Source organism: Rhodococcus sp. 15-649-2-2 (assembly GCF_002258645.1).
In the GTDB taxonomy this organism is placed as follows: domain Bacteria; phylum Actinomycetota; class Actinomycetes; order Mycobacteriales; family Mycobacteriaceae; genus Rhodococcoides.
The window spans coordinates 1-46161 of record NZ_NPFM01000027.1 but is presented as its reverse complement, the minus strand read 5'-3'; the positions used below and the strand labels follow the sequence as shown (position 1 = coordinate 46161).

Sequence of the window (46161 nt, the reverse complement as noted above, 5' to 3'; positions counted from 1 at the left end):
CCGCTCGTGTACCCCGAAAGGCCTTACCGCTCGACTTGCATGTGTTAAGCACGCCGCCAGCGTTCGTCCTGAGCCAGGATCAAACTCTCCGTAAAAGACCTGCGAAACAACAACCCCCGAAAAGGCTGCGAATCAGTCAAAGACATCAAGTCAAATCACTAGCAAATAAACTCAACTAGCATTTTTTCAACAACACCCGACAACAACCACCACAAGCGGATGGCTGATACATCGAATGCTTTCACCAAACAAAAATTCGGCACTGACATTCATCGACACACTGTTGAGTTCTCAAAGAACACGCACACACCATTGCCACCGTTCACACGGTAACGCCGGGGCTTACACGCTCGAACCCCAGACATGGCTCATTACTTTCGAGCCTTGCCTGGGTTGTTCAGTGCATACTCCGTACAACCTCGTTGTCCCTGTCCGTGAAGACCGGGTCGGTGTCCGTGTCGCTCTGACTCGACAAAAGTTACGCGAAGACCAACACATACGCAAATCGCCTGGTCAGATGTAATTTCTGCGTGAACATCTGACCAGGCGACCCGGTACGAGGTCCGTCAGACGATCGCAACGGCATCGATCTCGACCAACATCTCTTCCCTCGGCAGTCCCGTGAACACCGTGGTGCGGCTCGGCAGTACGTCGCCGGAGGTGTGTGCGGAGACAAAAGCGCCGTATGCGTCGTTCATGATCGAGAAGTCCTCACGCTTGGTCAGGTACACGCGCAGCATCACGACGTCGTCGAACGTCGCACCGCCGGCCTCGACGATGGCTTTGACGTTTTCGAGAGTGCGAGTGGTCTGCGCGGCGACATCGCCTGGGTACAGGTATTCGCTGGTAGCAGGATCCACCGGGCCCTGTCCGGATACCTGCACGAACGGGCCCTTCCGTACTCCCTGGGAGAACGTGTGGGCGGGTGCCGGGGCACCTGTGGTGCGGATTTCGATCTTCTCGCTCATTTTTTTCCTTCCATCGGGCTCTTGTCGGTTGTCATACGGTCCTGGAATTCCTGCGGCCGCCAGCCCAGCCCCTCGGAGATTGCAGCCGCGGTCCGTTGCACCTCGGGCAGCGTCTTCAGCACTTGTTCGTGGTCGAGCAGCATGTCGGGTACCGACATCGAGACTGCGGCCACGACGTCACCGGTTCCGTTGCGCACAGCGGAGCCGACGCAGTTGACGAACGACTCGTGCTCCTCGCGGTCCTCGGCGAATCCTTGCGAGAGGACGAGGTCCAGCTCACGCAGATATTGCTCAGCCGTTGTGATGGTTCGTTCGGTGAACGGCGTGTAGGTGATGCGGTGCGCAATCTGCTCACGCTCTGCCCGTGGGCGCGCAGCGATCAAGATCTTCCCGACGGCTGTGCAGTGCAGCGGCGCAGGCTTGCCGACCCGCGAATACATCCGCACGCTCTGTTTGGCGTCGAATTTGTCGATGTAGATCACCTCACCCGCTTCGTACGTCGCCAAGTGGATGGTCTGACCGGTGATCGTGTTGAGTTCCGCCAGGTGTTGCCGGGCGACGCTCCGTATGTCGCGCTGTTCCAATGCGTGGTTGGCCAACTCGAAGAGTCTCGATCCGAGTTGATACCGGTGATCGGCATCGTGCTGAACGAATCGGTCGCTTTCCATGGTGCGAAGCAGCCGCAGCACGGTGGTCTTGTGCACGTCGAGAACCGTCGCCAGCTCGTCCAGCGATTTCGATCCGTCACCGAGCAAGCCGAGGATCGTCAGCGCCCGCGAGAGGCTTTGACTCACTGCGACACCTCCGAACAACGGGCGGCAGTGGCCGCGTAGTCCAGTGTCGCCCATTCGGAGTCGTCGAGTTCGGCCAGCCGGATCAGCACGTCGAGAGGCAGTACAGACGCGATATCGCCGTGCCCGGTGAGCGCACCCGCCGCACACAGGTGACCGAACCGAACACGCTCGACAGCACTCCTTCCCAGCAGCAATGCCGTCAAGTAGCCACCCGCGAAAGCATCTCCCGCACCGATCTTTTCGACGACATCCAGTTTCAGTGCCGGTACATCGACTCGAGTTGCGCCCTCGAACGCCGTCACTGTGTGCGCGTCGTTCTTGATCACCAAGTGCTGCGGTTGGGGGAACATCCGACGCAACTCGGCCGGATCCGACGTCCCGAACACCAGCGCAGCTTCGTCGGACCCCATCGAGACCACATCGCTTCCGCGGACATGCTCGCCGAGTACGTCCGCGGCTTTGCCCGATCGCGACTTCCACAGCGCCGGCCGATAGTTCAAGTCGAAGCTCACGGTGGTGGATAGGTCCATCAGTGCTCTGGTCAGTTCGGCCGCACTGTCCGAGATGGCCACTGTAATTCCCGTGAAATGAATCAGGTCGGCTCGGGATACCAGTTCAGAAGCCACCTCGGTGATGTCGCTGGGCGACAGTGCGCTCGCGGCCGATCCGGCCCGAAAATAGGTCATCGCGCTGTCTCCGGACGCGAGGTCGTATCGGTCACCGGAACCCGAGCCGCGCTCTTTGATGTACATACCCGTGGGGCGCTCGTCGTCGATCGCCACGCCCGAAGTATCGACGCCTGCGTCCGCCAATTGCCGGACCAGGTACCGGCCGAAGCCGTCGTTACCCACCCGAGAGACCCACGCAGCATCGACACCCAACTGACCGAACACCCTGGCGACGTTCGCTTCGGCGCCGCCGGACGTGCGATGAAACGTTTTCGAGTTCTCCAGCGGACCCGCTTCGGCAACCAGAACGACGAGGCCTTCACCTACACACACCGCTCGGGGTGTTTTCACGTCGATCTCCTCGAAGTCTTGCGGGAACGCTGCATGTCGTTGCAGACTACAAAGCATAAACATATTGCGCAACTATCGTTGCACAATGCGCAACGCACGGAGATCTTTCAATGGAGGAACGAACGTGATCGACACGGATGCCGTCGAAGAACTGAGTCGACGAACCCTCGGGCCCGAGCACAAATCGCTTCCACCACGGTCGTGGGGGCATACCGTCGAGAGCTTTCTCGCCACGTCTCCCCGGCTTTCCGAATTCACGACCCCGGTGCTCACCCTCGATCGTGCGCGTATGGCGTCGAACATCTCGGTCATGGCCGACTGGACGGCACGCGCGGGGGTGCTGCTCGCGCCCCACGGCAAGACGTCGATGGCCCCTCAGCTGTGGAAACAACAGCTCGATGCCGGAAGCTGGGCGATCACCCTCGCAACCGGGTGGCAAGTTCAGGTGGCACGCGCATTCGGGGTCGGACGCATCGTCCTCGCCAACGCCGAGATCGACCCCGTCGCGTTGACGTGGGTTGCAGCCGAACTGGATTCGCATCCCACGTTCGAGTTCTACTGCTGGGCAGACAGTGTCGCGACGGTGCACGAGATGGACCGCATTCTGGCGACACAGGGGCAGCGCCCCATTTCGGTGATCGTCGAACTCGGTGGCCCACACGGCCGTACCGGCGCACGCACGATCGAGGAAGCAGTGTCCGTTGCCCGTGCGATCGCGGCGTCGTCACGCCTGACCTTGGCCGGCGTCGGCGGTTACGAGGGAGCACTGAGCCACGACCGCTCCGAGGACGGCCTCGAGGCAGTCCGAAAGTATCTCGACCAGGTCGCCGATCTCCATCGCGCACTCGACGCCGAGGGGCTGTACGGCGAGCACGCGGTGGTGACCGCGGGCGGCAGCGCCTATCAAGATCTCGTTGTCGAGCGACTGCATTCGCTCACCACGGAAGATGGCGTACGCACCGACGTGGTGCTTCGCTCGGGTGCCTACGTGGTGCACGACGACGGCTTCTACTCACAGATTTCTCCACTCACTCCCGCCCGCACCGACGCGCCACTGACCTCGGCGATGCACGGATGGGCGCGCGCCGTCTCCCGCCCCGAGCCAGGTCTCGCATTGCTCGACGCAGGCAAAAGGGACTTCCCGTTCGACGAGGGAATGCCCGTGCCGCAACACATCAGAGGGAACGAGCTGCTCGACCCAGGAGCCGAGGTGACCGCTCTGAACGACCAACATGCGTTCCTACGACTACCGGCAGAAAGCGCGGCGGCACTGCCGGTGGGGTCGGTGGTTCGACTGGGTCTGTCACATCCCTGCACCGCATTCGACAAATGGCGTCTCGTTCCCGTGATCGACGACGCGGACAGCGACGATCCACGAGTGGTCGATCTCGTTCACACATTCTTCTAGAGAGCCGAAATCCTATGCCCAGTACTCTCTTTCGAGGTGCCGACGTCATCGACGGCACCGGATCGCCACGATTGCGGCGCGACGTCCTCGTGCGCGACGGTGTCATCACGTCGATCGTCGAGCCCGGAGCTGTGCCCGGGGCCGACAGAATCCTCGACGCCTCGCCCGGTCAGGTCCTCTCCCCCGGGTTCATCGATATGCACGCCCATTCCGACCTTCGACTGCTGACCGACCCCGATCATTTCCCGAAGATCAGTCAGGGCGTCACAACCGAGGTCATCGGGCAGGACGGCATCGCCTACGCCCCGATCGACGACGCCACACTCGACGTGGTGCGACGTCAGATCGCCGGATGGAACGGCAATCCCGTCGACCTCGACTTCTCGTGGCGGTCGGTCTCGGAGTACCTCGCGCGACTGGACCAGGGCATCACCCCGAACGCTGCGTATCTCGTCCCTCAAGGCACATTGCGCTACCTCGCGGTGGGTGCGGACCAGCGACCGGCGACGCCGTCCGAGATCGCCCACATGCAGGAATTGTTGGCGCAGGGCCTGCAGGAGGGCGCTGTCGGGATGTCGAGCGGTTTGACCTACACGCCCGGAATGTATGCGGACACAAGCGAATTACGCGCACTGTGCGAGGTCGTCGCCGAGTTCGGTGGGTTCTACGCGCCCCATACCCGATCGTACGGTGCCGGCGCGCTCGACGCTTACCAGGAAATGCTCGATCTCTCCCGGGATACGGGATGCGCGCTGCATCTGACGCACGCCACGATGAACTTCGGAGTCAATCGTGGAAGAGCACGTGAGTTCCTCGACCGCGTCGACTCCGCAATCGCCGACGGGTGCGACGTCACCCTCGACACGTACCCGTATCTGCCTGGAGCCACCACACTGTCTGCGTTACTGCCGAGCTGGGCGATGTCCGGTGGCCCGGACCGAGCCCTGGAACGGCTCGACGACCCGGACATGCGACAGCGCATCGAGCGGGATGTCGACGTGAACGGGTCCGACGGTTGCCATGGAGTCACGGTCGAGTGGGACACCATCCAACTCAGTGGTGTGGCCAATCCCGAACTCGATCGCTACGTCGGCCGCACGATGTCCGACATCGCGTCCGACGAAGGACGCTCACCGGTGAACGTGTTCTTCGACTTCCTTCGCCGCGATGCGCTGGCCACGACGATTCTGCAGCACGTCGGGCACGAGGAGAACGTGCGCGAGATCATGGCGCATCCGCACCACATGGGTGGCAGCGACGCGATTCTGGTGGGCGAGAAACCGCACCCTCGGGCCTGGGGCACTTTCCCTCGCTACCTCGGGCACTACGTGCGCGACGAGCAGCTTCTTTCATTGGAGGATTGCATCAATCACTTGACCGGACGCCCGGCTGCTCGGCTACGGCTGCACGGACGCGGCACGATTGCCGAAGGCCATGCAGCCGATCTCGTCCTGTTCGACCCGGCGACCGTGCGCGATACAGCCACCTTCGAGAACCCGAAACAACAAGCCGAGGGAATCAGCCACGTCATGGTGAACGGCGCATTCGCCGTCGACGATCGCCGCTCCACCCACGCACTGGCGGGCCACGCCCTGCGCATGGATCCCACCCGAAAGCAGACGTCATGAACGCACTGTCGGCAATTCTCGAGGACCGCGCACTGTCGGTGGTCCGTGCCCCGCACATCTCCGATCCCGCGGCGTTGGCAGATGCGCTCGCGCGCGGGGGAATTCGCGCACTCGAGCTGACCTTCACCACTCCCGGAGTTCTCGAACTGATCCGAGGTGCGTCCGATGCTGGTGCCGTCGTGGGGGCCGGTACCGTACTGACCGCCGATCAGGCGCGGTCCGCGGTCGACGCCGGCGCACGGTTCGTCGTCACGCCAGGCCTGCGACCCGAGGTCGCCGCAGTGGTCACCGATGCCGGAATCCCGCTGATGATGGGCGCACTCACCCCGTCCGAGGTGATGACCGCACTCGATCTCGGGGCGAACGTGGTCAAAGTCTTTCCAGCACGGACTGTCGGGCCGGCGTATTTCAAGGATCTGCTCGGTCCATTTCCGGACGCCAAACTCGTTCCGTCCGGCGGCGTGAACACAGGCAATGCCGCCCAGTTCCTCGCGGCCGGTGCCGTGGCCGTGACCGCAGGCACCGATGTGGTTCCACCGGCATCGGTCGCCAACGCCCAGTGGGGCGACATCACTGCACGAGCCCAAGCGTTCGTGGCAGCTATCAGCGCAGACATCAAGGAAGGCTCGTCATGAATTCTGTGGTCGACTGGCTCAGAACCTCCACACCAGGTCTACTCGTACTGTGCGGCATCGCAATTGCCGTGCTACTGGTAGTCATCATCAAGGTCAAGCTCGAACCGTTCATCGCGCTCCTCATCGTCGGTCTCGGGCTGGCCCTCGCCGCTGGTCTGCCCGTCAACGAGATAGTCGGCACCGCGATCAAGAGCAACGAGTCCTTGCTCGAAACCGGCTTCGGTGGAATCCTCGGACACATTGCAGTCATCATCGGATTGGGTACCGTGCTCGGCGCGATCCTCGAAAAGTCCGGTGGCGCACAGGCATTGACCGCAAAGCTCCTGGGGGTGTTCGGAGAACGCGGTGCACCCATAGCAATGGGCCTGCTGGGCTTGATCTTCGGCATTCCGGTCTTCTTCGACATCGGCATCTTCGTGCTGGCTCCGCTGGTCTACGTGGCGGCACGCCAGGGCGGAAAGTCGCTGGTCCTCTACGCGCTGCCGATGCTGGCAGGTCTGTCCATGACGCACGCATTCCTACCGCCGCATCCCGGGCCGGTTGCCCTCGGTGGCTTGCTCGAAGTCAACTTGGGATGGCTCATCCTGTTCGGGTTCATCTGCGGCATTCCCGGTTTCATCGCTGCGGGCCTGGTGTGGGGTAATTGGATCGGCAAGCGAATCATCGTCGACGTTCCCGAGGACTTCATCAACGACGGAGACGACACGACCGCAGATGGTGGTGGCACCGGCACGGTAGCAACGAAGCGTCCGGTGATCACGACGCCGCCGTCGGTGGGAACCATCGGTGCAATTATCGCCGTTCCTCTGGTCTTGATCCTCGGTGCCACATTCGGCAGCATCCTGCTCGATCCCGGCAACCTACTCGAAGTACTGACGTTCTTCGGCACCCCGGCCGTCGCGCTTCTCATCGCAGTCCTGATCGCGTTCTACGTGCTGGGCATTCGACGCGGGTCCACGGTCCAGGAACTCAGCAAGCTGACCGGAGAGTCCCTTCGTCCGGTGGGCATGCTGCTCCTGGTGGTCGGCGCAGGCGCGTTCTTCGGAAAGGTCATCTCCGCCACGGGTATCGGCACGGCCCTGGCCGACACCATGGCGGCCGCAGGTCTTCCCATCATCGTGTTGGCGTACATCATCAGCTGTGCGCTCAGGGTCGCGCAAGGGTCGGCAACCGTGGCCATCGTGACTACCGGCGGCATCGTCGGACCACTGGTGGCAGCCCAGGATTACTCCGCTCCGGCCGTTGCGCTGATCGCCATGTCCATCGCGGCGGGCTCGATCATCGCCAGCCACGTCAACGACGGCGGTTTCTGGATCATCTCGAAATTCTTCAATCTCACCGTCAAGCAGACACTGCAGACGTGGACGGTCCTCGAGACGATCCTGTCCGTGGTCAGCTTCGCCGTCGCGGGAATCCTCTTCGCGATCATCGCCTAGAGCCAGTGGCGCGGTTACGTGCCTCGGGCGGCACCTAATCGCGCCACTGCGTCCGCACCTGATCACCGACGAAATGTGTGTTCTCGGCAGACATTTCCCGGCTACCCGATCGGCCCACCAGATCGTCGATCCGATCGTCCAGACTGTGGGCACGGGTCATCGCGTCGGAAGTTCGAGCCTCGCTTTCGGACGACTCGACCAGATTTGCCAGGCGGACCAACGCGGCTACCCGACCGGTCAGCTGCGTCCACACCACTTCCAATGCGCCACGCCGTGATTCGACCTGAGCGGCGGTCTCCTCGTCGACCATCGTCTCACCGATCCGGTTCAACTCGGTCGCTACCGTGCGCAGGGAGGTGGCGTCGACCGAGATCTCGGTGAGCTCGACGAACAGGTCGAGTTGATTGCGCTGAATCTCGAAGTACGTGGACTGCCATGCCGGCGATCGGCGCACTCGGTCGAACGATGTTCCCGCCAGAAAGAGCAGAGTGTCGTATCGATCGACGAACCGATCGTCCTTGCGATCGACGAACTGATCGACCACGCCGGTTGCCCATTCGACCCGGTCACCCACAGGAGTTCGGCGCGCAAGCATGCTCACCCGATCCGTGGCCGCGTCCACCAACGACAGGCCGCGCTCCGCAACCGGACCGAACCGGCGTGGTGCAGGCGTCCTCATCAGTGCGTCGAAGACCGAATCCCGTTGATCGAGATCGAGATGCAGACCTTCCCGACGCTCCTTCCGTGCCGCACGCACCCCGGTGGCGTAGTGCCGATTCGACATCACCACCGTGGTGCGCTGATGGTTGATGCGCTTGGTCAACTCGGCAACCCGCACTCGGTACACCAGCGCCGACCCTGGCTTACTCGTCGTGTCCTTCGCGAGCCACCGATCGCGCTCGTCCACCAGGTTTCGCAGCGTGCCGAATCCCCCGATCGACGGCAGCGAGCGTCCCGCGTGCCATCGGTTGATCAGTACTACACGTGTAGGCTCGTCCACCCGCCCGGCCGCGACAGCGATGGCGGCCGCGTCGGACAGCGGCTCGGAATGTCCGGGCAACCGGCAGTCGGCACAGCGGCTGTGAACTTCGTCGTCGAATCGGGCGCGCTGCTCGGCCGACCCACTGCCATCGAACTCGGACATCGTCTCTCCTAGGTCACGCCCAACCGTCGCTGGTCCGCTCGCTTTCGAGTGTTCCAGAAATTCAAATCAGCCCGCGGAGCGATTGCTCTGTCTGCGGCTTCTTGTCCGCGAGAAGCGTGCGCGCCACATCGAGACCTTCCCAGACGTTCCACATCAGCACACCGCGAACGACGGCCTCGTCGTCGACGTAGTACACAACGCCCTCCTTGCCGACCGACTTCCAATCCTCGACGGTGCTCAACGACGTGGACAGCGTTCCGATGGCCTGGTAGCCGTCGTCGTAGATATCGGAGTAGAAGTACGGGGTGTAGGAGTACGGCTCGGCCGCCCCGGCCATGTTGCGTCCGGCGGCCTTGCCCATCTCCGTAGCGTTGTCCACGTGCTCGACGCGTCGACGGCCGAGAATGGCGTCGGGATAATTCGCCACATCACCGGCCGCGTAGACGTGGTCGTCCTCGGTCCTCAAGAATTCGTCGACCACGATGCCGTCGTCCACCGACAGTCCGGCAGCGTCGGCCAGTTCGGTGCTGGGCCGCACACCGAGACCGAACACGACCCCGTCCGCCTCGAGTGTGGAACCGTCGTCGAGTTGCAGTTGGACGCGGGCCGACGCCTCGGCACCGGAGGTCACTTTCGTTCCTCGGCGCACGGTGACTCCGTGATCGGCGAATCCCTTGTCGAAAAAGGCAGCCAGGCTCGGCGGGAACATGTGCGCGCCGACTACGGCGTCGGATGTCACGAGAGTGACCTTCACGCCCTGGAGAGAAAGGGCAGAAGCGATCTCGGTGCCGATGTATCCGCCACCGACCACGGCGATGTGATCGGCGGTCTTCGTCAATTCACGCAGCGCCCGGTAGTCGGCGAAGGTGCGGAAGTACACCACCCGCGGACTGGGCGCGAGCTCGATTCGCGTCGGTTCGGCTCCCGTTGCCACGAGCAGAGTCCCGTACTCGTAACGTTCTCCCTGGTCCGTCGTCACCGAGGAATTGGACCGGTCGATCGACGCCACCCGCGTTCCGGTGTGCACCTGTGCGTCGGTGTCGGAAGCAGTGTCGAGCGGAACCTGATCGCGACCGAAGTCCGAGTCGGTCCACAGCTTCTTCGAAAGCGCGGGCCGGGTGTACGGCTCGTCGGAATCGGCCCCGAGAATGCCGATGGAGCCGGTGGTGTCGCGCTCGCGGATCCCGCGAGCTGCACTGTCGGCAACCATTCCCCCGCCGATGATCAGGTAGTCGTACTGCATCGTTCACTCCTCGATGTCGACGTGATTCGTCAATGGGGCTACCCGGAACGGCGTCGTCACAATCCCGCTGACGGACCCGCAGGAATACCTGCAGGTCGGGGGAACCGACCGGACTGTATCGAGCATCACACCCTCGAGAGGTTGGCCCAGGCCGGTCGAGTGGGCATCTTGGACTGGGCGACGAAACATCGTTTTAACTCGAGTCGGGCTGTAACGGTTCCGTTCGGCAGAACGACTCACACCTCAGGACGCGAACAAAAGGAGACGATGTGACTGTTCAGATCGATTCGCTGGCAATTGGCACCGACACCGCCGACATTGCGACAACCGACGTCGACCAGCTCTTCGACGAAGTGTCAACGCTCGACGCCACCATCCTCGACGCCATCGAGCGTCGCACGCGCATGGCGCGCACCCTCGCTGCGGCGACTTCCGACACCACCACGTCTGATTCCGTTGCCGATGCTTACCTCGATCTCGGCAACGACGGCCACGTGTTCTCACGGATGCTGTCCCGTCTTGCACAGATGACGCGGTAGTTCTTCACACTCCCCCTTTCAGCTTCGCAGTCCGCGACCCCGTCGAGCATCGCTCGGCGGGGTCGCGTCGTGTCTGCAGGTGTGTGCCGGTGACTTTCGACACCGACTGCTGTCAGTAGAAGCAAGACCGTTGTTCGACGGTCGCACGCAGCTGTTCTCACAGAGAAGGTGTACCCATGTCCCGTATGCTGTTCGCCAACATGCCCGTTCGCGACGTCGTCGCCACCCGTTCGTTCTTCGAGGGACTCGGGTTCGCTTTCAACGACGTCTTCAGCGACGAGAACACCGCCTCCATGATCGTCAGCGACCAAGCGACGGTGATGTTTCTGGCCACATCTCGTTTCGAGGACTTCATCTCCGATTCGATCTGCGACACGAGCTCGGCTCGTGAGGTCCTGATGTGCATCTCCGCCGACAGCCGCGACGAAGTGGATTCGCTCACCGACTCAGCGATCGCTGCGGGCGGGTCCAAGTGGATGGAGCCCCAGGATCACGGATTCATGTACGGCCGAGCGTTTCGGGATCTCGACAACCACGTCTGGGAAGTGATGTGGATGGATCCTTCGGCGGTTCCCCAGAGCTGAGCGGCAGGCGTTCAGAGGCGGTCGGGCAGGCCGAATCGATCGAACAGAGTCAGATCGAAGAAACAGGCCACGTGCCCGACCCCTCTGGCGTCGACGTCGAGAACGTGCAGCTGGAACGGCCGATGGACACCGTCCTCACCCAGCATGTACAGCCCGTACGCGGGTTGGCCGTTGGCACGGGTAGGCCTCATCCGCATGTCGCCCGCGCCGTTGGCCGGGCAGTTGTTTCGGATGAGCGATCCGATCGTCTCGGCACCCTGGTACCACCCGACGAACGGCGGCATCTCCCACACCGCGTCCGAGGTGAACAGCGTGACCAAGCGGTCGATGTCGTAGTTCTCGAAACACTCCACATACTGCGTCAGCAGTTCCTGCAGCTCGTCGGATCCGATGGGCTCGACATCGTCGAGTTCGGGCGCAATCTCGTCGAGTCGCTCCCTGGCTCGCTGCAGCAAGCTGTTGACCGCGGTCGTCGTCGTGGCGAGAACCTCGGCGACTTCCGACGCCTTCCACTGCAACACTTCGCGCATCAACAAGACCGCTCGCTGCCGGGGAGACAGGTGTTGCAGGGACGCCACCAAGGCGAGGCGCACCGATTCACGCGCCACCACGATGGAGGCGGGATCACTCGAGTCGGCCAGATCCGAATCGGCGATCGGTTCGAGCCATGGAACCTCGTTGTTCTGTACGAGTTCGTCGGTAGGGCCGGAACTCGGTGCCCCCAAGCCGGTGGGGAGCGGACGCTTCGACCGACCGTCGAGAGCAGTGAGACAGGTATTGGTGGCGATTCGATACAGCCAGGTGCGCAGCGACGAGCGCCCTTCGTATTTCTCGTAGCCACGCCACGCGCGAATGTACGTTTCCTGCAACAGATCCTCGGCGTCGTGAATCGATCCGGTCATGCGGTAGCAGTGCGCGAGCAGCTCTCGACGGAACGGATCGAACTGCGCGAGGAAGTCGTCCTGCTGCACGGAGGCCACGGTCATGCGGCACAGCCTAGACCGGAGGCAGACGCCTCACAGCTCGAATGCGCGCCACGTAGAGGTTTGCCCACATATCTGGGTTAACCTCGGCATCGTGACATCGGCAACGAGCATCGACGACTTGGTCGAGGAGCTGTACCTGCAGCGCCGCCGGGCGTGGGAAGCCGCTCTCGTCACCGCGCAGAATTTCCTCGAGACCATCGCCGACGAGATACTCGAAGACGTCGATCGAGATCGACTGAACGCACAGACGGCGCGCATCAAGGACCCGGGACGATCCGCAGACAAATTGCGCCGTTACGTCTCCGAGGGCCGGATCACCGAACCGACCGACGCGGACGCCGTTGCCGAAGCCCTACCCGATCTGGTCGGCGTCAAGGTGTTGTGCAAGACCCCGCGCGATCAGCTCACGTTCGTCGCAGCGCTCGAGCGTGCATGCAACGACCCGGAATGCTCGGTGCGGTTTGCGCAACCACCCACCGATTACGTTGCCTTTCCCAAGCCCAGTGGCTACCGCGCCTACCACGCAGTGCTGGTCGTTCGAGTTGCCACGCATCAGGGCGACCTCGATGTGAAAGTAGAAGTACAGGTCAAGACACGCCTGCAGGACGCGTGGGGCGAGCTGACTCACGAAGACATGTACAAGCCGGGCGAGGCTCTCAAGCCCACCAAGAAGCACACCGACTACGCCGCGCACATGGCCCACCTGCTCGACCAGGTGGATGCAATGGCCGACGATCTCGCGGCACAGCTCGATTCACTGACCGCCGCATCGAAGGACGGCAACGTCCTCGCGGCCGACCCCATCCCGAAGGATCCGGACTTCATTCGTGCCCGGGTCACCCGCACCGGTCCCCGGTACGCCCTCGCAGTCGGTCCGGACGGACGCCGAGGGCTGGTACCCGCTCGTTCGGTGAAAGCCGTCATCGGCTCGACCGACAGAATTGCCGTCGACGATTATCTGGAGGTGGGCGACTACATCGATGTGGTCGTCGAGGATTCCGAGGACGCTCTCTACTACCACCTCACCTCACAGCCGCCGCGTCGCAAACCCGCGAAGAAGCGTAAGCGCTGACCTGCGGTTCTCAGGAACATCTCACGTCCGTGCTGTAGACATCGGTCCTCGTGACCACTATCGAGAAGTCCACGGTTGTCACCGACATCGACACCGCACCCCTGGACTGGCGTACGAGGATCCGTACTGCAGAGACGATCGTGCCGGCTCTCGCGTTCGTCGTCCTGGCACCGCTGTACGCGACGATGTCCGTGCTCGGCCATCGGCAACTCCGTACGTCCGGATTCGACCTGGGGATATTCGTCCAACAGGTCGCCTCGTACTCGCAGTTTCGTGCACCGACCTCCGATCTTCTGGGTACCGGCTACAACACGCTCGGTGATCACTTCTCGCCCATCACCGCGCTGCTGGGACCCGTCTACCGGGTGTTTCCACACGCCGAGACGTTGCTGATCGCCCAAGCCGTGTTGTTCGCGTTGGCCGTGATCCCCATCAGCAGGCTGGCAACACAGAAGTTCGGGGCGGTTACCGGTGCCGTGATCGCGGCGGCGTTCGGACTGTCCTGGGGCGTTCAAGCGGCGCTGAATTTCGACTTCCACGAAGTGGCGTTCGCGATGCCTCTGCTGGCGATGTCGATGGTCGCCCTCGTTCGTCAGCGTTGGCTGCCCGCCCTGGCCTGGGCTCTGCCGCTGGTCTTCGTCAAGGAGGACATGGGTCTGACGGTCGTCGTGATCGGCGCACTGGTGGCGCTGTGGGCCGGCGGTCGAACCCGAATCCTCGGGATACTGACTGCCGTATGGGGCCTGACCTGGGTGATTCTCGCCGTCAAGATGATCATCCCGATGCTCAGCTCCGACAACTCGTACGACCAGGGCTCGAAGCTGCCCCCGCTGGGCGAAGGCATCGCGGACACCGCACACGGCCTGGTTGCCGGCGATTCTCGGGCGGCCACAGCCTTTCTGCTGCTCGCGGTCACCGGATTCTTCGCCCTGCGCTCGCCGCTCCTGCTGATCGCCGTCCCGACGGTCGCATGGCGCTTTCTCAGCGACAACACCAACTTCTGGAAGCCGATCTACCACTACAACGCGACCCTGATGGTGATCGTGTTCATCGCTCTGCTCGACGCGTTCGCACGCAGTCACCGACACGGTCAGCTCACCGAACGCGGTCGTCATTACATCGTCGCGTTCGTGGCCGTCTTCGCAGTCGTGGCGTTGCCGTTCCTACCGATGGCGCGCATGGTGCACGCACAGGAATGGACGATCGATCCGCAGGCCGCGACCGCCCGGGAGATCTCGGAGTGGATTCCCGCCGATGACCAGGTTGCAGCGTCGAACAATCTCGTGGCCCAACTCGTCGCCGATCACGACGTCTCGGTCTTTCCCCAACGCGCCACCGATTCGACCGTCCCGGACTGGATCGTCGTCAATCGAGCGCGGCCTGCCGGCTGGCCGACCGACGAGGCCGGTGACCGTCAGGCGATCGACCGGGCGCTGTCCGACGGGTACGAGGTCGCCTACTCGGCCGACGGTATCGAGGTCCTGCACCGCAGTTCGAGCGGTCCCCACTAGGGTTTCAGAAGGTTCGACCCTCCACCCGTCACAGACCGTGACGACGGCAATTGCAAGGCAGGTACAGGACATCGACGCTGCAACCGGCGATCTCGGCACCACCAAGGCCGCACCCAAGCGATCACCGTGGAATCGGAAGAACCCCTATCGCGCACAGATTCTGAGTAATCGACGCCTGTCCGGTCCCACGTCGGCAAAGGAAGTTCGGCACTTCGCGATCGCACTGGGCGACAGCGGTATCGCCTACCAGGCCGGGGATGGTTTCGCCGTCAAACCCGTCAACGACGCAGCACTCGTCTCGGCCGTCGTCGACCGGCTCGGTGTGCCCGCCGACACCGCCGTGCACACCAAGTCCGGAGAAATTACGCTCGCACAGGCGCTGACGACGGAATACGAAATCGGTATCCCGTCGATGGACCTGATCGAGGCCGTGGCCGAACACGCCGGCGACGCAGAACTCGATCACGTCCTGCAGAACGGCGACCGAGCATCGTTCGACGCTTGGACGTGGGGACGTGACGTCGTGGACGTTCTCGATCTCGACCGGTCACCTGCCTTCGATCCCGCCGAATTTCTCGGCTTGCTGCGTCCACTGCAGCATCGCGTCTACTCGATCTCGTCGTCACCGATCGCCCACGAAGGCACCGTGCATCTGACGGTGTCCACCGTTCGATACCGGTCGGCCGAGCGTGACCGCGGCGGCGTCTGTTCGACGTACCTCGCCGATCGAGTCGGCGACGGGAACGAGGCAGGCGTGTTCCTGTCGGCCAACAAGTCGTTCCGCCTGCCTGATGACGACACCCCGATCATCATGATCGGGCCCGGAACCGGAGTGGCACCGTTTCGAGCATTTCTGCACGAGCGGCGCGCGCGAGGTGCCGCGGGAGACAACTGGCTGTTCTTCGGAGATCAGCATCGGTCGAGTGATTTCCTCTACGAGGACGAGCTCATCGAGTTCGAGCGCGACGGTCTGCTGAATCGACTGGATGTGGCGTTCTCACGCGATCAGCACGAGAAGATCTACGTGCAGCACCGCATGATCGAGGCAGGCAAGCAGCTGTACGGCTGGCTCGAGGCAGGTGCGCATCTCTACGTGTGCGGCGACGCGGCCCGTATGTCGAAGGGCGTCGACGAAGCACTGCACGAGATCGTCGCCGAGCACGGCGGCCGCTCCCCCGACGCCGCCGAGGACTACGTCAACGAGCTCAAGCAGACCAAGCGCTATCTGCGGGACGTCTATTGACACCCGCGTTCTTGTCGGACCCCCTCGCTACCGTCTGACCCACAGGCATCAGTTCTCGTCCGAGAAGAGGGTTTGCACCGTGAACGCACTGCAGAACGGCCATTTCGACTCCACCACCGCGCTCGCGTGGGCCACGTTCACCGAGAATCTGCACGCGTGCCTTCGGTCCCTGCCCAGACGTGACTACGTCACGGTCACGGCCGCTCAGGCCAGCCCCGGCGAACGTGGATTGCGGCCGTACATCGATGTGGCAGCGACGGACACCGGAGTCCTGGTCACCGTTGCGGCGATTCCTTCGCTGCTCTACCCGGACGCCCCGGAGACGTCGGCCATGGACGTGCAGTTGGTCGAGTTCGGATGGCTGAACCGCGGCAAGCCGATCGCCGACGGATCGGTCATCGATCTCACGCGAACCGACTCCCGAGCCGATGCCGCGCTCGTTGCCGAGATGATCACACTTGCGTTCCGCGAGATCTGGAACGTTCCGCACCCCTCGTTCCTCAGTGTCTGGGGCGTCGCAGCCGATGGCGTGTCATCTGGGCCGAGGGACCTGCAGCGCGGGCTCGTCGCCTCTGCGGCCGAGACCGCCACGTCGGCCGACTCTTCCGAGACGCCCTCCGAGGTTCCTGCCGAGCTGGGCTCGCTGCAGGCGCTGTGTCAGTTGACAGGTCGCCGAGTCGACCCACACACCGTTCGATCCGTCTGCATCGACAGTGACCTCGACGATCTGACGGCTCGTGCCGTGGCCCTCCATCGCTCGGCCGCCAGACAGGCCCGGCGGTCGGCCGGCGCGGGTCGAGACGACTCGGTGGCTGTGTGGTCCAATCTGGCCCGCACCTGGCTTTCGGTCGCACGAAGCATCGACGCCGCGACGAACGAGGCCCGGCACGCGTGCCGCTGACCGAAGCTACAAGATCGTTCGTCGCAGACCGCTCGCCCGTAACACCTGACGCTCGACGCCCGCGCGAATGGCATCCTCGGTACCGATCACCCGCACGTGCGATCGTGCGCGAGTGATCGCGGTGTAGAGCAATTCTCGGGTCAGCAGTGTCGATGCCTCGGCGGGGAGAAGAACCGAGACGGTGTCGTACTGACTGCCCTGACTGCGGTGGATCGTCATCGCGTACACCGTGTGAACCGACGAGAGCACGTTCGGGTGGATCAGCACATGGCCGCGCCCGCGGGCGAACGCTGCCATCGCGGTTCCGTTGTCTCCCAACACCACAACGCCGGTGTCGCCGTTGTATATCCGCGCTTCGTGATCGTTTGCCGTCACCAACAGTGGCTGACCGGGGTACCACAGTGACGGATCGAGAAAAGTTCCGCTGTACTCCCCCACCCACTCCATCGCCTGCCGATCCCATCGCGCGACACCCCATCGGCCCTCGCGGTGCGCGCACAGCAGGCGATGCTTCTCCAGACCCAGAAGCGCCGCGGAGGCATCTCCGGCTGCTGCGGCGGCGGTGACCTCGGCTGCGGTCTCGATCACGTCGGAACGCAGCGCATCCACGTCGTCGGGGCCATGAAAGGAAATTTCTTCTGCGCCGGACTCGAGCAGCGCCATCACGTCGTCGCCCCGGCCGTCGCGCACGGCCACAGCCAACTGGGCGATTGCCCCGCCGAACCGTCTGCCTCGACTGAGCCGCACGACGCCGCCGCGCAATCGGTCCCGCTCGAACGGGCTCAGGGCTGCCTCGGCCGGATCCTCGGTTGCGGCGAAATCGTCGTCGACGAGCTGCGCCAGCACCGGGTTCTCGGTGCCGGTGACCGGCCGGGCCACGAGGTCCGCCAGCACCGCGCCTGCGTCGACGGACGTCAACTGGTCCGGGTCACCGACCAGGATCAAGCGTGATTCGGGGCGGACGGCTTCGAGCAGCCGGCACATCATCGTCAGTGACACCATCGATGTTTCGTCCACAACGATGACGTCGTAGGGCAGGCGGTTCTCCCCGTCGTGGCGAAACCTCGTCTTGCTGCCGGGCTTCCAGCCCAGAAGCCGGTGCAGTGTCATCGCCTTAAGGTCTACCGGCAGTCCGAGGAGCTCCGCTTGTTCGGACACCGACTCCTGCAATCGGGCTGCGGCCTTGCCTGTGGGTGCCGCCAACCCGATGCGCAGATCGCTTCCGTGTTCCCGGACGAGCAACGCCAGAATCCGAGCCACCGTGTGGGTCTTACCGGTTCCCGGCCCGCCTGCGATGACCGTGGTCCATTGGGTCGCTGCCAGGGCTGCCGCTATCCGCTGACGATCGGGAGCAACAGTGGGCGCACCCGATTCGTCGACGAACAACTCGGTGAGAGCACGGCTGATCTCGGCGGCATCGGACCGCGGGTGAGACTGCGATCGCTGCTCGAGAGCATCACGAACCGTGCTCTCCTGCAGGTGATACCGATCGAGATACAGGAGTTCACCCTCATCGGTGTGAACGAGTTTCAGCGGCGTCAACGGTCCGTTTGCACTGCCGACGACAAGGGGACTGGCCGACAGTGCGCCGAGGACCTCGACGAGATCGGGCCACGGAAGCGCGCCTGGATCGACGTCGGATTCCTCGTCGACCGTCACATCTCGCAGTCGGCGCAGATCGAGGCACACCGATCCCGATCGCACGGCACGCACCGTCAGTGCAGCGGCCAAGAGCACATGCTCCGACGACTCCCCGGCAAGCGCGCCCAGACGTAATGCCACGTGCACATCGGCGGCGGTGAGTACACCTGCATCGTTGAACGTACGCAGAAGGCCGCTGCCGCGCAGTGCGGTGGTCACGCTCGTCATCGATTCGCCTTTCCGGCAAGCAGATCCGAGAGCTCGACCACCAGCGCCGCGGACGGATTCCAGTCGAACACCCCACACCCGGCAGGAGTGTGCGGCCCCACCATGCCCCGCACGAACAGGTACCGAACTCCGCCGAGGTGTTCCTGGGGGTCGTAGCCCGGTTGACGCCACCGCAGATATCGATGCAGCGCAACGGCATACAGAATTGCCTGCAGCGGATAGTGCGAGCGCATCATCTCCTGAGCCATCTTCTCCCGGGTGAAGTTGCCTGTCGTCAGATCACCTCGGGCGAGCCGGTTGGTCTTGTAGTCCACCACCACGTAGCGCGGCCCGGGCACTCGTAGAACCGAGTCGATACTTCCGGTGAGAAAGCCGCGCAGGGGTGTTTCTTCGATACCGTCGAGCAGATCGGGGTAGGACGCGAGCGGGTCGGCAACATCGAGGTGCCGACGCATCAGCCGCGCAACGGATTTCAGGGTGACCGTCGCTGCCACCGGATCATCACCGCCGGCCAACGGGAGCTCGAAGTCCAGCTCTGCCAAGTGGTCGGAAGGCGCGATGTCGGCAAGCGTCCCGAAGCCCAACGGCGTGTGCATCACCGGCAGAAGGGCTGCGGCCAACGCCACTGGATCGACCTCGGCCATGCGCGACGCGACCGCTGCACTGCAGCGAAGTTCGAGCTCGGCAAGCAAGTCGGGAGCGGAGGTGTCAACGTGTTCGAGCGCCTCGTGCACGAGCGTTCCGAATGCGGCGCCGGCGGGCATGCCGTTCATCGGCGACTCGATTCCCTCCAACCTGGAATCTTCTGTGTAGTCACTGTTCGACTGAGGTTCGGCCGGCTCGTCGGTCTTCTCGGGATGCTCGGCTTCGCTTGTCACCCCCACCTCCAGCTGAACGTGCGCCGCGTCATGAGCATGAGCTGTCAACGCGGAGTAGGACGTTCGACGCCACAACAGGTCCAGAGTTCGGTCGAACCGCGCGGCGGCAACGTCGAGCAACGGTTCCCCGGGTCTGACCCAATGCCGCGTGGACGGTGCACCCGGCCCCACCGGTTCGATGGAAATGATGTCGGCAGCGGACCCGACCCAGGATTGAAGCCGGTTCGCTGTGGTTGCATCGTCGAGGACCTTGTACGACGGCTCCGGTTGGGGAATCCCGGGGATGCGGCCGAACAGCATGCGATGCAGCGACGACGTGGCGGTATTGCGGCCCGGTGCCCACCACAGCACTGTCTGGCTCTCCGCCCGGGTCAGGCCGACGTAGAGCAACCGCAGTTCCTCGCCTGCTTCCTCCTGGTCGTTGATCATCTTTCTGGCCGCGTAGCCCACTCCCGACGGTCCACCGACGTCTCGAATCCGGTCGCCGTTCTCGTGCAGCAGCAGCGTCGACGGCTTGCTGAAGAACAATGTGTCCCAGGCGTACGGCAGGTAGACGACGGGGAATTCGAGCCCCTTACTGCCGTGTGTCGTCATGATTTGCACTGCGGCGGAATCGCTGTCGAGTCGTCGGCTGCGGTCGCTGGATCCACCGGCTGCCGGTTCCTTGATGCGGTCGGTCAGCCAGCGAGTGAGTGCGGTGATCCCGAACGACTCGGATACTGCTGCGCGATTGAGCAATTGGGCGATATGCCGCAGATCGGTCATGGTCCGTTCACCCGCGTCGACTGCGAGCAAACGGGCGTCGAGTCCGGACTGGGCCGACACTCGCTCGAATACTGCAGCGAACCCCGCCTCGTCGAAGAGTATCGAATATTCACGCAGTCGGCTGCTGACCTGGGACAGAGCATCCTCGGCTCCGGAGTCGAGCTGAGCGGCAGTCCACCCGAGCAGAGGGGTAAGGGCGGCAAGTCGAACGCGGTCGGTGCGATGCGGTTGCTCGATCGCCTGCAGCAGCCACAACCAGTGTCGGGCACTCTCGGTGCCGAACACGCTGGTGCTGCTCGACACCACCGACGGGACGCCGACTGCGTCCAGCGCGTCTCGAATCAGCGCCACCTGCTTGGTAGTTCGGGTCAGCACGGCAACGTCTCGCGGTTCGATCGCCCGGGGGCCGTCCGGTCGGTCGATCGTGGCACGGCTGGACAGCAGCTCGACGATGTCTGCCGCGACGTCGGCCGCGACCTTGGAACGGAGTCGATCGACTGCCGGAAACCCCTGTCGCAGGGGGCCTGCACCGGTTCGCGGAAGATAGCGCAGCCGCAGCGGGGTGTGTCCGAACATCCGCGACGGTGGGTTTCGGGCTTCGACACGGTGAACCACGATGTCGTCGTGTCCGAGGGCTGCGCCGCCGTACAGATGGTGCAGCGCATCGAGTAGCCCGGAATCGCTGCGCCAGTTGGCAGTGAGCTCATACAGGTGATCTGCCGATTTCACCGCATCGAGGTAGCTAAGTACCTCTGCCCCGCGGAATGCGTAGATCGCCTGCTTCGGATCGCCGACGAGAATCAGCGTCGTCGATCCGTGAAACGCCCGTCGCAGAATGTCCCACTGCATCGGGTCCGTGTCCTGAAACTCGTCGATCAGCACCACTCTGAACCTGTCTCGCACTCGCGCACAGGCGGCCTCACCGTGCACGGGATCGGACAACACCGAATGCAGGAGTCCGAGTAGATCGTTGTAGTCACGCACCCCGAGCAGCCGTTTGCGACGTTCCAGTTCCCGCCGCGCTTCTCGGGCGAACTGCACGCGGAGCGCCGGCTCGCGGTTACCGTCGTCCCCGTCGAGATTTTCTGTGTCGGGGTACAGAATCGACTGCTGGTCGCCCACGGCCGCCAAGGCCAACTGGTGCGCATCCCGCCTACTGAATGCCGGCGGTTCGTCGTCGCCACTGAACATCTGCAGGTACAGGTCGTCCACGACCTGCTCGAGTAGATCGGACACGGATTCCACGAATGTCGATTCCGGTTCGCGCTCCCCCGCGATTCCGAGCCCGTCGAGCATGCGCTGACAGAAGCTGTGGGTGGTGACGATGGTCCCGGCATCGAAGTCCGACAGTGCCTTTCGCAGTCTTCTGCGACGGCGTTCCACCTCGGCGTCCTCGGCCGATGCCAGGAACGACACCAATGGATCTCGTTCTGCACGAGCAGCTTCCGGGTCTGCAAGGTGCTGCGCGATCGAGGCGAATCTGCTGCGAGTGCGATCGCGGAGTTCCTGGGTTGCGGCCCGGCTGAACGTCACCAGAAGCAGGTCGGAAATTTCGGCGATGCCCTCGGCGACATAGCGCGCGGCCAGTCCGACGATCGCGTAGGTCTTGCCGGTACCGGCGCTGGCTTCGAGCACCGTGGTTCCGGTAGGCATCGGGCCGAGCAGATCGAATGCGTGCGGGGCTGTCATGCGTTCCCCATGTTCTCGGCCGTAAGCAGCGGGTCCCACAGTGTGCGTGCGAGGATGCCGAAGCGGCTTGTCTCGTTGGACGGGTCGGTTTCATCGGCAAGTGGGGTCGCGGCCAGCAGCGTCTGGAACGACAGGGCCGGACCGTGCACGTACCGCAGCGAGCGATCGTTTCCGTCGCCGAAGTCTCCTCGCCATGCCCAGGTGGCGGAATCGTATCCGTCTTCGATGGATCCGCCGCCGAACCGCTTCTCCGCGTACGCCGATGCAGTGCCGGTCGATATCGGCAGCGGCGAAGCCAATCCGCGATCGCGCAGATTCACCAGCACGCGCAGGGTGGCAAGGGGATCTCGTGGTGCCGTCAGTCGCGATCGACGAGGCGGGCGCATGCCACTCGCCCGTCCGATGGTGACGGCGCTCCAGTCGCCCGGCTCGGATGCGGCCACCGCCAGCAACCGCACCCATGCAGCCAGTCGATGCTTCGCGGCGAGCCGAGAGTAGGACGAACGCGCCAGAACGCGACCGTGTATTCCGGTGACAGTTCCGGTCAGGCGTCGTCCGTCGCCGAGATCGACCGCAACATCCGTGGTGTCGGCCGGTCCATCGTGGAATGGCGCGGCCGCGTCGGCGATGATTCCGACGATCTGTCGGATGTCGGACATCTCGCGTCGGCCCTGATGAAACGGCGGAAGGGTTCCGCGGCGCCATTCGGCGTCGGCGAATTCTCCGATGTCTCCGCCCGCGAGCACCGCGGCAAGCATCCGATCACCGATGTTCCACCGGGACAACGGGTCCAACTCGATGTCGAGACTGTCTGCCAGGTCGTCCTCGAGCTCGGGAACACGAAAGCCGAGCCGCTGGCGGAGAAACGCCTGCACCGGGTTCTCGACGAAGGCGATCACATCGGCGAGTTCCACATCGTCTCGATCGGCAGGCGGGAGAGCTGCGGGCAGGAACGGAGGCGCGGGCTGGGGCGCACGTTGCTGCGAGACCGCTCCGGCCAACGCGACGGTATCGAAACTGAACGGACGTTCGGCCTCGAAGTTGTGAGGATCGAACGGCTGCAGCGGATGCCGATGTTCGACGCTTCGACCCGCGGTCACCTCGAGCACGTCCATGAGCTCGCGCAGCGGAATCGCGGGCGGCTTGACCGAACCGTCGACCGGGTCTGCACCGGTGTAGAACAGCAGGAGCTTCTCCTCGGCCGACATCACCGCGTCGAGCAGCAGTTGCCGATCCTCACTGCGAATGTCTCGTTCACCGAGTGCCGGGTCGCGGGCCAGGATGTCATCTCCGTCGATGCTTCCCACTCGCGGGAACACCTCGTCGTCGAGCCCGAGGAGCACCACCACTCGGTGCGGTACCGATCGCATCGGAACCATGGTGCACACGGTCAGCTCGCCGGTGCGGAAGTTCGCTCTCGTGGGTCTTCCGGCCAGTCTCCTGGCCAGCATGGCGCGCACGTCCGCCAGTCGCAGCTCCACCGACCCGCCGTGTTCGGTGGCGTCTGCGATCTCGCGATGTGCTTGTGCCAGTTGCCATTCGTCGGCAGTAGGCACGTCGGCGAGCAGATCGAGTGCGCGGCCCAGTTGCCGCGTCCACTCGGTCACCGACGCCGGACCGGCAAGCGCTCGCAGTACCGAGGCGAGCCGATCGACCAGCTCGGCGAAACGGCCGGCGAGGGCGATGTCGTTGCTGTCGACGTCGTCGAGAGGCAGCGCAAGGTCGAGATACTCGTTGTGGGTCTCGTCGGCCGCCACGCCCAGGAGGATCCGGTCGAGGGCAGATTTGAACGTGTTCTGCCGAAAACCGTTCAGACCGAACGCTTCTCGTTGTCTCACGGTCAAACCCCAGCGCGCACCGGAGGCCGTCACCCATTCGCGGAGTCGCTCGAGATCGTCGTCGGTGAGCGAGAACTTCTCTCGGACCGGACCGCTGGCAGCGAAGTCGAGCAGCTCGCTCGCCGTCACCCGGCCTTCGGCGAAGTCCAGAACAGTCGCGATGACATCGAGCACGGGGTTGGTGCGGCGCAAGCCCCGGTCGGCGAGTCGCACACGCAGGCGGTGTCCTGGATGCACCAACGCGGCCTGCCCGAAGTTGGCTCGAATCAGCGGCGCGTAGGTCTCGACGTCCGGGCACATCACCAGCACGTCCCGCGGTTCGAGCGTGGGGTCGCCGGCGAAAAGATGCAGCAGCGACTCACGCAGAACTTCGACCTGCCGGGCGGGTCCGTGACATGCGTGAATCTGCACCGTGTCATCCGTCGTCGTCACGTGGTCGTCGGATTCCATTGCGGCAGTGGGTGAGACGTCGGCAGCGATGTCCGATTGGATCCGCCCGAGCAGGGTGTTCGCGATCTCGGGGCCCTCATGGTGGACGGAGTGCGCCGCGACCGACGCGGTGGTGGCCTGCAGTTCCCGGACGTCACGAGACAGACTGGCCAACAGCGGATGCTCGACGGCAAGGGCCGTCGCATCGTCTCGTCGCCGCGTCACCGCAGGAATGTTCTCCAGGGCGTTCCACATGGACGGGCTGGGATGCGGAACCCAGATGTGTACGTCGCGGTGCTCCGAGAGCGCGCCCAGTATGTCGAGCTGATCGGTCGTCAATCGGGTGGGCCCGAAGACCGACAACCGACTCGGTAGGTCCACCGAATCCGGCTCATCACGTAGCCGAGCGCACGTCTCGGGCAGCCGCTCGGCGGGGCTGGGACTGCCGATCCGCTCCCGCACCAGTTTCCACACTCGCGGTTGCCACTGCAGGTCGTCGTCGAGATCGCCGCCGAGGCCGTCGGTGAATCGTCCGGCGAACCAATCACGAATCATCTGGGGTCGTTGAGAACCGTACGCACGGAACAGCTCTGCCACATGAGACGCCGTCGACCAGCGACGTCCTACACGGTGGTCCTCGGACCCCGCACCCAGATGCTCGAACAGCACCGCCGCCCACGGTTCGGTGCGGCACTCGTCGATGACGCTCAGAGCAGTCCAGAGCACTCGGCCCATTGCCCACGGATCGTCGTCCGGGTCGATGTCGTCGACCGCGCCGACCGCGCGTGAGACCAGCCTTGCCGGGCTCGGAAAATCGATGTTCGCGGCGATGCCGTCACCGTGCGGACTGCCCAAGGTGCTCGAGAGACGTTGAGTGAGCCACCGCTCGACACCCTTGGCCGGAACCGACACGATCTCAGGGGTGAAGCAGTCGTCCAACGGCACGGACAGGACATCGGCGAGCGCGTCGGCGAGGGTTCCTGCGCGCTCGGCGCGGTGGAGTGTCAGCACCGTTGCGATCCCCTGCCTGTTCGTAGCGGAAAGCCCGATTCCGGACTCGTAAAGACCCTACTCGAGCCTGGCGACAGGTTCTGCGCGATGAGTCCGGCCGCCGATCCCGGTCAGTATCCGTGAACCCTTTGCCGACACGAAGGAGAACGACATGTTCGAGCATGTCTTTGCAGTGATCGCGGTACGCGACATCGATTCGGCCGACGCCTGGTATCGCCGGCTGTTCGATCGGCCCGCAGACAACAACCCGATGCCGAGTTTGGTGGAGTGGCAGGCCGCCCCCGCTGCATGGGTGCAGGTGACGGTCGACTCCGAGCGTGCCGGGTCGTCACAGTTCAACGTCGCCGTCGACGATCTCGAATCGTTCGTCGCTTCGGCGCGCTCCCGTGGGGTCGAGTTCGGCGACATAGTGGACGCGAACAAAGGCGTTCGACTGAGCACCGTTGTCGATCCCGACGGTAATTCCATCACCGCGATCGGTGGCTTTCGCGAACGCTATTGACGACGTGGTTGTCGTTACCTGGCCGGGTGTAACGACAACCACCGTGAATGCGACATGGTGAACGGAAATGCGACCGACCGGTTCGGACTGAATCGAGTGGTTGCTTCCGGTCTCGCGGCACATCGTTTCCGCGGTATCGACACCATTCGCGACCCGAGGACGAACCCCATGACCAGCGCCTACCCGCCACCCTTCCAGCGCCCCGCACCCGAGCCCGAGACTCCACGCCGCCCCCTTTACGGGAAGGTGTTCGCTTGGTTTGCAATCGTTTTCGGCGCTATCTTCTCGATCGGCGCACTCGTGTCGTTCGAGTTCGGCGCGCTGCTCGTGGGCGCACTGATGGTCGGAGCAGGCGTCGCATATCTCTACTTGTCGCCCAGTCGCGGTCGTCGAGGGTGGGCCGTACCGGCCATCGCAGTGCTCCCCGCCCTGATCTTCATGGGACTGACCACCACCACAGAACCCGAGACCCCCGCCGTCGCCCCGGTCGCGGCCGTGCCCGCCCTGCCGACCGTCACGACGACATCCGCGCCGCCGTCGACGACCACCCCGACGCCGACCACGACGACCACCGTGGCCCCGACGACCGAAGCAGTAGCCGCCATCGTCGAGGTTCCGACGACATCGGAGTACATTCCATTGCCCGATCCTGAGCCGGTGTACATCCCCGAGCCGGTCTACACACCGGAGCCCGTCTACACCGCTCCCGCGCCTTTGGTCGCGGTGCCACCCGTCGTCTCGTACGCCAATTGCGATGCGGTCCGTGCGGCGGGCGCAGCCCCGATCTACGCCGGTGAGCCGGGGTACAGCTCGAAACTCGACCGCGACAAGGATGGAATCGGCTGCGACACCTGATTGCTGTCAACCCACCAACCGCCGCGTCAACTCGGCGCTCGAGTGGGAATACGCGACCAGCATGACCAGTTCGACCGATGGCCTCGCAGCTTTCACGGCCACCACTTGCTGAGTCACTGCGTCGTGCATCGGCCATCCGAAGGATCCGCCGGATATCAAGGGAAATGCGATGGACTTCAGATTCATCGATGCAGCGAGAGCAAGACTTCGGGCGTAGCACGAGCGCAGCAACTCCGATCTGTCCTCGTGCCGCGAGTACCGCGGACCGACGGTGTGGATGACACAGTCGGCTCGCAATCTGCCCGCAGTGGTCGCGACGGCCGCGCCGACGTCGAGGCCGTGCGGCAGGGTCGTGGCCCGCAGTGCCTTGCATTCCGCGAGGATCGTCGGCCCACCGGTTCGGTGGATAGCACCGTCGACCCCGCCGCCGCCGAGCAGACGTGCGTTGGCGGCATTCACGATCGCGCCGGCCGCCACGTCCGTGATGTCGCCCTGAACGACGTCGATGATGGTCATGAAAGTTCTTTCACTGCAGTGATGTTCGAGGTGATTCGGTCCAGATCGTCGGCGCGCAACCCGGGGTAGCCGTGGACGATGTCGCGCCAGCCACGCGGCACGGCCGAGGCTCCCCAGCGCGCTCCGAGGAGCCCTCCGGCAATGGCCGCCGTGGTGTCGGTGTCACCGCCTGCACGAACGCACAGTTCCAGAGCGGCCGCCAAGGGCCGTTCCTCGCCGGCGCTGCGATGGATTGCCGACCATGCAGTCTGCAGCGCGTGCACCACCCAGCCATTGTTGGAGAAGTCGGCAGGCTCCCCCACCTGTGCCTGATGAATCAACGGCCGCCAGTAGTCCCGCACCTCACGCGCAGCCTCGTCGAGAAACTCGACGAGGCCGTCGTACGTACCGTGTAGAACTGCGTATCGAATTGCGTGACTCCACAATTGGCACGCCTCACCGGCCCGCGGGTCGGAATGCGTCAGGGCACTGATCCGCGCCGCGGCAGCTCGACAACCGGCCGCATCGTCGAGGTAGGCCAACGCAACCGGCGCGGTACGCATGAGCGATCCGTTCCCACCGGTTCTCCCCGACAACGATGCAGCCGCCGCCGTCATGCCTGCGCCGCTGTACGTGGCCTGCGAGAGGACGGCGCGGGTTTGATTTCCTACGTCGGGCGGGTTCTGCGCGAACCACGCGCGAAAATTCTCGGCGATGTCGTCGACGTCCCCGCCTGTGTCCAGTGCCCGCGCGACGCAGAGCGCCATCGAGGTGTCGTCGGTCCATTCTCCCGGAGCCCAGTCGAACGAACCGCCGCCGATCATGTCGATCTCGGTCTCCGGAGAGGGATATCCGAACTCGTAACCCGCGCCCAGTGCGTCTCCTACTGCGGTTCCGAGCAGAACGCCCCTCGCTCGATCCCGCTGAATGTCGGTCAACTGCATGCTTACCCCTTAGCTCGATGTTGATCTAAACTTAGATCACATTCACGCTAAGATGCAACACATGACCTGGCGAGACCGAGACGGCAAAGCTCTGACCGACTACCCCCGCCCCTCCGTGGCTGTCGATGTCGCAGTACTGACCGTCCGCGAACGTCGATTGCACGTGGTTGTGGTGCCGACCGAACGGGGCCGCGCCCTACCGGGCACATTCCTGCGACCCGAGGAGAATCTCGCCGACGCTGCAGACCGAGCACTGCAGACCAAGTCCGGCATCGTCGATCTCACATTTCACCAACTGAGAATGTTCGACGCCCCGCATCGGGACGACCGTGGATGGGTTCTGTCGATGGCGCACAGCGCTGCGGTCTCGACCCGATCGCTTTCTGCAACAAATGAATTCGTACTGATCGACAACGGAAGACCGGCGTCGCCGCTCGCTTTCGACCATGGCGAGATGGTGGCCGAAGCCGTTCTCGAACTGCGTGAACGCTACGCACGCGAGGTAGATCCCGCGCTGCTGATCGACGAGGAATTCACACTTCTCGAACTACGTGAGCTCTACGAGATCGTGTTCGATCGCCCGCTTCCGAAAGACACGTTTCGACGGCATGTCCTCGGCTCCCTCGAGGGGACGGGCGCGACGTCGGCCGCGGGCGGCGGCCGGCCGGCCGAGCTGTATCGCCGTCGTCCGAGCCCGATTCTTCCGCCGTCGGCGGGCGCGTTCCTGCTCGACTGAGGCATGGACCGACGAAACCGGACATCCCAGCAGATAAGCTGCCACCCATGGGATCGAAGCGGCCTGCCAACCGCGGACAGAAACGTGCAGAAAAGACCAAGGCCCGGCAACGGCGTCATCAGCAGTCCCGACCGGCTCCGTCCGGTGTCGACAGCGAACGGATCGCCGATCTGATCGACGGGTTCGTGGAGTGGCTGGACGAGAGCGAGATGTCGGAACAGTCGGAGGCGATCTCACGGCTCGTCTCGTCGACGCTGACCCAGCTTTCCGGAGCCCGTCAGGGCTTCTCCCCCAGCGCCTGGCTGCCGGCCGATGCGCACCTGCTGGTGGACGCAGCGGAACGCATCCTCCAGGAGGAGTCCGACACGGCCGAGGACACCGCGGTCAATCTTGTGCTCACGTCTCTGCAGTACCTGACCTTCCTCGACGAAACCGATCTCTGGGACGGCACGCCCGAGGACTACGCGCACTGCATGGAAGATCTCTCGGACTTCCTCGAAGGCGACGAGCCCGACATGCTCGACGCCGACGACATCGACCTTCCCAATGTGTCTCTCGCACAGGAACTGGCGGCCATCTCGGTGCTGCCACTGTTGCCGGCATTGGACGACATCGTCGCTCGGGTCGCCGATGGGCTGGCAGTGTCCGACGATGTTCATCTTCAGCGCGCAGTCGGTGCGGCTCCGTTCGATCCCACCGAAGTGGGCGCGGGCGTCGCCACGGTCGATTACTGGTCGACGGCCATCGCGACCGAATTGATTCGCATCGACGGTGACACTGCGAGGCCGGGCGACAATGCGCATTCACTGGCCGGCCGCGGCGCGGAGACTGTGCACGAACTGGTTGCCGAGCATGTGCGGGTGCAGCTGTCGGGAGATGCCGACGACCCCGACGTGTCGCGGTCACTGGCCAACACGTTTGCGGTGCAGACGTTGCTCGCCGCCATGACCGAAGAGCTACCCGTCAACAACGAGGGCGAGGACTACGCCGATCTGGAAGGCGAAGATCTGCGTACGGCCCAGTTGATCGATCACCGTGTTCGATCGCTGATCGAACAGGGCATTCTCGTCAGGATCGAGGAAGTACTGGCCGTTCCGCACGCTCTACGTCCGGCGGTGTTGGACGGCGTGGCCGAGGCACAGCCCTTCGGTGCGCTCGACGACGATTCTCTCGATGACCCGCTGACACGATCGCCCGAGGATTCGGCATCGTCGTGATCGCCCCCGCGAGCGCCGAGATCGTGTCGGTGGTCGCCGCTAGCGTGATCGAGTCCGCGTTACGTCAGCGCGATCTGGGTAAGGAGCCGACATGAGCGATTCACTCGAGTTCGACTTCGACGTCGATGCCGCCTGGATGCAGTTCCAGCGCACGCTCGGCGACTACGTCAGCGCCATGCGCGACGGCGATGCGTTGGTGATCGAATCGCGATACGACACCACCGACGGCGTCCCCGACACCGCCGCCTGCGTGCAGTTCTATGCCTGGGATCTCGATATGGTCCGCTGCGAGATACCGGCGAACGAACACCTGCACAGCAGCCGAGCCATCACCGTCGATCAGCGAGACGCGTTGAGTGCATTGGGATTTCACACTTCGCACAACGACGAGCCCGCGGCACCGCACGTGGACCGCAATCGCTCGTGGTCCGACGATCTGGCGAAGAAGACCGTCGCGGTGTTCCGTGACATCTGGGGCCTGCCACACCCGTCGTTCCTGAGCTCACGCGCCACCGGGCGCTACGACGTACCGAGTTTCGACATCGCCATCACGGAGCCCGACACCTCCGTGGTTCCGCTGTGCGTTCAGCCCAAGGGGAAAGAGCATCTGCAGCAGCTCGTCGATCGCGCTCTCGAGCCGTGGTTCGGCTTCCCACCGGATCATGACCCCGACGGCGACATTCCGCTGCGGTTCGTGGGCGGCACCGCGTACGTATCGGTCAAACCCACCGAACCGGTGGTCGAGATCAATTCGACGCTCGTCCATGCCGTGTCCGGCCGCACTCGCGCGGCGGAATTGTTGGTCGACCTGAACCTGCAACTGCCGGATGTGATGCTGCACCTGGTTCAGGACTGCATCGTCGCTCAGGTACGAGTCAGCGGGTCACCCTTCGTCGCCGATCACCTGTTGTGGGCGGTGCGCATGCTCAGTCACGTGTGGGAGCAGGTCGACGACAAGTTCGCCGAGGATTTCGGAGGCGTGCTCGGGGAGCCGACGCCGCCCACGGTCGACGCGGACGACTTTCCTGACGGTTTGCTCGAATTGGTCGATCTGCTCGCCGCGTCCGAAGAGGAACCGCTCGACCCGCATGTGATTCTCGAGTGCTGCTCGTCCGATCGCGATGTCGTCGTCTCGTATCTGCGGATCAGCGCCGAACAAGAAGCGTCGTGGCGTGGGATGGCGGTTGCCGCGGATCTGGGCGACGAGCACTGCGACGTCGACGAGGCAGATCGGGAATCGGCCAACTGGGGCCGTGCCGTCTCTGCCCTCCGTGAGGTGCTGCGCAGCACTCCCGACCAGGTCACGCCCGTGGTCGATCCTTCCGCGATCCAGCTGCAACTATTCGAGACCGACGAGGTGGCCGAGGTGTCCGACGAGCGTTCGGACGACCAGTAGACGACCGCCGATCAGAGTCTCCCCAACACGCTTCCCTTTTGTGTTAACTCGGGTTACATTAACCCAATGTTCGCACTTCGTTTGGAGAAGCCATGACACTGACGACAAGCAATACGTCCGTTTCGGTCGACGCCGACACTGCGGACGAGCAGCAGTACATCGAGACGCTCACATTGCTGTCCGAGGGCTCGGTGCACAAGCACTTCGACCCCTACGTGGACATCGACTGGGAGTCCGAGAAGTTCGCAGTACCCGCGAACGATCCTCGATGGGTCCTGCCTGCCAAAACCGATCCGATCGGCGGCCACGCCTGGTATCAGGCGCTTCCACTCGACAGGCAGATCGAGATCGGCATGTGGCGTCAGGCCAATGTCGCAAAGGTCGGTCTGCAATTCGAGAACATCCTGATCCGCGGCATGATGCAGTACGTCTTTTCACTGCCCAACGGCTCCGCCGAGGCGCGCTACTGCACCCACGAATCGATCGAAGAGTGCAACCACACCCTGATGTTCCAGGAGATGGTCAACCGCGTCGGTTCCGATGCGCCCGGCATGAGCCGGCCCATGAAAATGCTGTCTCCGTTCGTTCCACTGTTCGCCACGCTGCTGCCAGAACTGTTCTTCGTCGGCGTTCTCGCAGGCGAAGAGCCCATCGACCACATTCAAAAATCGGTCCTGCGGTCCGGTGACGACATTCACCCGATCATGCAGAGCGTCATGGCCATTCACGTTGCCGAGGAAGCGCGACACATCTCGTTCGCGCACCAACTGCTACGTCGCCGAGTCCCCAAGATGTCCAAGGTCGGACGGTTCTTGCTTTCACTGGCCTTCCCGATCACGATGCGCATCCTGTGCGACGTCATCGTCATTCCGCCGAAGAAGTTCTGGACGAAATTCGACATCCCGAAGCAGGTAAAGAAGGACCTGTTCTGGGGTACCCCGGAATCGCAGCACGCGCTGCAGGACTACTTCGGCGACGTCCGCATGCTGGCCACCGATACCGGCATGATGAATCGTGCGGCTCGCCTGATGTGGAAGATGTGCGGAATCGACGGCAAGGCCTCTCGTTTCCGTAGCGAGCCCGATCGCAGCTCGAGCCAGTTCGCCGCATAGCCCTCTCGCCTCTTGCCACTGCCGTCAGGAACCCCTCATGCCCCACGTCGTCACCCAATCATGTTGTAGCGACGCGTCATGCGTCTACGCGTGCCCCGTCAACTGCATTCATCCCACCCCCGACGAGCCTGACTTCCTGACGGCAGAGATGCTGCACATCGATCCGCAATCATGTGTGGACTGCGGCGCATGTGTCTCGGCCTGCCCGGTCGATGCCATTGTGCCGCAAGCAAAACTGACCGAGGCTCAACTGCCGTTCCTGACGATCAACGCGGACTTCTACAAGCAGGAACGCCCGCCTCGGCCGATCTTGGCACCGGTCACGCCGGCGGCATCGGTCTCGCGTGATCGTCAACCCCTTCGAGTCGCGATCGTCGGATCCGGACCGTCGGCGATGTACGCGGCGGACGAGCTGCTCACGCAACCGGGTGTGAAAGTCGATGTCTACGACAGACTCCCGCAACCACACGGCCTCGCTCGCCTCGGCGTCGCGCCCGACCACCAGAAGACGCGTCAGGTGTCGCGCCTGTTCGAAACCATCTCTGCGCAGGAGGGATTCACCTTCCACCTCGGTGTCGAGGTCGGCAAGGACATCACCCACGACGAGTTGATGGACACCCACCACGCCGTGATCTATGCAGTCGGGGCGTCCTCGGACCGGGAACTCCGCATTCCCGGTGCAGAATTGCCGGGCCGCAGTTCGGCAACCGACTTCGTCGCCTGGTACAACGGCCACCCCGATCACGCACACCGCACGTTCGATCTCTCGCACGAGCGCGCCGTGATCATCGGAAACGGCAACGTGGCACTGGACGTCGCCCGCATCCTGACCATGGATCCGGGCGCGCTCGCCCAGACCGACATCGCACCCCACGCCCTGGACGCCCTGCGCCACAGCTCTATTCGTGAGGTGGTTGTCGTCGGCCGCCGCGGCGTCGCCCAGTCTGCATTCACCGTTCCCGAGTTCGCCGGATTGCTTACCGTCCCCGATATCGATCTGGCCATCGACCGCAGCGAACTCGCGCTCGACCCGGTAACGGTCCGCCTCGCAGCTACCGATGACCTACCCCACGCTGTGGCGCAGAAGCTACAACTTCTTCGCCACGTCGACGAATCCCCTGAGCACAGCGACGGCCGTAAGCGCATCACACTGCGATACCTGCTCTCCCCCACCCGCATCCTGGGCACCGATCGAGTGACGGGCATCGAGTTCGAGCGGATGGGTCTGACCGCCGACGGTGACGACGTGGTGCGCAGCACTGCTACCGGTGAAACAGACGCCCTCGATGCCGGACTCGTCCTCACATCCATCGGCTACCGCGGAGTTGCGCTGCCCGGGGTTCCCTTCGACGATCGCCGAGGCATCATTCCCAACACCGGCGGCCGTGTATTGCAGGAATCCGGTGGGCAGACTTCGGTCGGCAGCTATGTCACCGGGTGGATCAAGCGCGGCCCCTCGGGATTCATCGGCACCAACAAATCCTGCGCCCAGGAAACCGTCGGACATCTGGTCGACGACTTCAATGCCGGTCGCCTGGCGGACCCGATCGAGTTGCCCAGCACCTGGCCCGCCGAGTCGAGTCGGGGGCCACTGCGACGCTCGAGAGAGATGCTGTCGACGCTGCGCCGGTCCTGACTGCCCGCCCCACTTTTGTCCGGCGGTATCACGCCCGCTGACTGGATCAATGCGCCCGCCAGTCACTCCAACTGCAACAAAGCCGCATTCATCCAGGTGACGAAGGCCGCAGAACCAGGGAAAGCAGCGTGAGGTTGAACCGTCTACCATCGGGGTAGTTACAGCCATCGGTCACCGATTCACGGCGGGCCAACACCTCGAGGAGCACGAGATGCCGGCCCTGCGACGCATCTTCACCAGGACTGCTGTCCCAATTGTCGGCATCGCGTTTGCGCTGACCTGCGCAGCACCTGCGCAGGCTTTGCCGACACCCGCTGACCTCGCAGACGTGCCATCCCGCACCTCGATCTCGTACGAACACGTGCCGACGGGCACATACGTGGGCAGCGCGGAGGATAATTCCGCACGTCCCGGACTGTCGACGGTCAAGCTCTATATGGCCGACTACGTCGTTCGCTACGGAGACGGTTCTGCGCGTGATCGTGACCTGGCCGCTCGAATGGTCCAGGTCAGCGACGACGGTGCCGCGTCCGTCCTCGACAACAAATATCCCCAGGCCATCGATGCGACTGCGGCGGAGTTCGGGCTCACCTCGACCTCGCGTGGTGGTTTCTGGGGCAGTTCCTACACCAGCACAGCTGACACCGTGCGATTCCTGGCGGCGAAGAAGCGCACCGATCCGGCCAGCCCGGTACTGGCCTGGATGACCACGGCGGCACCTGTGGCACGCGACGGAATGGTTCAGGACTGGGGCACTGAGCAGTTGCCCGGCGTGATAGGGACCAAATGGGGATGGGCCGACGACCGATCGAGTGTGGTCGCATCGGCGTCGATCGGCGATGATTTCGTCATTGCATCCAATACATACGGATCGACCCGGTCCAATACCGACGACGTGTTGACAACGCTCGGCGGCGTCGAGTTGACGGCGCCGCCCGCCGCCGCTCCTGTTCCGAACCTTCCCGTGATTCCCGGCCTGCCCTCGGTCGAAGAACTGCTGCAGATGCTGGCTCCTCGCTGAGATGTTCGAATAACTTGTCGGACCCCTCCCCTACTCTGCGATTCACCGAAAAGTTCGGGAACCACACCGGGGGACGTGGAGGGGACGACGATGAGTCGTATCGATCTGGACAGTTTCTTCAAGTACTCGCGCGCAACCACTGCTCGGGACAGTGCTGACCCGAACGAATTGCTCGACAGCGGAATCGGTTTCGCCCAGTTGGGGGCCTCCGCGAAGGACATGACCCAACTGATCGCGGAACGCCTGTCGGCTGCGGAAGACATCAACCAAGCACATTCAGTGCACGACCGAGCGGCAGGAATACTGGACCAAGCTCTCGACACGGCTTTCGAGAACGGTTGGCAGCCTGCCGAACTGGTGCACGTCACCCGTCAGAGCGCCGGAGGCGACGGTGCTGTGGTCATGATCGAGGCTATCGGCGCTCACGCGGCGCGAAGTTCCGCCGACAGCATTGCTCCGGAATCCTGGCGAGATCAGTTGTCCGAGCTGAACGTCGAATCTGCAGGCGGCACCTCTGCCGACCGTTTTCGGCGGTGGCGTTCGTACAACCGGCGATCGTCGGCGCAGTCGTGGTACACCCTTCTGCTCGTACTCGGTTGCGCAACATGGTTGTTGCCCCTCGAGACACTACTGCCCCCTCCTACTCGATGGACATCACGCACCACGCCTGCCGGTCCGCGGCAGGCGGCGGACTCGAAGATGCTCGGCAAGATACGGGGATTACTGGCCAAGGCCGAGTCGACGCAATTCCCCGCTGAAGCCGAGGCATTATCGGCCAAGGCCCAGGACCTGATGACGCGCTATGCGATCGACAGCGCGCTTCTCGATGCGGAGAACCCCCGCAGCTTGATCGACGATGTCATCAGTCGTCGCATCATGGTGAGCAATCCGTACTCGAAGGCCAAGTTGCTTCTGCTGCACAGCGTGTGCACGGCCAACGGTGCCAGAACAGTGTGGAAAAAGAAGTACTTGTTGGCCACCATGATCGGTCTGCCCGTCGATCTCGACCTGTGCGAGCTGCTGTACACCTCGTTGCTGGTCCAATCGGCCCGCGCGCTCGACGAGGCCGGCGAATCGGCGACCTCGCGGACTCGCAGCTTCCGTCACGCATTCTTGATCGCCTACGCCCACCGAGTCGGCGAACGATTGCACGACGCGCGCACGCGAGCGACTGCAGCGGCGACCCACCAACACGGATCGGCTCTGGTGCCGATCATGGCGGAGCGATCCGATGCCGTCGACCGCGCGTACGCTGCCCGCTACCCGTCGACGAAAACGATCACGTTCGGCAGCGACAATGCAGAGGGGTGGCTTGCTGGCCGGGCCGCCGCCGAACGCGCCGACCTTACCGGTGGGCGCGAACGTATCGACAAAACCGATCTGGCTTCGTAGTGCGCGCTACATTGGCTGACATGACCGGTCTGGATACTCCGCTGACGCCACTTCGCTTCCTCGAACGCGCTGCGGAGGTCCATCCCCACAAGACCGCCGTGGAGGATGGCCCGCGCACCTTCACCTACGAACAGTTCGCCGCCGCCGTCACCCGGCTCGCGCATGCACTGCGCGCGTCGGGGGTCGGCCACGGAGACCGGGTGGCCTACATTGCCTCGAACTCGGCGGAGCTGTTGTTCGCGCACTACGCGGTGCCACTGGCCGGTGCCGTTCTGGTCGCGATCAACACCAGGCTCTCACCGGACGAAGTTCGCTACATCTGCGATCACTCCGGTTCGGTTCTGTTGGTGGGTGATTCGGCACTGCTGGCCGGCCTCGGAACAGATCCCATCGCAGATTCGGTCACCGAGATCGTCGAGACTCCCTCGGTGGACGGCACGTACGAGAAGCTTCCGCACACCACTCGATACGACGCATTCCTCGAACGGGGCACGGACGAACCGATGGAGTGGGAGGTCGACGACGAGACGTCGACCATCACGATCAACTACACCTCGGGCACCACCGGTCGACCCAAGGGCGTGATGTACACCCACCGCGGTGCCTACCTCAATTCCCTGGGAGAACTGCACCATCAGGGATTCGGCGTCGACACCCGCTATCTGTGGACTCTTCCGATGTTCCACTGCAACGGATGGTGCACCACGTGGGCGGTCACGGCCGCGTCCGGCACACACGTATGCCTTCGCGGAGTGCGCGGCGACGCCATCTGGTCGGCCATCGACAACGGCGTCGATCACCTTGCCGGTGCACCGACCGTGTTGACCACTCTCGCCACTGCTGCAGAGGCACATTCACTCGATCGACCGCTGACCATCGTCACAGCGGGAGCTCCTCCGAGCCCGACGATCATCGTCAAGATTCGAGCATTGGGAGCAACGCTCGTACACGTCTACGGCCTCACCGAAACCTACGGTCCGTATTCGGTATGCGAGGCGAAGCAGGAATGGCTCGAACTGGACGCCGACGAACAAGCTCGGCGTCTGGCTCGACAGGGAGTCGGCATGCTCACCGCAGACCGTCTGCGCGTGGTACGCGACAAGCCCGGTCCCGGTGGAGTGTTGATCGACGTCGAACCCGACGGTGTCGAAATGGGCGAGATCGTTATGCGCGGCAACAACGTCATGAAGGGGTATTACAACGACACCGCCGGAACGACACAGGCTTTCGCGGGCGGCTGGTTCCATTCCGGTGACCTCGGGGTGATGCATCCCGACGGCTACGTTCAACTACTTGATCGTGCCAAGGACGTCGTCATTTCCGGTGGCGAGAACATCTCGACCATCGAGGTGGAGCAGGCTCTGGCGAGCCATCCTGCCGTCGCCGATGTTGCGGTGATCGGGGTGCCCGACGACAAGTGGGGAGAGCGACCGAAGGCGTTTGTGGTGCTGGTGCCCGGCGCGGACGCCTCGGAAGCCGAGCTCGTGGCGCACGTGAAATCGGCCATCGCGTCGTACAAGGCCCCGCGCAACGTCGAATTCATCGTCGAGCTGCCGAAGACTTCGACCGGCAAGATCAGGAAGAAGGAGCTGCGCGACGCCGAGTGGGGCACGTCCGCGTCGAAGATCAACGGGTAGCCAACTCTGGTCACGCCATCTGCACACCGGCGATTTCGGTGACGCCGCCCTTGCCGTCGAACGACAACTGCCTGAACGCGACTTTTTCGACGAAGAACCTGTCGTGGCTCACCAGGATGACCGCGCCGGGAAACGCCATCAGTGCGCGTTCGAGCACCTGGGTGCTCTGCAGGTCGAGGTGGTTGGTGGGCTCGTCGAGCACGATGACGCCTGCGCCGAACAAGAGGCACTGCGCCAATGCAACTCGTGCCTTCTGCCCTCCGGACAGCACGCCGATCTTCGACTTGAGATCCATCTCGGAGAACTGCAACAACGTGAGAAAGCGGTGGACTTCCTTCTTGGTCGCCGTCAGAGCGAGACTGCCCGGCATCGCGTTCACCGAATGCGACACCGTGTCGTCGAGATCGAGATCGGACAGCACCTGGTTGTAGTAGATGAACGACGGCGCTTTGGTCTTCCATTTGATCTTGCCGCTGTCCGGTTGCTCGGCACCGACGAGAATGTCGACGAGAGTGGTCTTTCCACATCCATTGGGTCCGGTGATGGCGATGCGGTCACCGCGGTGCACGGTGAAGGAGATGTTGTCGAAGAGTCGTTGCTCCCCATAGCTTTTGGCGATCCCGTGGATCTCCGCCAGGTTGTCGTGCACATGCAGACCGCCGTAGATAGCGGTGACCACCGTGTCGACCGGCCGTGGACTCTTGCTCTTCTTGATGTTCGCCAGGCGACGCTTGAGCACCCCGCTGGGGTTCTTCACTGCTTCCTTGCGATCAGTGATCGCTTCTTGCTCGTAGGCCAGCAGCTGTTGTTCGTTGCTGAACTCACGTTCGAGGTTCTTGAGTCGAAACTGCTTCTGCTGAACGTATTCCGAGTAGCTGCCATCGTACGTCTGCAGGTGATGGTTCTCGATTTCGACGATGCTGGTGACGACCTGCTCGAGGAATGCTCGGTCGTGCGAGACAACGAGAAGCGCGCCGCGGAAATCTCGTAGCCAACGTTCGAGCCACGCGATTCCGGCAACATCGAGGAAGTTCGTCGGCTCGTCGAGAAGCAGGACGTCCGGGGCCTCGATGAGGATCTTGGCCAACGCTGCGCGGTTGCGCCACCCACCGGACAGTCGATCGACAGGAAGCTCACGTCGTTCGGCGTTGAATCCGAGCATCGACAGCACCGTATCGATCTGCTGGTGGTAGGTCCAACCGCCGCTGTTCTCCATGGCGTCGAGCAGTTCGGCTTGGCGGTCGACGAGCTTGTACATCTGCTTCTCGTCCAAGTCACCGCCCAATGCGGCCTCGACCTCGGCCAATTCGGTCTCGATCGCGTGGACAGCGCCGAACAGCGATTCGAGCTCCGCTTGGATGCTGCGATCGCCGTCCAGTTCGGAGAACTGCGAGAAGTATCCGATTCGTGCGCCCTCGGTGACGTCGACGGTTCCGGAATCGGGTGTCTCACGCCCGAGAAGAAGCTGCAGCAGGGTGGTCTTGCCCGTTCCGTTGCGGCCGATCAGCCCGATGCGATCACCGTCGGCGAGGCGAAAGAACACCTCGCGCAGCATCACCTTCTGGTCGTATCCCTTGGCAACGTCGTTCAAGCGAATCCAGCTCAACCGTTCACTTCTCCTGAAACACGGGTCCGCTGAGTCGTCGAACCGGGCTCGCTCACTCTAGCCGCGCGCAGCACCGTCCGATTTGCTGCTCATGTGGACTCCCACAACCACAGGTAGTAGTCGAGTCGTTCACGGTCGAGTTCGATACCGTACGCGTCCAAGAATGCCTTGCAGTAGCTCCGGCCGTAGTTGTACTCGGTGCTCCAGATTGCCGGTGCCAGGTCTGCCCAACGATCGGCGACACCCATGCTGCCCATGTCGACGTGTGCTGCCCAGGATCCGTCGTCGGCGATCAGGGTATTCGGCATGCAGGCGTCGCCGTGGCACACCACGAGCCGATCGACCGACGGCGATTCCACCGGCAACTCGCGGTCACCGATACGAGTGGCCACCGACCAATCGAACGGGCACTGCGCGACGGGGAGTGCATCGTGAAAGGCACGAAGGCCGGTTGCCGCCGCTCGGACCGCGGTGGCCGGGTCCCCCATCCAGCGATCGGCGACGGCGTTCTCCCACGGCAGGGCCGCCGTGACCATCCAAGAACCCGTCGCGTCCGAGCCGGTGTCGATTACCTTCGGAACCGGGCTGTACCGAATCACCCAGTCCAGACGACGCCGCTCGTCTTCCAGGTCGACCGAGCTCTCGACCGGTGTCCATTTGACGTAGCGCGCCTCGCCGATACGAAAAGTCAACCCGCCCAGTTCATTCGACCACACAGGTTCGGTGTCGTCAGGTCCCGCCAACTCTCGCACCACGGCCGGGACGGCGATATCGCCATCGGGCACGCTCATTTACCAGTGATGGTCGCAAGCGAATCGACGGGCGGGGACACGACGACGGGATCACGTCCGGACCACAGATCGAGAACTGCTTTGGGGCGCGCCAACAACTCTCGCGCGTAGTTCCGCACCACAGCCAACGTATTGCAGTCGATGCAGTCGGCAGTCACGCCGTCGACCTCCAGATCCATGTCCTCGCACAGCGCCACGGCGCGCGAGACGTGAAGGGGCTGGCTGATGATCAGGCCACGTTCGACGCCGAATGTCTCCTTTGCCCGCGCGCACGTGTCGTAGGTATCGATGCCGTGATCGTCGCCGATGATCACGGCAGGGTCGATGCCGTGCTCGATCAGATAGTCGGTCATAGCCTGAATCTCGTTGCCGGAGTTACCGTCTGCATCGCCGGAGACCAAAATCGCTTTGATCTTTCCGCTCTGCATCAACGCGATCGCGGCGTCGAGGCGTCCGGCGAGAAATCGCATCGGCTTACCGTCGCGCACCTGCGCGCCGAGAACGATGGCCACGGGCGCGTCCGGTGCATCGTCGACGTCGTAGACCTTGCCGGCCGTCGCATACGCAACCCAACCGGCCGATGCCAGAACGACTGCCACCAGTGCTGCAACGAGGGCAGACACCGCCTGTAGGAGTCGCCGAACCAGTCCTCGGGGTTTTGCTTTCGTACTCATGGTCTCGTTTCGTCGGCGGCAGAGAACCCAACGTAGCCGATGAAAACGGCGCATTATCGACACCGCGGCGCACCCACATCGATTCCACAGTGAACCCTCAGAAGAACCCTGCCCCGCTGCCTCGGATGTCCGACGAGTACCGTCTTACCAGTGAATCCGCTGCTGACCTCTCGACGCTACGTCGACTTGCGTCTGCAAGCCAGCGCTACCTGTTGACGGTCCTCTAAACCTCAACCTCTCCGTCGGGCACGTCGGCCCGATGAGCATTCTGTCGCACACCTCTGTCGACACTTCTTCGTTTTCGAAAGGCATAACCATGTCTGCGCCCAGCGCTACCCGTACGCGCCGTGTCCCCACCTGGGCCACCGCGTTCGGTCCACAAATCGTTGCCGGTCTCGTGCTCGGTGTCGTATTCGGGCTGATCGCCCGATCCATGCCCGACGCGGCCGACGGCAACGAGAACTGGTTGGTCGGCACCCTCTCGACCATCGGTTCGAGCTACGTCAAGCTACTCACCGTCGCGGTCATTCCGCTGGTCTTCACGGCAATCGTCAGCTCCATCGCCAACCTCCGTGAAGTCACGAATGCCGCCCGCCTAGCCATTCAGACGCTGTGGTGGTTCGCCATCACGGCCTTCATCGCCGTGATCATCGGCATCGTCATCGGACTGGTCGCGCAGCCGGGGTCCCGCACCAGCGCAGGAGCGGATGCGGCCGAGGCTCCGTCCAGCGTCGGGTCATGGTGGTCGTTCCTGACCGGATTGGTGCCGAACAACTTCTTCGCTCTCGGTGCCAAAACCACGGTCGCCGAGAGCGGTACCGCAACCACATCGTTGAGCTTCAACATCCTGCAGTTGCTGGTGATCGCCGCTGCTATCGGCATCGCGGCACTCAAGGTCGGCAAGAAGGCCGAGCCCTTCCTCGCGTTCAACGCATCGTTGCTGGCGATCGTGCAGAAGGTGCTGTGGTGGATCATTCGGCTGGCACCGATCGGCACCGCCGCCCTCATCGGCAACGCAGTCGCAACCTATGGCTGGGACGCGATCGGTTCGCTGGGCGTGTTCACCGTGTCGATCTACATCGGCCTGGCTGTGGTGTTCTTCGTCGTGTACCCGTTGATCGTTCGCGCACATGGCCTTTCGGTGCGCAACTTCTATTCGGGAGTGTGGCCGGCCACGCAGCTGGGCTTCGTGTCGCGCTCGTCGATCGGAACTCTCCCGCTCACCGAGCGTGTGACCGAACGCAACCTCGGCGTGCCGCGTGAGTACGCATCGTTCGCGGTGCCACTCGGGGCGACGACGAAGATGGATGGTTGCGCGGCAATCTATCCCGCAATCGCAGCATTGTTTGTTGCTCAGTTCTACGGCATCGATCTCACCATCACCGACTACCTGCTGATCATCGTGGTATCCGTAATTGGTTCTGCTGCAACAGCAGGAACGACAGGCGCGACGGTGATGCTCACCCTCACACTGTCGACACTCGGGTTGCCTCTCGCCGGTGTCGGTCTGCTGCTCGCGGTGGAGCCGATCGTCGACATGGGCCGCACAGCGGTCAACGTGACCGGCCAAGCGCTGGTGCCGACCATCGTGGCCAAGCGCGAGGGAATCCTCGACCTGGAGCGCTACAACGCTCCACGAAACGGCGATCCCTTCGTCGACGAGGAAGCAGAAGTGGAACTGGCTCGCTAGCAGTACGTTTCGAACTATCGATCCCGACGACCGAGCAACTGGGTCGTCGGGATTCTTCGTCTATCGCGGTGGCGACAGCGCTTCGACTGCAGCCGCAGTGTCGGCGTCCGTCGCCTCAACCTTGGCGAAATAGTGTTGAAAGAACTCCCGCATCGTCTTGATGATCTCGATCTGCCGCGTAATCGCGAACCGAGCTGAGCCCTCCTCCCCAACTGCCAAACGGTGAAACTTCGCCCCGAGCATCTGAGCTGAGGGCAGCTCACCGAATGCTTCGGGCTTGGATAGTCTGAGCGTCATTTCGAGCATTCTGTACAAATCGTCGAGGTAAATGGCGCATACGTTGTCGCACTCGCGGGCCACGTCCGCTTCGACGTGAAGTGCGCCGTCCGATGCTTGCTGTCGTAGCGACCTCCAGTGGGTCAAGTTCTTTTCGAGTCGTTCGGATTCGTTGATCATTGAGTCCTCTGTTCAGTCCGGCAGGAAGCTTTGGAGCTCGGTGGCGTGTCTTTGGACCTCGGCGCAAGGGTCCCCCAAAACGTCTTCCAATCCGATCCTGTCCAAGGCGAAGATGATCAAATTTCCCCCCACTGCTAAGACGATGTCGCATCCCGTGGGCGGATTTCCTTGGTAGTCAGCGTTGTAGCGCACTGCGTCACGCGCACCGACCTTGATAGGAAGTTGCCGCTCGTTCTGCGGGCTGCGCAAGTATTCGTCGATCGAGTTGATGGACGACATGACGGACAGGTAGTACCAGGGCTTGGTCCCGGATGCGTCCCAAGTGCAGTTCTTCCAGCCGGGATACGTCGTAATGCCCGCGAAGTCCGGCCTCTCCGTGCTCACGTCCAGCCCACTTGCTGTCACCGCAGATTTGGGGATAGTGCACGGATCGAATGGCTCTCTAGGTCCCGACGCCACGGTCGTCGATTCCGTCGACGAGTCTCCGCTCGCGACAGGGCTCCCCTGCGTCGAGGCGGCACATCCCGTCAGCAACAGCGCCGAAGCGCAGGCTGTGGCAAGCAGATGCCTACCCGTTGATCGCATACGTTTTCGCCCTCTCGCCACCGATGTCACTCGATGGTTGGACGCAACGCCGGCCCGATCGGTTCCCTAGACGGGCTGCGAGGCTCTGATCTCCCGTGACTCGGCGGAAGCAGCATTCCTACGTTCGGCTGCCCACACCCACAAGGCCAGCGAGATCAACGCGATCACTTCGGCGACGACGAGCACTCGCTCCACATAGCCGAGGGTGACCACCCGATACCAGGGTCGCGATCCGGTGGCACCGACCGCGAGTGCGTACACGATGGGCAGCAGCGTCACGACCGACAGCATGCTCAGCCCCAGAGTGATTCGTGCGCGGGCTGCCCACACGCCATCGCGAATCCAGGGCCGAGAGAACGCGAAGACTGCGACCGGGATGCTGACGAATGCCACGGCGGCCCCGAGCCGGTGGATCGACCCGCCGAGGCTCAGTGACGCGTTGTTCGACCAATCCTGTTTCGGCACAGCGACGACGGCCACGAGCCCTACTGTCCAGAGCGTCAAGCAGATCGACGCGGCCGAGGCGGGCCGAGTGAGGCGATACCGAAGCGCGGAAGCAAGAGTGAGTGCCGAGCCGAACGCGAGCAGGACGACCCCGATCGAGAACACCCACTGCTGCGCGCCGAGTCCGTATTCACTGATCGTGCGACGCAGATGCGATGGCGTCTGCCACGCGGTGTGGAGATCGAGAACCAGCACCACCAGCGCCCCCAACACGATCAACAGCGCGCCGATCTTTGCCGGTCGAATCTGCACGTTGCCTCCACTGTCCGGGACGGTGCCGATCACCGTCCGTAGTCCATGTTGCCCGAAGAATCGATCTGCCCTCTTGACCGAGGCTGCAACCTCGAATAACGTACAACCACATGGTTGTAGATCAGTTGAGTGATGCGGAGGTCGATCGCCTCTTCCAGGCCTTCGCGGACACGACACGTCGTGACATCGTCGCGAAGGTCACCGTGGGCGAACAGTCGGTCTCGGACTTGGCATCTCACTACGCCATGAGTTTTGCCGCAGTACAAAAACACGTCGCGGTCCTCGAACGTGCTGCCGTGATCACGAAGCACAAGCGTGGCAGGGAGCAGATCGTGAGAGTTCGATTGGACACCATCGCGAAAGCTCGTGAATTACTCGATACCTACGAGGAGATCTGGCGACGCAGGGTCGACCGGATCGACGACCTTCTGTCCACGGACGAGAAAGGCTGAATCATGCCCTTCATCAGCTCACACAAGGATGCGAAGAACTTGACCATGACCGTGGTCGCCGAGTTCGACGCGAAAGTCGAACGGGTCTGGCAGATTTGGGCAGATCCACGCCAGCTCGAAAAATGGTGGGGACCACCGACGTGGCCCGCGACATTCGACAGCCACGACTTCGTTCCGGGTGGCAGGGCGTCGTACTACATGACCGGGCCGGACGGCGAGAAGGCCGCCGGCTGGTGGCTTTTCACCGATATCTCCGCGCCGACGACGCTCTCGTTCGACGACGGATTCGCCGACGACTCGGGCAATCCGTCGTCGACGATGCCCGTCACCCACGCCGTCGCGACCCTCGAAGACGTCGACGGTCGGACACGAATGACCATTCGCTCCCGTTTCGACTCCCTCGAGCAACTCGAGCAACTCGTCGAGATCGGCATGGACGAAGGTATGGCCCTGGCACTGGGCCAGATCGACGCCATTGTCGCCGACTGATCGTGGTGCGCGGAAACTCGGCCTCTGCGACGTGTTCAGTCCGGGGACATATGAGACACGAGATGTCCACGGACATGTGACACACGGGCTGTGGTGATGCTGCGGGGCACTGTGACCGGCTATGGAGTA

General features: G+C 63.4%; 40 protein-coding genes and 1 rRNA gene. 23 read left to right on the top strand and 18 right to left on the bottom strand.

Translation table 11 applies throughout. The annotated features are described in order from the left end of the window. From CH305_RS17680 to CH305_RS17665, 4 genes are all read right to left on the bottom strand, one after another. Nucleotides 1–95 (bottom strand): 16S ribosomal RNA (locus CH305_RS17680); the annotation flags it as partial. A gap of 471 nt (nt 96–566) precedes the next feature. Continuing rightward, nucleotides 567–968 (bottom strand): RidA family protein, encoded by a 402-nt coding sequence (locus CH305_RS17675; protein WP_032379662.1) that lies wholly within the window; start codon nt 966–968, stop codon nt 567–569. Further along, nucleotides 965–1762: an IclR family transcriptional regulator gene (locus tag CH305_RS17670; RefSeq protein ID WP_094704444.1), complete on the bottom strand. Its 798-nt coding sequence runs from the start codon at nt 1760–1762 to the stop codon at nt 965–967. The genes CH305_RS17675 and CH305_RS17670 overlap by 4 nt, the downstream gene beginning before the upstream one ends. Beyond that, entirely contained in the window at nt 1759–2781 is a 1023-nt protein-coding gene (locus tag CH305_RS17665; RefSeq protein WP_256983847.1) for a sugar kinase, read from the bottom strand. Before CH305_RS17665 ends, CH305_RS17670 begins: the two co-directional genes overlap by 4 nt. A gap of 85 nt (nt 2782–2866) precedes the next feature. On the opposite strand from CH305_RS17665, the gene CH305_RS17660 reads away from it, so the two are divergent. The 4 genes from CH305_RS17660 to CH305_RS17645 are packed head-to-tail and all read left to right on the top strand — an operon-like array spanning nt 2867 to nt 7888. Further along, nucleotides 2867–4189, top strand: coding sequence for an alanine racemase (locus tag CH305_RS17660; RefSeq protein ID WP_032402694.1), 1323 nt, complete (start codon nt 2867–2869; stop codon nt 4187–4189). Nucleotides 4190–4203: 14 nt separating this feature from the next. Further along, nucleotides 4204–5817, top strand: coding sequence for an amidohydrolase family protein (locus CH305_RS17655; protein WP_094704442.1), 1614 nt, complete (start codon nt 4204–4206; stop codon nt 5815–5817). Further along, on the top strand, nt 5814–6452 hold the full coding sequence (locus tag CH305_RS17650; RefSeq protein ID WP_094704441.1) for a bifunctional 4-hydroxy-2-oxoglutarate aldolase/2-dehydro-3-deoxy-phosphogluconate aldolase: 639 nt from the start codon (nt 5814–5816) through the stop codon (nt 6450–6452). Before CH305_RS17655 ends, CH305_RS17650 begins: the two co-directional genes overlap by 4 nt. Next, on the top strand, nt 6449–7888 hold the full coding sequence (locus CH305_RS17645; RefSeq protein WP_032402691.1) for a GntP family permease: 1440 nt from the start codon (nt 6449–6451) through the stop codon (nt 7886–7888). The genes CH305_RS17650 and CH305_RS17645 overlap by 4 nt, the downstream gene beginning before the upstream one ends. A 34-nt stretch (nt 7889–7922) precedes the next feature. On the opposite strand, the gene CH305_RS17640 is transcribed toward CH305_RS17645, so the two are convergent. Both CH305_RS17640 and CH305_RS17635 read right to left on the bottom strand, forming a co-directional pair. Beyond that, complete coding sequence (locus tag CH305_RS17640) at nt 7923–9032, bottom strand: hypothetical protein (RefSeq protein WP_037148313.1); 1110 nt, start codon at nt 9030–9032, stop codon at nt 7923–7925. A 61-nt stretch (nt 9033–9093) separates the two neighbouring features. Next, nucleotides 9094–10275 carry an NAD(P)/FAD-dependent oxidoreductase gene (locus CH305_RS17635; protein WP_094704440.1) on the bottom strand — a complete coding sequence of 394 codons (1182 nt, stop codon included), beginning with the start codon at nt 10273–10275 and terminating at the stop codon, nt 9094–9096. A gap of 269 nt (nt 10276–10544) precedes the next feature. Between CH305_RS17635 and CH305_RS17630 the strand changes: the two genes are divergently transcribed. Further along, nucleotides 10545–10814, top strand: a complete 270-nt coding sequence (locus CH305_RS17630) for a hypothetical protein (protein WP_032379669.1) — start codon at nt 10545–10547, stop codon at nt 10812–10814. Nucleotides 10815–10990: 176 nt separating this feature from the next. Next, complete coding sequence (locus CH305_RS17625) at nt 10991–11398, top strand: VOC family protein (protein WP_032402687.1); 408 nt, start codon at nt 10991–10993, stop codon at nt 11396–11398. Between the two features lie 11 nt (nt 11399–11409). Here the strand turns inward: CH305_RS17625 and CH305_RS17620 are convergent, their stop codons facing one another. Next, entirely contained in the window at nt 11410–12384 is a 975-nt protein-coding gene (locus CH305_RS17620) for a sigma-70 family RNA polymerase sigma factor (protein WP_037148318.1), read from the bottom strand. 91 nt (nt 12385–12475) lie between these two features. Here CH305_RS17620 and CH305_RS17615 point away from each other — a divergent pair, with 91 nt between their 5' ends. The 4 genes from CH305_RS17615 to CH305_RS17600 all read left to right on the top strand — a co-directional run bounded on the left by CH305_RS17615 (nt 12476) and on the right by CH305_RS17600 (nt 17111). Next, the gene (locus CH305_RS17615; protein ID WP_094610005.1) at nt 12476–13456 is read left to right on the top strand and encodes a GTP pyrophosphokinase family protein; all 981 of its coding nucleotides are present in this window, start codon (nt 12476–12478) and stop codon (nt 13454–13456) included. 50 nt (nt 13457–13506) lie between these two features. Continuing rightward, the gene (locus CH305_RS17610) at nt 13507–14967 is read left to right on the top strand and encodes a DUF2079 domain-containing protein (RefSeq protein WP_094610004.1); all 1461 of its coding nucleotides are present in this window, start codon (nt 13507–13509) and stop codon (nt 14965–14967) included. A gap of 37 nt (nt 14968–15004) precedes the next feature. Further along, nucleotides 15005–16210, top strand: coding sequence for a sulfite reductase subunit alpha (locus tag CH305_RS17605; RefSeq protein WP_094704439.1), 1206 nt, complete (start codon nt 15005–15007; stop codon nt 16208–16210). A 79-nt stretch (nt 16211–16289) separates the two neighbouring features. After that, complete coding sequence (locus tag CH305_RS17600; protein WP_052058090.1) at nt 16290–17111, top strand: hypothetical protein; 822 nt, start codon at nt 16290–16292, stop codon at nt 17109–17111. Nucleotides 17112–17117: 6 nt separating this feature from the next. Here CH305_RS17600 and recD read toward each other — a convergent pair whose 3' ends face one another. From recD to recC, 3 genes are read right to left on the bottom strand one after another with little or no spacing between them, the layout of a single operon-like run. After that, complete coding sequence (recD, locus tag CH305_RS17595) at nt 17118–18980, bottom strand: exodeoxyribonuclease V subunit alpha (protein ID WP_094704438.1); 1863 nt, start codon at nt 18978–18980, stop codon at nt 17118–17120. Next, nucleotides 18977–22312 (bottom strand): UvrD-helicase domain-containing protein, encoded by a 3336-nt coding sequence (locus CH305_RS17590; RefSeq protein WP_094704437.1) that lies wholly within the window; start codon nt 22310–22312, stop codon nt 18977–18979. The genes recD and CH305_RS17590 overlap by 4 nt, the downstream gene beginning before the upstream one ends. Beyond that, nucleotides 22309–25590 (bottom strand): exodeoxyribonuclease V subunit gamma, encoded by a 3282-nt coding sequence (gene recC, locus CH305_RS17585; RefSeq protein WP_094704436.1) that lies wholly within the window; start codon nt 25588–25590, stop codon nt 22309–22311. Before recC ends, CH305_RS17590 begins: the two co-directional genes overlap by 4 nt. A 151-nt stretch (nt 25591–25741) precedes the next feature. On the opposite strand from recC, the gene CH305_RS17580 reads away from it, so the two are divergent. Next, entirely contained in the window at nt 25742–26092 is a 351-nt protein-coding gene (locus CH305_RS17580) for a VOC family protein (RefSeq protein ID WP_094704435.1), read from the top strand. 168 nt (nt 26093–26260) lie between these two features. Continuing rightward, nucleotides 26261–26947, top strand: coding sequence for an excalibur calcium-binding domain-containing protein (locus tag CH305_RS29510; protein WP_256983844.1), 687 nt, complete (start codon nt 26261–26263; stop codon nt 26945–26947). A gap of 6 nt (nt 26948–26953) precedes the next feature. Here CH305_RS29510 and CH305_RS17570 read toward each other — a convergent pair whose 3' ends face one another. Both CH305_RS17570 and CH305_RS17565 read right to left on the bottom strand, forming a co-directional pair. Further along, on the bottom strand, nt 26954–27463 hold the full coding sequence (locus tag CH305_RS17570; protein ID WP_094704434.1) for an O-acetyl-ADP-ribose deacetylase: 510 nt from the start codon (nt 27461–27463) through the stop codon (nt 26954–26956). Further along, nucleotides 27460–28386 (bottom strand): ADP-ribosylglycohydrolase family protein, encoded by a 927-nt coding sequence (locus CH305_RS17565; RefSeq protein WP_094704433.1) that lies wholly within the window; start codon nt 28384–28386, stop codon nt 27460–27462. The genes CH305_RS17570 and CH305_RS17565 overlap by 4 nt, the downstream gene beginning before the upstream one ends. A gap of 61 nt (nt 28387–28447) precedes the next feature. On the opposite strand from CH305_RS17565, the gene CH305_RS17560 reads away from it, so the two are divergent. The 8 genes from CH305_RS17560 (at nt 28448) to CH305_RS17525 (ending at nt 38533) form a co-directional block, all read left to right on the top strand. Continuing rightward, nucleotides 28448–29122: a hydrolase gene (locus tag CH305_RS17560; RefSeq protein ID WP_032402731.1), complete on the top strand. Its 675-nt coding sequence runs from the start codon at nt 28448–28450 to the stop codon at nt 29120–29122. A 47-nt stretch (nt 29123–29169) separates the two neighbouring features. Beyond that, entirely contained in the window at nt 29170–30339 is a 1170-nt protein-coding gene (locus tag CH305_RS17555; RefSeq protein WP_094704432.1) for a hypothetical protein, read from the top strand. Between the two features lie 91 nt (nt 30340–30430). Next, nucleotides 30431–31735: a hypothetical protein gene (locus tag CH305_RS17550; RefSeq protein ID WP_094704431.1), complete on the top strand. Its 1305-nt coding sequence runs from the start codon at nt 30431–30433 to the stop codon at nt 31733–31735. A gap of 92 nt (nt 31736–31827) precedes the next feature. Then, nucleotides 31828–32847 carry a diiron oxygenase gene (locus CH305_RS17545; RefSeq protein WP_037148333.1) on the top strand — a complete coding sequence of 340 codons (1020 nt, stop codon included), beginning with the start codon at nt 31828–31830 and terminating at the stop codon, nt 32845–32847. A 37-nt stretch (nt 32848–32884) separates the two neighbouring features. After that, on the top strand, nt 32885–34483 hold the full coding sequence (locus tag CH305_RS17540; protein ID WP_094704430.1) for an FAD-dependent oxidoreductase: 1599 nt from the start codon (nt 32885–32887) through the stop codon (nt 34481–34483). 211 nt (nt 34484–34694) lie between these two features. After that, the gene (locus CH305_RS17535) at nt 34695–35504 is read left to right on the top strand and encodes a hypothetical protein (RefSeq protein WP_032402677.1); all 810 of its coding nucleotides are present in this window, start codon (nt 34695–34697) and stop codon (nt 35502–35504) included. Nucleotides 35505–35594: 90 nt separating this feature from the next. Beyond that, nucleotides 35595–36896, top strand: coding sequence for a DUF2786 domain-containing protein (locus tag CH305_RS17530; RefSeq protein WP_143545295.1), 1302 nt, complete (start codon nt 35595–35597; stop codon nt 36894–36896). Between the two features lie 20 nt (nt 36897–36916). Continuing rightward, nucleotides 36917–38533 (top strand): AMP-binding protein, encoded by a 1617-nt coding sequence (locus CH305_RS17525; RefSeq protein WP_094704428.1) that lies wholly within the window; start codon nt 36917–36919, stop codon nt 38531–38533. A 10-nt stretch (nt 38534–38543) separates the two neighbouring features. On the opposite strand, the gene CH305_RS17520 is transcribed toward CH305_RS17525, so the two are convergent. From CH305_RS17520 to CH305_RS17510, 3 genes are all read right to left on the bottom strand, one after another. Continuing rightward, nucleotides 38544–40139 carry an ABC-F family ATP-binding cassette domain-containing protein gene (locus CH305_RS17520; protein WP_179278327.1) on the bottom strand — a complete coding sequence of 532 codons (1596 nt, stop codon included), beginning with the start codon at nt 40137–40139 and terminating at the stop codon, nt 38544–38546. An 89-nt stretch (nt 40140–40228) separates the two neighbouring features. Further along, entirely contained in the window at nt 40229–40930 is a 702-nt protein-coding gene (locus CH305_RS17515; protein ID WP_094704427.1) for an aminoglycoside 3'-phosphotransferase, read from the bottom strand. After that, a complete protein-coding gene (locus CH305_RS17510) occupies nt 40927–41604 on the bottom strand; it encodes a vancomycin high temperature exclusion protein (protein WP_094704446.1) in 678 nt (225 codons plus the stop codon). Before CH305_RS17510 ends, CH305_RS17515 begins: the two co-directional genes overlap by 4 nt. Before the next feature lie 316 nt (nt 41605–41920). Here CH305_RS17510 and CH305_RS17505 point away from each other — a divergent pair, with 316 nt between their 5' ends. Next, on the top strand, nt 41921–43294 hold the full coding sequence (locus CH305_RS17505; protein ID WP_032402673.1) for a dicarboxylate/amino acid:cation symporter: 1374 nt from the start codon (nt 41921–41923) through the stop codon (nt 43292–43294). A gap of 60 nt (nt 43295–43354) precedes the next feature. On the opposite strand, the gene CH305_RS17500 is transcribed toward CH305_RS17505, so the two are convergent. From CH305_RS17500 to CH305_RS17490, 3 genes are all read right to left on the bottom strand, one after another. Next, entirely contained in the window at nt 43355–43750 is a 396-nt protein-coding gene (locus CH305_RS17500; RefSeq protein WP_032402672.1) for a hypothetical protein, read from the bottom strand. A gap of 12 nt (nt 43751–43762) precedes the next feature. Beyond that, complete coding sequence (locus CH305_RS17495; RefSeq protein ID WP_080737211.1) at nt 43763–44335, bottom strand: DUF3558 domain-containing protein; 573 nt, start codon at nt 44333–44335, stop codon at nt 43763–43765. A gap of 66 nt (nt 44336–44401) precedes the next feature. Continuing rightward, the gene (locus tag CH305_RS17490; protein WP_256983843.1) at nt 44402–45124 is read right to left on the bottom strand and encodes a DUF998 domain-containing protein; all 723 of its coding nucleotides are present in this window, start codon (nt 45122–45124) and stop codon (nt 44402–44404) included. 77 nt (nt 45125–45201) lie between these two features. Here CH305_RS17490 and CH305_RS17485 point away from each other — a divergent pair, with 77 nt between their 5' ends. Continuing rightward, entirely contained in the window at nt 45202–45543 is a 342-nt protein-coding gene (locus CH305_RS17485; RefSeq protein ID WP_032402670.1) for an ArsR family transcriptional regulator, read from the top strand. Nucleotides 45544–45546: 3 nt separating this feature from the next. Next, entirely contained in the window at nt 45547–46032 is a 486-nt protein-coding gene (locus tag CH305_RS17480; RefSeq protein WP_094704426.1) for an SRPBCC domain-containing protein, read from the top strand. Nucleotides 46033–46161: the final 129 nt, after the last annotated feature.

Bases quoted from the DNA above. Each gene is read 5' to 3' on its own strand.
- CH305_RS17565 (WP_094704433.1), bottom strand. From the start codon at position 28,386: ATGCAGTTGACCGACATTCAGCGGGATCGAGCGAGGGGCGTTCTGCTC.
- CH305_RS17640 (WP_037148313.1), bottom strand. From the start codon at position 9,032: ATGTCCGAGTTCGATGGCAGTGGGTCGGCCGAGCAGCGCGCCCGATTC.
- CH305_RS17545 (WP_037148333.1), top strand. From the start codon at position 31,828: ATGACACTGACGACAAGCAATACGTCCGTTTCGGTCGACGCCGACACT.
- CH305_RS17625 (WP_032402687.1), top strand. From the start codon at position 10,991: ATGTCCCGTATGCTGTTCGCCAACATGCCCGTTCGCGACGTCGTCGCC.
- CH305_RS17645 (WP_032402691.1), top strand. From the start codon at position 6,449: ATGAATTCTGTGGTCGACTGGCTCAGAACCTCCACACCAGGTCTACTC.
- CH305_RS17660 (WP_032402694.1), top strand. From the start codon at position 2,867: ATGCGCAACGCACGGAGATCTTTCAATGGAGGAACGAACGTGATCGAC.
- CH305_RS17560 (WP_032402731.1), top strand. From the start codon at position 28,448: ATGACCTGGCGAGACCGAGACGGCAAAGCTCTGACCGACTACCCCCGC.
- CH305_RS17635 (WP_094704440.1), bottom strand. From the start codon at position 10,275: ATGCAGTACGACTACCTGATCATCGGCGGGGGAATGGTTGCCGACAGT.
- CH305_RS17485 (WP_032402670.1), top strand. From the start codon at position 45,202: ATGGTTGTAGATCAGTTGAGTGATGCGGAGGTCGATCGCCTCTTCCAG.
- CH305_RS17590 (WP_094704437.1), bottom strand. From the start codon at position 22,312: ATGACAGCCCCGCACGCATTCGATCTGCTCGGCCCGATGCCTACCGGA.
- CH305_RS17495 (WP_080737211.1), bottom strand. From the start codon at position 44,335: ATGCGATCAACGGGTAGGCATCTGCTTGCCACAGCCTGCGCTTCGGCG.
- CH305_RS17540 (WP_094704430.1), top strand. From the start codon at position 32,885: ATGCCCCACGTCGTCACCCAATCATGTTGTAGCGACGCGTCATGCGTC.
- CH305_RS17515 (WP_094704427.1), bottom strand. From the start codon at position 40,930: ATGAGCGTGCCCGATGGCGATATCGCCGTCCCGGCCGTGGTGCGAGAG.
- CH305_RS17650 (WP_094704441.1), top strand. From the start codon at position 5,814: ATGAACGCACTGTCGGCAATTCTCGAGGACCGCGCACTGTCGGTGGTC.
- CH305_RS17675 (WP_032379662.1), bottom strand. From the start codon at position 968: ATGAGCGAGAAGATCGAAATCCGCACCACAGGTGCCCCGGCACCCGCC.
- CH305_RS17570 (WP_094704434.1), bottom strand. From the start codon at position 27,463: ATGACCATCATCGACGTCGTTCAGGGCGACATCACGGACGTGGCGGCC.
- CH305_RS17530 (WP_143545295.1), top strand. From the start codon at position 35,595: ATGAGTCGTATCGATCTGGACAGTTTCTTCAAGTACTCGCGCGCAACC.
- CH305_RS17550 (WP_094704431.1), top strand. From the start codon at position 30,431: ATGAGCGATTCACTCGAGTTCGACTTCGACGTCGATGCCGCCTGGATG.
- CH305_RS17655 (WP_094704442.1), top strand. From the start codon at position 4,204: ATGCCCAGTACTCTCTTTCGAGGTGCCGACGTCATCGACGGCACCGGA.
- CH305_RS17555 (WP_094704432.1), top strand. From the start codon at position 29,170: ATGGGATCGAAGCGGCCTGCCAACCGCGGACAGAAACGTGCAGAAAAG.
- CH305_RS17510 (WP_094704446.1), bottom strand. From the start codon at position 41,604: ATGAGTACGAAAGCAAAACCCCGAGGACTGGTTCGGCGACTCCTACAG.
- CH305_RS17525 (WP_094704428.1), top strand. From the start codon at position 36,917: ATGACCGGTCTGGATACTCCGCTGACGCCACTTCGCTTCCTCGAACGC.
- CH305_RS29510 (WP_256983844.1), top strand. From the start codon at position 26,261: ATGACCAGCGCCTACCCGCCACCCTTCCAGCGCCCCGCACCCGAGCCC.
- CH305_RS17480 (WP_094704426.1), top strand. From the start codon at position 45,547: ATGCCCTTCATCAGCTCACACAAGGATGCGAAGAACTTGACCATGACC.
- recD (WP_094704438.1), bottom strand. From the start codon at position 18,980: ATGACGAGCGTGACCACCGCACTGCGCGGCAGCGGCCTTCTGCGTACG.
- CH305_RS17500 (WP_032402672.1), bottom strand. From the start codon at position 43,750: ATGATCAACGAATCCGAACGACTCGAAAAGAACTTGACCCACTGGAGG.
- CH305_RS17505 (WP_032402673.1), top strand. From the start codon at position 41,921: ATGTCTGCGCCCAGCGCTACCCGTACGCGCCGTGTCCCCACCTGGGCC.
- CH305_RS17535 (WP_032402677.1), top strand. From the start codon at position 34,695: ATGCCGGCCCTGCGACGCATCTTCACCAGGACTGCTGTCCCAATTGTC.
- CH305_RS17580 (WP_094704435.1), top strand. From the start codon at position 25,742: ATGTTCGAGCATGTCTTTGCAGTGATCGCGGTACGCGACATCGATTCG.
- CH305_RS17620 (WP_037148318.1), bottom strand. From the start codon at position 12,384: ATGACCGTGGCCTCCGTGCAGCAGGACGACTTCCTCGCGCAGTTCGAT.